This is a genomic window from Paraburkholderia lebeckiae, assembly GCF_014201005.1.
Taxonomy (GTDB): Bacteria; Pseudomonadota; Gammaproteobacteria; order Burkholderiales; family Burkholderiaceae; genus Paraburkholderia; species Paraburkholderia tuberum.
This window is the reverse complement of sequence record NZ_JACHDK010000008.1, coordinates 1-55764: the sequence shown is the minus strand read 5'-3', so window position 1 is coordinate 55764 and position 55764 is coordinate 1. Positions and strand designations below refer to the sequence as shown.

Genomic DNA, 55764 nt, shown 5'->3' with positions numbered 1-55764 from the left:
GTCGATAACGTGCGCAACAACATGTATGTCACCTCCGAGGCGATCCGTCTGATGCAGAAGGCCAATCAGCCGCAGTTCTCGCCCGAAGACGCGAAGGTCATCGCCAACTTCAGAACGCAGATCGACCACGCGACCAAGTTCATTCCGCCGTGGGTCAAGGTGGCGGTCGCGATCGCGCTGGGTCTCGGCACGATGGTCGGCTGGAAGCGCATCGTCGTGACGGTGGGCGAGAAGATCGGCAAACAGCATCTGACGTACGGCCAGGGCGCGTCGGCTGAACTCGTCGCGATGGTCACGATCGGTGCCGCCGACGTCTACGGTCTGCCGGTGTCGACGACCCATGTGCTCTCTTCCGGCGTGGCCGGCACGATGGCGGCCAACGGCTCGGGTCTGCAATGGGCCACGATGCGCAGTCTGATCCTCGCATGGGTGCTGACGTTGCCCGCGTCGATCGCGCTCGCGGGCGGGCTGTTCTGGGTATTCCGTTCGGTGTTCTGAGTTCGCCGATCTGGCGGGGCGAAGCAAGAAGAAAAGCGCGGTACGCTCATACACGTACCGCGCTTTTTCGTTGGCCAGCTATTTCATACGATCCGCTTTTAATACACCTCGGGCACGATCATCGACTGAGGCACCGGCTGACGGCTATAGTCTTCGTGATAGACACGCGACGGCAAGTCGATTTGCGGATGCTCGATCTCGTGATACGGCACCTGGCCCAGCAGATGCTGAATGCAGTTCAGGCGCGCGCGTTTCTTGTCGACGGCCTGCACGACCCACCACGGCGCCTCGGGGATATGCGAGCGCTGCAGCATCACCTCCTTCGCCAGCGTATAGGCTTCCCAGCGGCGCCGGCTTTCCAGATCCATCGGACTCAGCTTCCACTGCTTGAGCGGATCGCGAATGCGGTTCTGGAAGCGGATTTCCTGCTCTTCGTCGGTGATCGAAAACCAGTACTTGAGGATCTGCACGCCGCTGCGCGCCAGCATCTTTTCGAACTCCGGCACCGAGCGGAAAAACTCTTCGTATTCCTCGTCGGTGCAGAAGTTCATCACGCGCTCGACGCCCGCGCGGTTGTACCAGCTGCGATCGAATAGCACCATCTCGCCGCCCGCCGGCAGATGCGATACATAGCGCTGGAAATACCATTGCGTGCGCTCGCGATTGTTCGGCGCGGGCAATGCGGCCACTCGGCACACGCGCGGATTGAGGCGCTGGGTGATGCGCTTGATCGCGCCGCCCTTGCCGGCCGCGTCGCGCCCCTCGAAGATCACGACGAGCCGGTGCCCGGACGCGACGATCCAGTCCTGCAGCTTGACCAGTTCTCCCTGCAGCCGGAACAGTTCGCGGAAGTACTGCTTGCGCGCCTCGCGATGCTCGGGCGTAAAGCCGCCCGGGCCATCGATGATGCGGTCGTCGACCTCCATTTCGAGTTCTTCGTCGTAGGCATCGATGAGGTCTTCCTCGAAACGGCGTTGCCGCTCCGCCATCAATTCGATATCGGGTGTCGGGTCCGGCTCTTTCATTGCGGCTCTCCTCGCAACAGGAATGGGATGGCGCGCGGCGGCGAGCGCGACGCGGTCGCGTTCGATTATCGAAGCTCGAGGTGTCAGCCGTGTTACCGCGTGGGCGGCCGCTGCACATGCGTATCAACCCCATGATAGCGAGTTTGTCTCGACTTCCACCGCTAGGGCAGCGGCCGCGCGAAGCTCAGTTCGTGGCCGTCCGGATCGGTGATATGAAAATAGCGCTCGCCCCACGGCGCATCCGACGGCGCGAAAGTCGGCTGCAAGCCTGCCGCCACCGCCCTGGCATGGAACGCGTCTACGTCCGACACGTAGATGATCACGCGCCCCCACCAGTTGACCGGCGCGCGCGCATCGGCGATCAGGTTCAGATACGAACTGCCGAACGCGAACGACGTGAAGGCCTCGCGCGGACCGCCGAACTTGAGCGGGAAGCCGAGCGCTTCGTAGAACGCGATGGCGCGCTGCATGTCGCCGGTGGCGAGCGTGATCGCGCTGAGCGACTCGATGCGTGGACCCGGCTGCGGGGATTGCGGCGCTGAAGCGTTAGATGCGGACATGAACAGGGTCTCCGTGGCGCGAGCGAGCGGCGAGCGACGGGCCCGCCCGGGAAAGTGTCTCACGGGCAGTGGCCACCGGTCTGGCGGCGCGGCCGGCACGCCGCCGACGCCCCCGGGATGCACTTGAAAACTCGCGCAGCGCCCCGCATCTCGGAGCCCGTCTATCCGGAGCATCGTTATGGGAAGCCGCCCACGCTTCATCGATGACCTGTCGAGCGCCGCATCCGACGCCCCCGGGCCCCAATCCACCGACCTTTTGACCCACGACGACGACGCGCTGCTCGACGCCTACTCCCGCACCGTGATCGGTGCACTGGAGCGCGTGCAGCAGGCGGTCGCGTTTATCGCCGTCGAACGCCGGCTGCCCGGCGACGCGTCCGCGCATGGGCGCGGCGCGCGCGGCGGCACCGGCTCGGGCTTCCTGTTCACGCCCGACGGCTACCTGCTGACCAATAGCCACGTCGTGCATGGCGCGACGCATATCCAGGTGACGCTGGCCGACGGCGCGAAGTTCGACGCCGATCTGGTCGGCGACGATCCCGGCAGCGATCTCGCGGTGCTGCGCATCGGTTCGCCGGAACCGCTGCCGCATGTCGAACTCGGCGAATCATCGAGGCTGCGCGTCGGGCAGATCGCCATTGCGGTCGGCAACCCGCTCGGGCTGCAACAGACCGTGACGACCGGCGTCGTTTCAGCGCTCGGCCGGTCGCTGCGCTCGAACTCCGGCCGCATGATCTACGACGTGATTCAGACCGACGCGGCATTGAATCCGGGCAACTCGGGCGGACCGCTGATCAATTCGGCGGGTCAGGTGATCGGCGTGAATACCGCGATTATTCCTGGCGCACAGGCCATCTGTTTTGCGACGGCGATCGATACCGCGAAGTGGGTCATCATGCAGATCTTCGCCCACGGTCGCGTGCGACGCGCGTATATCGGCGTGGCCGGCACGACGACGCCGCTGTCGCGGCGCGTGCAGCGCTATTTCGGGCTCGGCACGCAAAGCGGCGTGCACGTGATGGAGATCGTCAAAGGCAGTCCGGCCGCGCTCGGCGGCTTGCGCACCGACGACACGATCGTCGCGATCGACGCGCAGCCGGTGCACGATGTGGATGCTCTGCAACGCACGCTCGATGCTTCGCGTATCGACAAGCCGGTCAACGTGACGGTGTTGCGCGGCGCGCAGCGGGTGGAGTTGACGGTGACGCCGGTGGAGCAGGCAGGGTGAAGAGGCACTTTGCGTTGGGCGGCCTTGCCTGGATGCCCAACGTGAAACCCTACCGAACCACTCGCGTCACCCCTCGTCCACGCGGATCGGCCGCCGCATCCGGCTCGTCGCCATCGATCCTGATCACCTGAACATCGCTGGTGAATTGCTGCCCTTCCAGCTTGTAGCCCTTCGCCTCGAGCTGCTGTGCGAGTTCGCCCTCGATCGGCTTGTACGGCTCCGAATAGATCGTATTCGGCGGCAATAGCTGGTGATCGAAACGCATCGCGGCGAGCGCATCCGGCAACGGCATGTCGAAGTCGTAGATGTCGTTGATCACCAGGAAGCTCGTCGTGAAGATCCGCGATCCGCCCGGCGTGCCGATCACGAGCGCGACCTTGCCGTCCTTCGTCAAAATCGTTGGCGCCATCGACGACAACGGGCGCTTCTTCGGCTCGATCGCATTCGCGTCGCGGCCGACCACATCGAACGTGTTGGCGGCGCCCGGCTTCGCGGAGAAGTCGTCCATCTCGTCGTTCAGCACGATGCCTGCCCGATCCACCATGACGCCCAAGCTGAACGCGCCGTTCAGCGTGTACGTGTTCGACACCGCGTTGCCCCATTTGTCGACCACCGAAAAATGCGTGGGCTCCGCCCTCTCCGGCATCGAGGTACCGAGCCCCGGCTGAATGCTCTTTGTGTCCGACGGCACATTCGGATCGACCTCGGCCGCGCGCTTGGCCAGATACGGGTCGGCGATCAGTTGCGCGACCGGCATCTGGTAGAAATCCGGGTCGCCGAGATACTGCGCGCGGTCCGCGAACACGCGCTTCTCGAGCTCCGCGATCAGATGCACGTATTGCACGGAATTGAGCGGCACGCGATAGCCGTTCCAGTTCGCCTGAATCGGCTCGCGCCAGACCGCCTTGTACTACGCGAGATCGGCCTTCGTAATCAGGCCGCGGCCGCGCATCGAAGCGGCGATCAGATCGGCAGTCTTGCCCCTGTAGAAATCTTTCGGGCCCTGATCGGAGATACGCTGCAATACCGGGGCAAGGTCAGGCTGCCTGAACAGTGCCCGGCACGCCCACCGCGCGATAGCCGACGAGGCTCATGCCTTTGATGATCTCGCCCTTGTCGTCGAGATACATGTTCTTCGTCGCGGCGAGCGGCGCGCGCTCGCGATAGTCGAGGAAATACGGCTTGTTGTCGACGTACAGCGTCATGAACTCGGGAACGTGACCGCAAGGGTGAAGGCGATCGCGGCGGCCGCATCGACCGCATTGCCGCCTTCGTTGAAGATCTGCTCGGCGGCATCGGCGCTGTATGAGTCCGGCACCGCAATCGCCGAACCGGCAAGCACGGCCGGTTGCGTCTTCGCGGGCGCTTTCGCGACAGCAGGCGCCGCCTGGAGAAACCCGGTTGAAACGCAGAGGATTGCGATCAGGGCAAGACCGCTGATCGAAGCACTGGTTGAAGCTTTGACGTGGCGAATCAACTTCATGACCTCCTCATCGACGACGACGGCATCCGTATGATGGCTTACGCGCGCCCGCGACTGCCGCGCGAGATCTCATCGCCCGCGTCTCGCGGCAGCCGCCGCGTAATCGGAATCGACAGGCACGAGAACAGACCGACGACGAGAAACGCCGGCCAGAAATCGGAGAACACGATGTTCGGATGCCCTTGAACACGATGAGAAATCTGTAGCACGATGCCCGAGATCGTCACGCCGAGGCCAAGCGACATCTGCTGGATGACGCTCGCGACACTGGTCGCGCGGCCGACGTCGCTGCCCGGAATATCCGCATAGGCCAGCGTATTGAGCGACGTGAATTGCAGAGAAGGAAAGAAGCCGCCCACCAGCACGATGCACCAGATCACCCAATGCGGCGTGCCGGGAAAGAACAACCCGTACACGGCGATCGCGAGACCCGCGCACGCGGCGTTGACCATCAGCACGGTACGAAAGCCGAAGCGTTCGAGAATACGCGACGCCACCGTCTTCATGAAGATCGAACCGAACGCGGATGCGCACGTGATCGCGCCGGCTCTGAACGCGGTCATGCCGAGCCCTTCCTGCAACGCGAGCGGCAACAGGAACGGCACGGCGCCTAGACCGATACGAAACAGCGAACCGCCGATCACGCTCGCATGAAAACTCGGGATACGGAGCAGACGCAGGTCGAGCACCGGCAGCGCGACGCGGCTCGCGTACACCACATAAACCACCAGCAGCACGATGCCGGTCACGCACATGCCGACCGATTCTCGCGTCGACACGAGTTCGCCGCCGACCAGCGAGAGCCCGAGCATGAACAGCGAAGCCCCGCTCGCCGACATCACGAAACCGAGCCAGTCGAGCCGGCCCGGATGCGGCTCGCGCGTATTGGCGATGTACTTGTTGGTGAGCCAGATGCCGAGCAGGCCGATCGGCACGTTGATCACGAAGATCAGACGCCAGTGCAGATAGGTCGTGATAAAGCCGCCGAGCGGCGGCCCGACCACCGGACCGAGCAACGCCGGCACCGTCAGATAGTTCATCGCGCGAATGAACTCCGACTTCGGCAGCGAACGGAAGATGATGATGCGGCCCACCGGCACCATCAGCGCGCCGCCGATGCCCTGCACGAAGCGCGCGAGCACGAAGGTCTCGAGCGAAGTGGAGGCCGCGCACAGCAGCGAGCCCGCCATGAAGATGCCGATCGCGGTGCGGAACACAGTGCGCGAACCGAAGCGGTCGGCGACCCAGCCGCAGATCGGGATAAAGACGCCAAGGCCGATCACATACGCCGTGACCGCAAGCTTCAGCGTGATCGGATCATGACCGAGGTCGCGTGCCAGAACCGGCAGCGACGTCACGATGACCGTGCCGTCCACGTTTTCCATGAACATCGCGCACGCGACGATCAGCGGAACGATGAAAGCGCCTAAAGCGAGCAGCATTGTCATGGCGACGGTGGCCAGCCATCAATGGAAAGCGTCGATTATGGCATCGCGGCGACAACAAATGTTGTCGCGCGAGGGGATTTTGCCGTGTGGCATCGCGCGCTGCCGTGCATCTTCGCGCGCGGCACGGACGCCTTAGCGCGATGCGCTGACGAGCGGCTGCAACTGCGGCAGGATCTCGTTGGCGGCGCGCGCGACGTCGTTCGGAAAGTCGATCTCGATCCACGGCGCGCCGGTCACGTCGGCCGTGTCGAACACCTGGCTGCGCTCGAGCAGCAGGTCGCGCACCGCCTCTTCGTGCGGCATGTTCGCGCGGCCGCTGTCGACATAGCCCGCGACGATCTGCGTGAAGCGTCGCGCGGTTTCCTCGCGGAAGCGGAAGAAGCCGACCGACTCGCCGATCGTGTCGTACTCCAGATTGACCGCGAGCTGCTTGCGCAACTCGACCGGCACGCCGTCCTTCAGGCACAGCTTGACGGGCTCGTCGCCCGCTTCGAAATCGCGATCGATCAGCAGACGGTTCACCGACTCGCCCGCCACCAGCGCGCTCAGGATGCGCTCGTCGTACAGCACGTCGGCGTCCATCAGCAGCACGTCGCCGCCGCGCGTCAACGCATCGGCGACGGTATGCACGGTCAGCACGCTGCCCAGATCGAAGCGCGGATTGAGTACGGTTTCGACCTTGTGCGGCCAGTCGATGCGCGCGAGTTCCGCCTGCACGGATTCCGGCTGGAACCCGAGCGCCAGCACGATGTCGGTCACGCCGGCGGTTTCGAGCATCTGCAGATGCCGTTCGAGCAGGCTCATGCCGTCGAACTGCAACAGGCATTTCGGAAACTGGGCTTGCGGCGGCTGCTGGAGACGCAGGCCGAGGCCCGCTGCGAGAATGATTGCGCGCATGCGCGGTCCTTTGAAAAAAGTACGGGGGTCAATCGGCAACCGGCACACGCCGTGGAGCGCGCCGCCGTTGCCAGCTTCGTTCGCTGAAGTGCAATACCAGCAGGCCCGGCAGGCCCAGCAGGATTTCACGCGCACGCTTGGCGAGCGACAACGCCAGCGCCGCGTCGGGCGGCAAACCCACCAGCGGCGCGAGCAGCAGATAGCCGCCCTCCTGCACGCCGAGCGAGCCCGGAATCATGAAGGCCGCGCCGCGAATCGCCTGGCCGACGCTTTCCAGCAGCAGCGCGTCGATCCAGCCGACCGGATGACCGAGAAAACGCAGCGCGAGCCATACCTCGGCCGTGCCGACGACCCACCCCACGAGGCTCAGCGCAAAGCTCGCCGCCACACGGCCGCGCTCGCGGTACAGCGACTGCACGGCGGCATCGACGGCCTCCGCGCGCGTCATCAGCGACGACCAGTCGCGCTTGCCGAACACCTTCGACACCACGCCCAGCAGCGGGCCGAACAGACCGCGCCGCTGCGCGAAGTAGAACGCGGCGATCAGCGCGCCGAGCACGCCGGTCGCAATCAGCGTTGCGGTGCGCAGGTCGTGCAGCGTGCCGTGCGCGGCGTACGCGCCGAACATCGCGAGGCCAGCGAGCGCGAACACGATTTGCGCGAGCGCCTGCCATGTCGTGCTGACGGTGATCGCGGCGGCCGCGTCGCGCAGCAGCATCCCGCGCTGCGACAGTTGACGCACCATCACCACCGGGCCGCCGATCTGCCCAGCGGGCAGCAGGCTATTCACCGACTCGCCGATCCAGCGGGCGGACAGCGCATCGCGCAGCGAGGGTTCGGCTCGCGCAGCGCTCGTCGCGCCGCTGGTTGCACCACTTGCCGGAGCTTCATGCGCACCGTCACGCGAGGGGTGGTCGCGCTTGAACAGCACGGCGATCGCACCCGCATCGAGCACGAGCGGCACCACGTGGAACGCGGCGACGACCGCGAGCCCCCAGCCGGCTGCGAGCAAGGTCGACGCCACCGAGCCGAAGCCCTGCCAGGCGAGCAGGCCGACGAACAGCGCCGAGCCGATCGACAGCAGAAGCAGGGCCGCGCGACTCATGCAGCGTCCTTGCCGCGCGAGGCCATCTGACGGAACACCTGGCGGAAACCGAAGTATGCGATCGCGTCCTTCATGTTGGAAACGAAGCGGCGCCACGGCCGCATGTTGGGATCGGTGACGTATTCGAACGTCAGCGACACACGCATCTCGTTCGGGCCGGCCGGCGAGATGCGATGGCGCAGCTTGTCACCATCGAAAAACACGAGGCCGCCCGGCGGAATCTGCACCGAGCCTGGCTGGTCCGGCACCTCCGGATTGCGTGTATGCAGCTCGTAGTCGAGCCGGCACGACGATTCGTCGATCACGCCGAGCAGCAGCGTGTAGCGGCGTCCGTCGTAATACGAAGTATCGTAGTGCCAGCCGATATGGTCGCCGGGGCGCGTGTAGTAGTAGAGCGCGTATGCGTGCGGATCGTCGGCGGGCGACACCTGCAACTGGTCGCCGCTCAGTTGCTCGAGCCAGCCGATCAACTCCTTCGAGCGATACAGCTCGGCGATGAACGGCGCCAGACGGTCGATCGTATGGCGGCTGACACTGCCGCCCTGCTTGTGACCCGGCAAGTAGTTGCGGTTCACTTCGTCAAGCAGCGAGCGCGCGCTGTGTACCAGCTGCACGGTCACTTCAGGCGCGAGGAAATCGTCCAGATACAGAAACGCGTCCTGCGCGGCGAAGTCTTTACGCAGACGCGCGTTGTCGAACGTGCGGGTACGGCTCGCGACCGCGCGGTCGGCATCGGGCGCAGGCATGAGCGCCGCCACAGGCGTGCCTGACGATACGGGCGCGATGACGTCGTCTTCGGCGTGCAGATTCATTTGCCGGCCCACTGTTGACGCGATTCAGAAGCGCTGGCGGCCTTGGCCGTCGGACCAGCGCTACGGCGCGCGACGCGCCAGTAGTCGATCACCACCCATGCGGCGAACAGCGGCGCGCCGATCGACGCGACCACCACGAACGGCGCGACGACATTCATCAGCGTGACGATGGGCAGCAGGTACAGCACGTCCTCGGTTTCGAAGCCCCCCATCGACGCCTGCTTCGTGCCGGCCTTGCCGACCATTTCCTCGATCCGCATGCGCAAAAAGAAGATCAGCGCGACCACGACACCAGCCACCGCGCCGAGCGCGCCGGGCGCGCCGGGCGCGAGCTTCAAAGCGTCGATCTGCGCGCCGCCGACACCGATACCCATGCCGACGAACAGCATCACGGTCACGAGCGCATCACAGGCGAGGTCGTAAAAATGACCAATGCGGCTCGACTTGCCGCCCACTCGCGCGAGTTCGCCGTCCGTGTGATCGACGAAATTCGACAGGACGATCAGCAGTGCGCCCGCATTGGCCCACGCGAATCCCCCGTGCGCAAGGCACAGCGCGCCTGCGACGCCGATCAGCAGGCGCAGCGTGGTCAAATGGTTCGGGGTGACCCAGGTGTCGACTAGCGGTGTCACGAGCCGGCGGGCGAGCCGGGCGTCCCACGTACGTGCCGGCGGAACGTCTATTGGAGGTCGGGGTTGCGAAGTCATAAGGCGGAAATATATACGGGATTCTGAAAGCTTGCTGTTATGTCATACGTTTCTCTGCAATTTGCAGATGCCGTTCGTGTGTCCGTCAAAAGCGGAATTCACCGAATCGCTGTAAAGTGCGGATCCAGTTGTGCCAGTCACGCGGAATCTGTTCGATGTGCAGCACCGCTCGTGCCCTCCGGGGGATGGCGCAGTGGTTGCTAATCCACGACATCGACTGTGGCCGCCCGCCTACGCTCATGAACCGTCTCCTTGTCCCTCTGCTGTTTGCCGCCGCCGCCGCGCTGCCCCTTTCCTCGTTCGCCGTGGAGCTCGACGCGCCACTGACATGCAATGAGAGCGGCCACCAGTTCATTGCCGATCTGATGCAGCAGCAGCTGATCCACCCGAAGCCAAGTCACGTCGAAAGCAACTCGATCAACGCGTTCTCGCCGATGCCCGATGCGCATCTGACCGCGTTCGGTTTCCGCGTATTCGCGGTGGTGGGCTTCGAAAAGGACGACCCGATGTTCCGGGTCGGCGACGGCGAACCGGTCGCGCAGTCCGCGTATGGCGCGGTCGTGTTCGGCAGCGACGACAAGGTTAAAGGCGCGCTTGAAAACGCCGGCAGCACGGCGATCGTGCATCACGTCGCGCCGCTCATCACCGCTATTTTCTGCAAGCGCAGCTAGGGTTTGGCGACACCTCGTATTCGACCGTTTGGCCACGATCGTCGATATCTTCGACCACGAGCCAGTTCGAATGGCCAGGGAAATAGCAGCGCCGCTCTGCCAACTGCGCCATGATCGCCGGCAGTTTGAGCGACCAGTTGATCCGATCACGATGCAGCCGCGCCTACAACCGCCACTTACCCCGGCCGACGAAACTCGTTTGCCACCCACGCCGTGGCGCTCGCCTTGCTGAGCTTGAACGTCGGCGCAACCTGCACTTGCGCGATCTGCTCGCCGAAAAGATCGAGCGCGCTCAACAGTGCGTACGGCTCGTCTTCGTCGGGGACGATGTCGAGCGTGATGTCGAGTTCGTCGTTGCCGTCTGCGCTCGGCACGCGCACCGTCTTGTGCAGTTGCGCGCGCAGCTGCTGCTCGTGACGACGCAGCACTTCCGCCGCGGTTTTCACTAGCGTGTTGAACGCCGATACGTCGAGCGGTTTCGGATCCTTCTTGTTGCGGCCCATCGTCCACGGTCCGACGAGCGCGGGCTCCGCCTCGCCGTCCTTGATCATTTCAACGGCCCAGCCTTCGTCGTCTTCGTTCTTGATGATGCGCGCGGTCCAGCCGTTGTCGCGCCACAGACGCTCTTCATGCACGCTGTCGTCCGGTCCGAGGAACTCGGCATTCGTGTCGGTCGAGGGAAAGGGCGTGTCGGTCATCACAGGTTCACTCACTTCGCGGGGCGCACAAACAGATTTCGGACCCGCGATTCTACCTGCCCGGCCCGCCTGGCCGTGCTCGCTCTGACGAACGGACAAGGCGCGTTCGGAACGGCGCCGCCGCTCAACGCGCGAAAAGTTATATTTACCCTACGCGACGATGTATAAATCCGCTTTAAACGTCAGATAAAAAAACGCGGCCCGAAAGCCGCGTGTAAAAAATGAAAAAGACGCCCTTTGGTCGAAGGGGTCTATTGAAATTATAAGTGGCATCCCAACCCGATTTAAGGCTTTCTTCGAAAGACTGCATTGCGCAAAACCGTGGGAATCAGCGCGAACGGCTCGTCCGCTTTCTCCTTTACCCGCCGCGAGGCCTTGTGCCGATACCACCCGACAACAGCCTCAGGTTCGACAGCGCATCCCGCCATACATCGTTAAAAATATTTTTCCTTTTGCCGACCTGCGCTTACGCGGTTAATTCACATAATCCCGGATTCGAAAATAAACCGTTGTAAGGCGCGTAATTAAATATCCGCATAGCGGCAATTACGCTTCGCTACGAATCGATAGTCAACGGGCGCAAGCAGCAACTTTCGCTGGAATGCCGATTCGTCCCGACGCTTACGCTCGGCCGTCAGTATGACTCGGTCAGCGACTACCTGGCGCCGCTGTCGGAAGCGGGCGAGGGCTACGGCAACAATCTCGCAGCCCACCCGTTTGATAACGACAACCTGGCCGGCCTGTACGGTTTCAGCAACGCGGCCGGCCAGTTCGCGAACAATCGCGCATGGAGTGCGGGCGCTTCGTACGACAACGGTCCGTTGAGCTTCGCCGCCGCTTATCAGCAGTTGAACAACTCACTGAGCAAGCGCACCGACGTGTACCTCGAAGGCGTGTACCAGCATGCATCGGGCGAACTCGGAGACTTCGGCGCGAACGTCGCGGCGATCAATACGCTTGCGCCGTCGTCGACCGGCAACCAGGTCGCCGCGGCAGTCGGTCTGCGGCATCGCTTCTGACGACGGTTCTCACCACGGTTTTCATGCAGGCATTGCGCCGCGCGGCCATCCGCGCGCGACACGATCACGTTCGGGTATTTTCATCGGCCTTACGGTTTGCCGTCAGACCAATAGACGCATGGCCGCGCTAGTGACGACGTCGACGCATGCTCGGTATACTGCCCCGGCCGCCGTGCGACGCCGCGAAACCGCGCCGCCTGCACGGCAGCTTCGTCGCGAAGCATCGCGCTGTACGTCAGCGCATCGCGCTTCGCCCGTGCCTCACCTTCCCATGCATGACCGGGAACGCCGACGATCGGATCATGAAAAGACTTCTCCTGCTTGTCCCAGCTGTCGCCCTCACCGCCACCCTCGCCGCTTGCGGTTCGTCGGGCGGCCCCGCGCGCGATGCGTCCGCGCCGCTCGTGTACGTGTCTTCGTCACGCACACCTGCGTCCATCGCCGCCTGCCTCGAAGAACGTCTGCCGCGAGTGCGCACCTCGCACGCCGGCGCCGCGACCGAACTCGCGGTCGGTGCCGATTCGCACAACTCGTACTTCGTCACGCTGACCCCGCTCAACGGCAACACGGTCATCAAGGTCATGCATCCGGCCAATGCGCCCGACGATCCGCCCGAAGAGGAAATGCGCTTCGATATCGCGCGCTGCGCGACCTGAGCGGCGCGGCGCGCTTGAACGCCGTGCGCGTCATGCACGGAAGACCGATGCGCGAATTTTTATCTCGCGCATCGGCTATTTTTTTACGCGCCCATCTGCGAACATAGCCGCCCTTTAGTTTTCGCGCGGCACGTGTGCCGCGAGTGTCGATGGCATCCAGCAAAGCGCATCATGCGACCGGTTTCGCAGCCGGCATCATCGCGGCGGCGATCGTCGCGCGCAGCGGCGGCGGTCCGTTTCATGCTGGCGTGCTGCTGAGCTTCATCGCCGGCGTCGCCGGCAGCACCGCGCCGGACTGGCTCGAAGTCGCATGGTGGTCGCGCGCGCGGCGGCTGTGGATCACGCATCGCACGTTGACGCATTGGGGCATCGGCTGGCTCGCGCTGCTCGCGGTGTCGTATCACACGCTCGGACATTCGATCTACGCGGCGCCCGCGTTCGGCTTCGCGTGCGGCGGCCTCATGCATCTGCTCGCCGACTGGCCGAATCCGCTCGGCGTGCCGTGGATCGCCGGGCGACATTCGTTGAATCTGTGGAATAGCGGGCACTGCGATCTGATCGTCGTTGCGGCGTCCTGGGCGGCCGCGTGGATTATCGGCGAGCATGTGTGGCTGCATGGCATGCATGTGTTGCCGTGGTTGCGCCATTGGCCGATCGGCTAGGCGCAGCGATGCAATCGGCCCGGCGCGCGGGCGCGGCGGCTAGCCGCGCATCATTGCCGTCCATTGTCGGTGCGTTCTCCTTCGCGGACCTTGCCTTGCGATACGCTGCTGCCCGGCGGCACGCTATGCGTGAGCCACACGTTGCCACCGATCACCGACCCGCGCCCGATCGTCACGCGTCCGAGAATCGTCGCGCCCGCGTAGATCACGACATCGTCCTCGACGATCGGATGCCGGGCGTTGCCCTTGATCAGCGTGCCGTCCTCATCGGCCGCGAAGCTCTTCGCGCCGAGCGTGACCGCCTGGTACACGCGCACGCGCTCGCCGATGATCGCTGTCTCGCCGATCACCACGCCGGTGCCGTGATCGATGAAAAAGCTCGGCCCGATCGTCGCGCCAGGGTGAATGTCGATGCCGGTCGCCGAGTGCGCGATCTCGTTGATGAAGCGCGCGAGCAGCGGCACGCCGAGCCGATGCAGCGCATGCGCGAGCCGATGATGCGTCATCGCCCACACGCCCGGATAGCACAGCAGAATTTCGGTGATGTGCTGCGCGGCGGGGTCGCCGGTGTACGCAGCCTGGATGTCGCTGACGAGCAGCGCGCGTATGCCCGCCAGTTGCGTCGCGAACGCGCGCGCCACCGCGAACGCGCGCTCCCGCAACTCGGCGTCGGGCGTCGCACCGAACTCGGGCAGGAAGCGCAGCGCGCGGCGAATCTGTTCGGCGAGCAGCCGCAACGTGCTTTCGAGCGTGTGGCCGACGTAGTAGTCGACCGTCTCGTCGGTTAGATCGGGTGCGCCGTAATGCGTCGGAAACATCGCGGCGCGCAGACCGGCCACGATATTGACCACTGCTTCGCGCGATGGCAATTCGCGAATGCCGAGCGGATGCCGCGTGCGATGCAATTGCTCGCGCGAGGCGCGCAGGTCGGCGACGATCTGTTCAAGGCCCCAGTTATGGGAAGGCTCGTTGGGCATAAGGGACGGCGCCGCGCGGCGTGCACGGTTCGAAGTGGTTATCGAGCAGAGATTACCGCGTTTTAACGCTGCCCGCCCGGCAGCGCGCAGGTCGGCTCGGATTCATTGCGTCGACGTGAGCTGGCACGCACCGTTTCCTGACTTCATTCAGATAGTCAGACTGCTCGCGTCGATCCAGCGCACTGCCCAATCGCGCGCGTGCGCGATGGCTGCGGCTTCGTCGGAGAAGCGCAGTTCCGTGGGAAAGAAACGGTTAGCGACCAGTTCGCCGTCGCTCGAGCGCGAGATCACCACATACGGTTGCCAGGAGCCGTCGCCCGAGCGCGCCGGTTCGCAATTCAAAAGATAGCCGCGATGTGTGAATGCAGCATCGAAGTGCATGAGTCACCCGCCCCTGAAGCCCCGTAACATTTTCTCAGTCGCGCGGCCATTTGTTTGTTAGTTTTTCCGACCATGATGGAACAGCCGGAGCATGCCGCCAATTTATCCGCGCGTCGGTCGCAGGAGTAAGATCATACTCTGTAGAAAATACGCGTCCATTGAAAAAAACGAAATGAATCGCGGACGTCATCGCCGTTTAATCGCGAGGCAACGCCACTCGCATCGAAGGATGGCGGACAACGCATCGCGACTCTCGCGCACAGCGGCGCCGTGTCAGTCGGAACGGCTTTTGCTCTTTTGTTCGAATGTCCGCTTCAGGAGAATGCACGATGAACAGCGCGATCAGCAAACCCGAAAACGCCGGTACGAAGCCGGACCCGAAGGACCCACGAAGCACGGACCTGCACAACGACCGCACGCACGACAGCACGGTCGACACCGACGGCAAGAACCGCGAAGCGGCCCGCCTGGCGGGCCACGGCGCGATCTCGCCCGACGCGGTCACGACCAGCAATGCGACGCTCGACAACAGCGTGCCCGAGTCGCTCGATGGCATGGCCGGCTTCGACAGCCGGGTCGGCGGCAACCATCTGCTGCTCGCGCTCGAGCCGGGCTACGCGGTGATCGACAAGGGCATGGCCGAGCCGCTCGCCGCCTACTCGGCCGACCATCAGTACGACGACCCGCGTCCGGTCGGACAGCGCCACGATCGTGGCCGCATTCACTATGCGCTCAATCATTTGCGGCCCGCGCGCGTAATCGAATTACATCGGGTGAAATAGGCGCGCGTATCATCCCTTTATACGCGCGCGTTTGAATTACCGCGTTTATTCCGATTTATCAGGCAATCACGCAGCACGCACTGTTTTATTCTGGTGCGTGCTTTGCTTGGTTTAACGTTGTTCGTTTAACGGAGTTGCGGATGAAAAGAATCGTCGTCATCGGTGCCACGGGCACGCTGGGCCAGGCCATCCGCGCGGAGCTTCAGGCGCGTCACGAAGTGATCGAGGTGGGCGCGACGCGCGGGCAATATCACGTCGACAGCACGGATCCGGCGAGCGTCGAGCGGCTGTTTCGCGACATCGGCAAGGTAGACGGCGTCGTCACCGCGACCGGCAAGGTGCATTTCGGTCCGCTGGAGCAGATGAGCATCGAGCAGTTCTGGGTCGGGCTGCGCGACAAGCTGATGGGCCAGATCAACGTCGTATTCGCGGCGCTGCCGTATGTGAACGACGGCGGATCGTTCACGCTGACGAGCGGCATTCTGGGCGACGAGCCGATCCCGCAGGGAGCGAGCGCGACGACCGTCAATCTCGCGCTCGAGGGCTTCGTGCGCGGCGCCGCGATCGAACTGCCGCGCGGGCTGCGCATCAACGTGGTGAGTCCGACCGTGCTGACCGAGTCGATGGAGGCTTACGCGCCGTTCTTTCGCGGCTTCGAGCCCGTCAGCGCGCAACGCGCGGCGCTTGCTTATCTGCGCAGTGTAGAAGGGGCGCAGACGGGGCGCGTGTATCGCGTGGGGTATTGAACCTCAGTGAATCTCCGGCTCGCCCGAGCTATCGGGACCCACGCCGCCGCGCTGCAGGAAGTCGAAATCGCAGCCTTGATCCGCCTGCATCACGTGCGCCTGATGCAGGGCGCCATAGCCGCGCTCGAAGCGCGCAGCGGGTTTGACCCACGCGGCCTTGCGGCGCGCGAGTTCTTCGTCCGATACCAGCAGATTCAGCCTGCGGCGCGGCACATCCAGCTCGATCAGATCGCCGCTTCGCACCAACGCCAGCGGCCCACCGACGAATGCCTCGGGCGCCACGTGCAGCACGCACGCGCCATAGCTCGTGCCGCTCATCCGCGCGTCAGAGATACGCACCATGTCGCGCACGCCTTTTTGCAGCAGCTTGCGCGGAATCGGCAGTTGACCCCATTCGGGCATGCCCGCGCCGACCGGCCCCGCGTGCTGCAGCACGAGCACGCAGCTTTCGTCGATGTCGAGTGCGTCGTCGTCGATGCGCGCGGCCATGTCGTCGTAGTCGCTGAACACGACCGCACGGCCCGTATGCACGAGCAGATGCGGCTCGGCCGCGCCGGGCTTGATCACGGCGCCGTCGGGCGCGAGATTGCCGCGCAGCACCGCGAGGCTGCTGTCGCGCAGTAGCGGATTCGTGCGGCGGCGGATCACGTCGTCGTTGAAAATGCGCGCGCCGGCAAGGTTCTCGCCGAGCGTGCGGCCGTTCACGGTTTTCTGCGCGCCGTCGATCAGTTCGCCCAATTCCGCGAGCAGCCCGCGCAAACCGCCCGCGTAGAAAAAGTCCTCCATCAGATAGGCGCCGGTCGGTCTGATGTTCGCGAGCACGGGCGTGCGGCGCGCGATCTCGTCGAAGCGGTCGAGCGTCAACTCGATGCCCGCGCGCCGTGCAAGCGCGATCATATGCACGACCGAATTGGTCGACCCGGACAGCGCGACGCAAGTCGTCACCGCGTTATCGACCGATGCCGCCGTGATCAGGTCCGACGGCTTCAGATCCTCCCACACCATCTCGACGATACGCATGCCGGTTTTCGCGGCCATCTGCGCATGCCGCGAATCGGGCGCGGGAATCGACGCGAAGCCGGGCAGCGTGAAGCCCAGCGCTTCGGCCGCGCTCGTCATCGTCGATGCGGTGCCCATCGTCATGCAGTGACCGGGCGAACGCGCGATGCCACCCTCGACGCCCTGCCAGTCGTCCGGCGTCAGCGTGCCCGCGCGCAGTTCGGCCCAGTAGCGCCATGAGTCGGAGCCCGAGCCGAGCGTCACGCCGTTCCAGTTGCCGCGCAGCATCGGGCCGGCAGGCAGAAAGATGGCGGGCAGATCCATCGAGATCGCGCCCATCAACAAAGCGGGCGTGGTCTTGTCGCAGCCGCCCATCAACACGACGCCGTCGGCGGGATACGAGCGCAGCATCTCCTCGGCTTCCATCGCGAGGAAATTGCGGTACAGCATCGTGGTGGGCTTCTGGAACGGTTCGGACAGCGTCTGCACAGGCAGCTCGATCGGAAAGCCACCCGCCTGCCAGATGCCGCGTTTCACTTCCTCGACGCGCTGCTTGAAATGCGTGTGGCACGGATTGATCTCGCTCCACGTGTTCAGAATCGCGATGACCGGCTTGCCCGCGTATTCGTCGCGGTTGTAGCCCATCTGCGCGGTGCGCGAGCGGTGGCCGAACGAACGCAGATCGTTCGCCCCGTACCAGCGATGACTACGCAATTCCTCGGGGGTCTTTCTCTTGGTCAACGTCTACTCCACGATTGGCGCCGACCATGCGTCAGCGCCTCTGTTCTTTCACGCGGGACACGATCTGCGTCGGGCTCACGAATTGTAGTGCGATCAGCACCCAGATCAACGTGATCGCCATATAGATCATCGCCATCGCATCGATCGATTGCGGCGCGCGCACGCCGGTCGAAAACACAGCGTAATACAACGCGACCACCAGCGTTTGCGTGGCCGGACCGGCCGTAAAAAACGTCAGCTCGAACATGCCGATCGTGCGCACCAGCACGAGCAGCCCCGCCGCCAGCATGCCCGGCACGAGCAGCGGCAGCAGCACGTAACGGAAATAGCGGAACGTGTTCGCGCCGAAAATGCGCGCGGCCGCTTCGAGATTCGGATCGATCTGCTCGATGAACGGCGTCATCACGAAAATCACGAACGGCAGCGCCGGTACGAGATTCGCAAGAATCACGCCCCATAGCGTGCCGGCGAGTCCGACCTTGTACATCGCGGTCGCCATCGGAATGCCGTAGGTGACGGGCGGCACCATCAACGGCAGCAGAAAGATCAGCATCGCAAGGCGCTTGCCGCGGAATTGCACGCGCGCGAGCGCATACGCAGCCGGCACGCCGAGCAGCACCGAAAGCAGCACGACCGCGCCGACCACCTGCACGGTCACCCACAGCACGCTCGCGAGCTGGAAGTCGCTCCACGCCTGCGCATACCAGTGCAACGTGAAGCCTTGCGGCAACGCGGTGCCGAACCAGCGCGTCGCGATCGAATTCACCGCGACGGTCGCGATCAGCAGCACGACGTTGATCAGGAAGAACGCCATCACGGCCCACACCAGCACCTGCCAGATACGGCCCGGCAGGTTCGCGCGCTGACGCGCGTGTTGCGCGGGCTCGCGCGCGCCGTCGCCCGGCTGAGGCGCCGCGGAAGCGGAGGTGGACGCGGACCAATCGGGCTGCGTCGCGCGACGATCGGTCGTCATCAGCCTTTGCCTCCCGTTACGGGACCACGATAGAACCAGCGGCGCGCGCCGAGCAGCGCGGCGACCACCAGCAGTTGCACGAAGCCCATCACCATCGCGATCGCCGATGCGAGCGAATAGTCGTAGCTCTCGAACGCGGCTTCGGCCGCGGCAATCGACATCACGCGCGTCGGACCCGCGGGCGCGCCGAGCAGCACCGCCGACGGAAACACCGAAAACGCCTGCACGAACGACAGACACGCGGCCATCGTGAGCCCCGGCACGAGCAGCGGCAGATAGATGCGGCGAAACTGCTGCCACGGACTCGCGCCGAGCGTCGCGGCCGCGCTTGCGAGCGTCGGGTCGATGCCGGTCACGTACGACAACGTCAGCAGAAACGCGAACGGAAAGCCCGACACGATCAGCGACAGCAACACGCCCGTGAAGTTGTGCGTGAGCCGCACCTCTTGCGTGTACAGATGCAGCGCCTGCAACGCCTGCGGCAGCCAGCCGTGCGGACCGAAGTAGGTGAGCATGCCGTCGGCGATCAGCACGGTGCCGAGCGTCACCGGGATCACCAACAGCGTCGTGACGATCTTCTGATACCGCGAGTAGCGGCGCAGCGCGAACGCGACTGGCACCGACACGCCGACGTTGATCAGCGTGGCCGGCACCGACAGCTTCAGCGTAACGAGAATCGTCGGCCACATCGACGTGTCGGTGAAGAACGTCAGATAGTTGGCCCACACGCCGCCGCCGTTCATCGGCCGGAACGACAGCGCGAGACCATACGCGAACGGATAGATGAACAGCGCGACGATAAAGAGCAGCGCGGGCGCGACGAGCCAGGCCTTGGCATCGCGCGGCGCGCGGGACGTGAGCGGGGGGACAAGCGTCGGCGTGTTCATGCGGCCTCGGCGTCGTAGACGAGCACGCACGACGGCCGCACGCGCAGCGTGATGCGCTCGCCCTCCGCGCATTCACCGGTCACGCGCGCCCACACGTCGCCGAACGCGGTCTTCACGCGCAGCAGCGAATCGTGGCCGCCGTATTCGACCGCGTCGATCAGCGCCTCGAACGCGTTGTCGGCGCCGGGCTCGGCGCGCTCCATGTCTTCGGGGCGCAGCGCGACACTCACGCGTTTGCCGTCGAAGCCGGCCATCGGCGTGCCGATGAGCCGCACGCCGTTAGCGCTGATCACGACGCCATCGCCTTGCATGCCCTCCAGCGTGAACTCGGCGACATTGCGATAACCCATGAAGCGCGCGACATGCAGATTGCGCGGCCGCGTATAGACCTCCTTCGGCGTCGCGACCTGCTGCACGACGCCCTCCCTCATCACGACGATGCGATCGGCCATCGACAGCGCTTCGTCCTGATCATGCGTCACGTACAGCGTCGCGCGTTCGAGCTGCGTATGGATGCGGCGAATTTCCGCGCGCATTTCGATGCGCAGCTTCGTATCGAGATTCGACAGCGGCTCGTCCATCAGGATCAGCGGCGGCTCGATCACGATCGCACGCGCGATCGCGACACGCTGCTGCTGGCCACCGGACAATTGGCCGGGCAGCTTGGGCTCATGACCGGTCAGTTGCACCAGTTTCAAGGCCTCGCGTGCACGGCGCGCGATCTCGCTTCTGCCGACGCCGCGCATTTTCAGCCCGAAGCCGACGTTGTCCAGCACGCTCATATGCGGGAACAGCGCGTAGTTCTGGAACACCATGCCGAAGCCGCGCTTTTCCGGCGGCAGCACGTCGATGCGCCGCTCGTCGAGCCAGATGCCGCCGCCGGTGAGCGGCTGCAATCCGGCGATGCAGTTCAGCGCCGTCGATTTGCCACAACCCGACGGCCCCAGCAGCGCGATGAACTCGCCGCGCCGGATCGTCAGATCGAGACCCTGCAGCGCGGCGATCGCGTGGCCTTGCGCGTTGGTGAAACTGCGGCTCACCGAATCGAGCCGCAACTGCTCAAAGTGATGCTTCATGGCGGTTTCCTGATCCGCGTGAGGCGACGGATGTCGCGAGTGCCGCGCGTGCGGTGGGCGCGGCGCATCAGGCAGTTAAGCCGAGGCGCGTGATCGCTGAAAACACGCAGCTCGGCGGTGCCTCACGCCGCGCTGCGTTTCGCCTCGTTCTCCGTCGCAATGGTGAAGGCCTAACGGGTCTTCTGCGCGCCGATGTCGCTATCCCACTTCCTGAAGGCGGCGACCATCGCTGCTGCATTCAGCGGCAAAGCATGCGGACGATCGGCCAACAGCTTCGCGTATTCGGGCCGGCCATACTTTTGCAGTACCTCCTGGCTATGCGCGGGCGCCTGCTCGACGGAGACGCCCTTGATCGCGGGGCCAGGATAGAAGTAGCCGTCGTCGTAGGTCAGCGCCTGCTGCGCGGGCTCCAGCATGAAGTTCATCATCTTGTACAGCACGTCGAGCTTTTCCTTCGGCACGCCCTTCGGGACCACCATGTAGTGCGCATCGTTGACCCACGTCATGTTGTCGAACGGCTGTACGCGGAATTCGGCCGGCACGATGCCGAGCGCGCGCGGATTGATGTCCCAGCCGGTCACGGTCACGGTCATGTCGCGCGTGCCTTCGCCCAGTTCCTTCATCACCGCCGAGGTGCCGCCCGGATAGTACGGTATGCAGTCGTTCAACTGCTTCAGGAACGCCCACGTCTTGTCCCAGCCGTGCACCGGGTCCTGCGGGTCCTTGTCGCCGAGCACGTAGGGCAAGCCCATCAGGAACGTGCGGCCAGGACCGGAATTGGCCGGCCGCGCGTAGATCAGCTTGTCGGGGTGGGCCTTGCACCATTGCAGCAGTTGCTCGGGTGTCTTCGGCGGATCGCTGACCTTGGCCGGGTTGTATTCGAGCAGCGGACCAGCCGGCATATACGCGACCTCGAGCCCGTAGCCTTGCGCGAGATCCTGCATCTTGCGCGGGCCCGGCGCGAACTTGTCGAGCACGCCGGGGAACTGCGCCGCGTTGTCGGGCAGCAGCTTGATCCACAGGTTCTGTTCGATGCCGGCCGCGAGCGCGTCGGTGCCGGTCAAAACGAGGTCGATGTCGGAGCGGCCCGCGCCCTGCATCGCCTTAATCTTGCCGGGCAATTGCGGCGCGGGCGCGTTCGTGAACGTGATGTTCGCGACGAGATTCGGATTCTTCGCCTTGAACGCCTCGAAGCCCTTCTGCGTGAGTTGAAGATCGCCGGCCACGTCGACGATATTGATCGTGACCGGATCGGCCGCGTGCGCGGCAAGGGTGAACGCCGCGCTCGCGGCGATACAGACGGATACCAGCTTGAACGACAACCTGTGCGAAACAGTCATTGCGTCTCCTCGCTTCTTGGTATGGAAGCCCGCTGGTCGATACGTTGCGGGCGGTGTCTTTCTACCAAGGGAACATAGCGAAGCGCAACAGCCGATGTCAAGCAAATAGTCGAGAGCGTGGGTCTGGCGAGAAAATGCTCGTTTTACCTGAAATCCTTGTCGTTCAATGCCCGGCACCGTGGGTTAAGGGCAAACCCGAGCCCTCGCCGCGATAGCAATACATGTTGTCTGGTTAGCGGACAACCGCTCAACCTCCGCGCACGCCCTGCGTATTGACGAACAGCGAATACAACCCGTGGCTCGCCGCCATGAACAGACGGTTGCGATTCCGTCCGCCGAAGCAAACGTTCGCGCAACGCTCTGGCAACGCGATGTGGCCGAGCGGCTCGCCTTGCGGGCTGAACACGCGCACGCCGTCGAGCTCGTCGGTGCCCATGCCCCACCCGCACCACAAGTTGCCATGCGTGTCGACACGAAAACCGTCCGGGGTACCCGGACCCGCGTCGATCAGCACGCGATTGTTCGACAGTGTCGTGCCTTTGCCATTGGCCTCGACATCGAATACGCGGATCTTGCGCGGCTCGCCGCGCGATTGGACCACGTACAGCAGCGATTCGTCCGGCGAGAACGCGAGACCGTTCGGGGCGAGCACGTCGTCGATGACCATCGACACCTCGCCCGACTGGCCGTCGATCCGATACACGCACGCCTTCAGTTCGGACTGCTGCTGCTCGCCCTCGTAGAAACCTTCGATGCCGAAGGTCGGGTCGGTAAACCAGATCGAGCCGTCCGATTTGACGACCACGTCGTTCGGCGAATTGAAGCGCTTGCCCTGATAGCGATCGGCAAGCACGGTGATCGAGCCGTCGTACTCGGTGCGCGTCACACGCCGCGTCAGGTGCTCGCAACTGACGAGACGCCCTTCGCGATCGCGCGTATGGCCGTTCGCATTGTTCGACGATTGACGGAACGTGCTGACCGCGCCCGTCGTTTCGTCCCAGCGCAGGATGCGGTCGTTCGGAATGTCGCTCCACAGCAGATAGCGGCCATCGCCGAACCACACCGGCCCCTCCGACCAGCGTGTGCCCTGATACAAGCATTCGACCGACGCCGACGCGATGATCAACGACTTGAAGCGCGGATCGAACACGCGGATGGAAGAATCGGGATAGCGTCGGCTGTGATCGGTCATGGGGTTGTCTGCGTGTCGGAGCGGTTCGATTGGGTGGGCGCGAACTCGCGCTCGAGAGCGAGCAGCGTGCGCGCGGCCTGCGCGATCTTCGCATGATGCTCGCGCGGTGTCGAACTGAGCAGCGGCTGCAGCGGCCCCATCTCGGCGAGGCCCGTGAACGTGATTGCATCGTGCAGCACGCGGATCAGTGAGATGTCGTTGCGCAGCGTTTCGAGCGGCATGAACGCATCGTACAGACGTTGGGCGGTGTCGTGATCGGCGCTACCGGCGCTCCGGCTGCTTTGCACCGCGCGCAGCAGCGCCATCACCATGCTCGGCGCGATACAGCCGCTTCCGGTCGTCCACGCTGCGAGTCCGAACTCGCGCAGATGCACGAGCGCCGGCCGCTCGCCCATGCCCGATACGATCTTCGCGGCCGGCACGCGTTGCAGCAGCCGGCGCAGATACGGATCGTCAGCGGGGTTGTCGCGCGGGATCGCATATTTGACCGCGCTCAGCGTCCCACACTCGACGAGCCGCGCGAGCGTATCGACAGCGACGTAGTTTTCGCTCTTGATATACAGCGTGAGCGGCATGCCGGCCGTGTCGGCGATCCGCGTGAGGCCCGTCTCGACGCCCTCGGACGTCGTGAAGCCGCCGAGCGGCAGCACCATCGCGGTGCGGTAACGCGTCTGCGCGAGGATGCGTGCCTGATCGAGCATCTTGCCGTAGTCGGGACCTAGCGCCGGAATCACGCGTGTCCCGGGACCCACGGCCTCGGCGAGCAGGTCCAGCAACTCGCGGTATTCGCTGACCGCGACGTGATAGAGGTTCGCATTGCCGCCATACAGTAGCGTGCGTACGCCGCCCGCTTCGATATGGCGGATCAGCGCGAGATTCTGGGCAGGGTCGAGCGTGTAGTCGGCCCGGCGCGCGAGCGGCGGCACGGCCATGACCGACGCGGCGAACTCGCCGTCGCGGAGCGGTGATTCGTTCATGATGGTTGACGCGGAAACGCGCTAGGCGGAGGTTTCACGGTAGCATCGGCATCACAATGTTGTCAAACAACTTGCGCGTGACGATCGCCAAACATCCCGCCGGCGGCGAATTGCGCGGGAGGCAGTCACGAAATTTCCTTTTGTATAACAATGGAGCGGGCCCGCAGCCCATGTGGAATCGGCGCAGGCTTTTTTTGGCAACAAGGACGCGGCGAGCAATAACCCGCTTTCCGAGTTAATCGAGTAAATACGATTTATTCTGAAGCGCGACGAAATAATGCTGTCAACGAAACATATTAAAATATGTCACCGGATGCCGATTAGCCGCGCTGCTCACCCGGGAAGCCCGGCCAGGCTAGAGATCAATTTCAATCAGGATAATAATAGGCGACACCGGCGTTGCTATCACGTGGCGGTTATCGTTTCCCCCGCAGAGCACCGGCGCATTGCGTTCGAGTTTTTAGTGATAGATTGTGCGGGCCAAAAGAGCGGACCGAAGTTTGTCTGCCAATAACCGCGAAGAGATGTTTGCGAGCCTGAGAGAGCCAAAAAATTGTCGCTACACTTTATCGAGCAGATGGCACCGCTACTGGACGCCGCCGACGAGGCGGAATGGTTCGGCGTGATCACGGGCTTAGCCGAAACGTGGGGCTTCGACAAGATTCTGGTCGCGATGCTGCCGCGGCCAACCATGCGTCTCGAGGACGCTTACCTGCGCAGCACTTACGCACCGGCATGGCGCCAGACGTACGACGAGCACGGCATGGTGCATATCGACCCGACGGTCGCACACTGTCTGTCACGCTCATCGCCGCTGGTCTGGACGCCCGAGATTTTCGCCAGCCCGGCGCAGCGATCCCTGTATGAGGAAGCTCGCTCGTACGGCCTCGGCGCGGGCGTGACGCTGCCAATTCATGGGCCGAATCAGGAAGCCGGCATGATGTGCTTCGTCAATGACGACAAGCCGTCAGACGGGTTCAGGCGCCATGTGAATGCCGCATTGCCGAACCTCGTGCTGTTGCGCGACCTCGTGATCGACACCAGCAAACAGCATCTGAATTCACATGCGCAGACCTTGATGCCGAAGCTCACGCCGCGCGAGCGAGAATGCCTGAAATGGACCGCACGCGGCAAATCCACGTGGGAGATATCTCACATCCTGAGTTGCTCGGAAGCGGTGGTGAACTTCCATATGAAAAACATCAGGGCGAAATTCGGCGTGAATTCGCGGCGTGCGGCAGCCGTGATCGCGGCGCAGCTTGGGCTTATTGACCCGGGTTGAGCAGCGCGGCCGCGTCGCGGCTGTACATCACACGTTCGGCGCGACCCAGATCGGCGTCCGACACGGTCTTCGTGAAGTACAGACCCAGCAGGATCGACACCGGCGCCGGGATCTCCGCGCCCGACTCGAAGCGGCTGCCGCGCGATTGCGTGACGCCGAAGCGAGCCCAGAAACGGCGCTGGCTCTCTTTTTTCTTCTTCCGGTAGGCAATGATCAGAACGCGATCCACTGCCGAAGAGACCTCCGAAGGGCGCGCCTGGAGGTGGGTTTGCGATTGCCAGTGATTGTCGAGGAGTTCCATTTTGGACCCTTGTAGGTTGGGGGCGAAGACGTGTCTGAATTCTGATATACCCGATAAGCATCCACACCTATCCAGGTAGGTAGGTGGCGCAAAGATTCAGAATGCATAAGTTTTCCTGCGTATCTGGCAGCCCCCCAACGCGTACAGGAGAACGTCATGCAAACCACGATCCGAATTGGACTCCGGCAGGAATTCGACAACGAACTGATCAACGAGATGTACCGCTTGCGCGCCCGTGTCTTTCACGGCCGGCTCGGCTGGGAAATTCCGACCATCGCGGGAATGGAGATAGACGGCTACGACGCGCTCGGGCCGTACTACATGCTGATTCAGGGCGAAGACGAACGGTTGCGCGGCTGTTGGCGCCTGATGCCGACCGAAGGTCCGAACATGCTGAAAGACACCTTCCCGCAGCTACTGCATGGCGCGGCCGCGCCGGTCGGGCGACATATCTGGGAACTGAGCCGCTGGGCGATCGAAACCGGCGGTGAGGAACAGTCGTTTGGTTTCACGGATATGACAATCCGCGCAATTCAGGAAGTGATGCGCTTCGCGCAGCGCATGGGCATCACGCATTACGTCACGGTGACCACCACGCCGATCGAGAGGATGCTGCGCCGAGCCGGCCTCGACATCAGCCGGCTCGGGCCGCCGCTGCAGATTGGCGGCGAGCGGGCCGTCGCGCTCGACGTCGCGGTAAGCCCGAAAACGCTGACCTCGCTGTTCGGGCCGGTCGCCGTCGCTGCTTGAGCCTCGCCGAAGCGCGGCCTGTCAAAAGTCGCGACGCCTTCACCCGCGCGCGCGGACTCAGGAACCGAACATCCGTTCCAGCGCGTTCTCGAGATGCGCGCGCATTGCGGCGCCCGCGCCCGCCGCGTCCTTGCGGCGGATTGCGTCGAGCACCGCCATGTGTTCGGCCTGCACCAGCTGCTGCCTCTCCACCGTCTTGACGAGCGACAGATTGCGCGACAGGTTCATGCTGAACAGGATCTGTTCCTCGATGAACGACATCACCGTGATGAAAAACGGATTCTTCGACGCACGCGCGACCGCCTGATGAAACAGGAAGTCATCCTTCGCGCCGATCCCCTGCGCCTCGATGATGCGCTCGAGTTCGTCCCACGCGTGCTGGATCGCGGCGATGTCGTCGGCGTCGGCCTTCAGCGCTGCCTGCGCGGCCGCGCCCGCCTCGGTCACGATGCGAAACTCATAGCAGCGTCGGATATCGGACAGCGTTTCGAGCGGCGCGAAGCGGCGTACGTCCGGATCGGGGCGCCGCGCGACGGTCGTGCCAGAGCCGTGCCGCGTCGAGATGATGCCGTCGGCCCGCAATCGCGCGAGCGCTTCGCGCACGGTCGGTCGGGACGTTGCAAAACGCTCCGCCAGCGCGTGTTCGGTTGGCAATCGCTCGCCTTCCTTGTACTCGCCTTCGAGGATGCGGTTGAGAATGTCGCCGTAGATCTGGTCGGGTAAGCCCTTGGTTTTTCGATCGTTCATCAGCGGACTGGCCAGCTTGTCTGAATATGGCTTGATTGTAAGGCCAACCCTCTTTCGGCTTCAGCAAAGTTTTACGGGTTGTAAGCATGCTAGGCCGCTTCGCGCGCGCCATTTTGTCCGCACCGCACCGGATATTTGGCAAATGTTTGATTTACATCCTGGTCCGGTGCATCTTTTCCGGCAATCATCTAAGCTTTATTGGTATAAAAGATCAATAAACCTGCCACGGCTAGCAATGTGGCAGATGCATTTTTGACGCGGAGCCGATATGTACACACGCATCCTTGTAGCGGTCGACGGCAGCAATACCTCGCGCCGTGCGTTTGAAGCGGCGCTCGATCTCGCCAGATCGAATGGCGCGGTGTTGCGGCCATTTTATGTCGTCGAAAACACGCCGATGTACTTCGAGGCGCCCGGCTACGACCCGTCGATCCTGCGCAACCGCCTGATCGAGGAAGGCCAGGAGCTGCGTGCCGAGTTCTCGAAAGTGATGGCCGAGCAAGGTGTGAAGGGCGACCCGGCGGTCTCCGAGGCTTCGTCGCTCGGCGATGTCGCCGAGATCGTGCTGCAGGCCGCCGCCGAATTCAACGCCGACCTGCTCGTGATGGGCACGCACGGCCGGCGTGGCTTTCAGCGGCTGATTCTCGGCAGCGTCGCCGAACGCTGCGTGCGCCAGGCCACTCTTCCGGTTCTGCTGGTACCGTCCGCCGCGGGCACCGACAAGAAACCCGCCTGACTCTTTCATCAAGCGCGGGGCGGCACGCCATGCGCTGCCCTGCCGGAATCGAGCCACCACGCTACCCGTCGACGGGCGACGTCGATATAGGCCGCGGCGGCTCACCTTCTCACCTTCGTCAGAGCACCGCCGTTGCTCGGACTGCCGAGCAGCGAACGCGTCACTTTGCCGCCAGTTGCGGGTCATAGCGGGTGGGACAATTTCAACACTACCAATAATCACGCGTAGAACATGCTGAATCCCACTGCTGTGCCCCCTCCCTCGACCCGCTCCGCCGGCAACCGCGAGGCCGTGGCGGCACGCGCAGCCGCACGTACCGCCACGCGCTGCTCCAGCTGTTCGATGCGTCAGATCTGCATGCCGCAGGGGCTGTCGGCGGAGGAACTGCCGAAGCTCGAAACGCTGATCTGTTCGGCGCGCTCGGTGCCGCGCGGCGAAGCGCTGTATCGCAGCGGCGACCGCTTCGACAATATCTACGCGGTGCGCTCCGGCTCGATGAAGACCGTGATGGTCCACCGCGACGGCCGCGAGCAGGTCACAGGACTGCGTCTCGCCGGCGAGCCGCTCGGGCTCGACGGCATCAGCGCGGACATCCATGCGTGCAGCGCCGTCGCGCTGGAAGACAGCACGGTGTGCATCGTTCCATATAGCGCGCTGAAGCTGCTATGTCGCGAAATCAGTTCGATCCAGGAACGCATGCACAAGCTACTGGGCGCGCAGATCGTCAGCGAAGCCGCGCAGATGATGGTGCTCGGCTCGCTGTCCGCCCACGAACGCGTCGCCGCCTTTCTGCTAGACGTGTCACAGCGCAATGCGCAGCGCGGCTACTCGTGGTCGGAGTTCAATCTGCGTATGACGCGCGAGGACATGGGCAGCTACCTCGGCATGACGCTCGAAACGGTCAGCCGTACCCTGTCAAGATTTCAAAAACGCGGCCTGATTGACACGCGGGGCAAGCACATTCGCATCGTCGATCTCGAAGGCTTGCGGCAGATCTAGCGGCCGGAGTGGCCTGGACGGTCGCGCTGTTCGTCTTGGCACGCCGCCTGCGAGCGGGTAGAGTTTTCAGACCGTCCCCCCCCAGGACAACCGTGTTGCATGGAGACCCGGCCCCAATGAATCGCGACCCTGTCCCGCATCATCCGCTCGTACAGCGCCTGCTCGACGCGCGTCAAGTCACCGACGACCTGTTTGCGATCGTCAAACCCGACTACCTCTATGAACGGCCAATCCGCGAGCGTCACCGCGTCGTGTTCTACATCGGCCATCTCGAAGCGTTCGATCGCAATCTGCTCGACCAGCGTCTGTTCGATCTGCCGGCTTTCGCGCCGGAACTCGACCAGCTGTTCGCCTTCGGCATCGATCCGGTAGACGGCGGCTTTCCCACCGATCAACCCGGCGATTGGCCGTCGCTCGACGCCGTGCGCGAGTATGCGACGCGCGCGCGCCGGCAGATCGACACCGCGCTCGACGAACTCGGCAACCCGGCGCACGACGAGGCGGCCGTGCAGCTGCTGAACGTCGCGATCGAGCATCGGTTGATGCATGCGGAAACGCTCGCGTACATGCTCCATCAGTTGCCACTCGCGCAGAAGAACACCGCGTTGCGCGAGCCGGTGGTGACGAGCGAGGAGCAGCGCGACGCGTTGTCGTCGATGGTCAGCGTGCCGGCCGGCACGGCCGTGCTCGGCATGCCGCGCGAGGCCGGCCGCTTCGGCTGGGACAATGAGTTCGGCGAAATGAGCGTGGACGTGCCCGCGTTCGAGATCGATCGATACATGGTCACGAACGGTGCGTTCCTCGAGTTCATCGAAGACGGCGGTTATCGCGAGCCGAAGTGGTGGTCGCCGAAGGACTGGGCGTGGAAGGAAGCGGAGCACATCGAGCATCCCGCTGGCTGGTCGCAACGCACGGCGCAAGACCGTCGCCCCGCATGGACGCTGCGCACGATGTTCGACGACGTGCCCTTGCCGCTCGACTGGCCCGTCTACGTGAGCCACGCCGAAGCGAGCGCCTACGCGCGCTGGGCCGGCAAAACCCTGCCGACCGAGGCGCAATGGCAACGCGCGGCCCACGGTGCGCCGCAAGCGGCATCGGGGAATTTCGATTTCCGCAGTTGGGATCCACGGCCCGTCGACGCGCATCCGGATAATGTCAGCACGTTCGGCACGGAAGGTCAGTTCGGCAACGGCTGGGAATGGACCTCGACGCTTTTCGAAGCGCTGCCGGGCTTCGAAGCGTTTCCGTTCTATCCTGGCTATTCGGCCAACTTCTTCGATGGGCAGCACTACGTGCTGAAGGGCGGCTCAGCGCGTACCGCGCTGTGCATGCTGCGGCCGGAATTTCGCAACTGGTTTCAGCCGCATTATCAGTATGTGTATGCGGGGTTTCGGTGTGTGCGTGGTTGACAAATAAAGCAAAAAGTGAATCCAAATGCCATCTTCTGCTTTAGCGAAAGAAACGATCAACTATTGCTTTAACGGCTAGCGTTGCCAAGATTTCTTGACCTCAGCTTGGTGCGAATCCTTTTGTACAGTTCCTCGTCCTTATGCCACCATATGGACAGACCGAAATATTTCTCAATGTTGTCCTTGTTGAAAGTGAGCCCGATTTGTTCCAGGTAATCCGCGGCCTCACGCATGACGCGACCAATTGCAAGCAGTCAACGCCAGCCACTTGTCGCTCGCGGATGCGGTCCTGCTCCTGTGTCTTGGGGCCCGCGCGCAGACCGCGATCGCTCTCAGCCTGGCGAACCCAGTTTCTTAACGTCTCACGCGAGCAGCCCATCCTTGCGGCGATCGACTGGATCGCTTCCCACTGTATGGCGTATTCCGAACGGTGCTGAAACACCATGCGAACCGTGTGCTCGCGCACCTCCGCCGAGTACTTCGGCGCTGTCTTTCTCTTTGCTTTGTCGATGTTTCCATGACCCTATTCTCCAAGGAGTAAAGATCTCCGGAAAACCCGGGGCGCTTCAGTACTGGACAGACATCGCTGGCCTTCTCTAGGCATCGCCGGATTTAGGCTACGCAAACAAACGCTCCAAAGCCATCTCTGGCAACGCCGGAGCTGGAGGAAAGACCTTCCAGCATCCGTCGTCGTGCCGAAAGAAGAACAGCGCGAGTTTTTCGCCGCCGTGTACGGTCTCGACGCACACGAAACGCCCTTTGCCCGAGCACGGACGGCCCAGTGCCCTCACCCTTGCGCTCTCTGGAGGTTGCAACCCGAGCCACTTTTCAACTACGAAACGTAAAGATTGCTCTCCAGTCTTCATCACTTTATCCTCTCTGTCCCGCGAAAAGTCGCCTGTCGATGCACTGTTGGGTGCCCGTGCGATGCGTGTGCCAGTGCTCCAGCGCAAACCATCGACAAGCGTGCTATTTCCACATTCTGTGAACCGCAAGAATTGACGGACGGAAAGGCGGATGATCGTCCGTCCAGGTGATCGTGTCGAGCGACCAACCCAAAGACCCGGATCCACGTCGTTGGCAAACCGTATCGTGTCGGTGCCGCATCGCCTTGAGCCGCCTGCTGCTGCATCAGCCCCTGGTCATACCTCTATGCGCTTACCGATCGCTGGTCACGGATGAGATTTGCAACAAAGATCAGCCAAGCCACCCTCCTAATCTAAAAGCTCGTGAGCGACGCCAGCCACAGCATTTGCATTTACCGTGACAGTCAGCGCTACTCCAGCGCGCGGTGTGACGCAGACTGCGCCATCGCGCTGACTATAAAAACTGCTAAATATTATTCAATCAGGTATTCACCATATTATGCGGCATGACCACGAGATACAAGGGTTGCGATTGGCGGGTATACCCGAGATGGTTCGAGAACGTGCTTCAACTCATACGGCGTCTGAACGACCGGAGGCCGGATGTAAACGCCACGCGCAGCCAAAACCGCCATCAAGCCTTCAAGCACGATGGCGCGGCCCTTGTCGTAGGTGCCCAGGAGCAGTTTGCGATCTTTCGCCGACAATGCCTTGAGAAGCTGTTCCTCGATTTGCGCCGTCGAGGTGCGTACCTTGGCGCGTGATGTCCGCCGCCAACGCGGCGATACCGATCGTTCAGGCGCATCAGCCGCAACGCTTCACGCTTTAGAATCTTGTTTTCTGACAGGTCGAAGATCGCGTCGTGAAACGCCCGGTGGCGCTCAATCCAGGCGTCGCGCGAGCCGCTTGCCAGTAACTGGTTGAACTCGGCCACCATCGCCTTGAGGCTCTTCAACTGGGGCGGGGTGGGCCAGACAATGGTGGCGAGCAACTCGGATTCAAGCAGATGGCGCATCCGATAGAGTTGACGTCTCGTCACTGGACAAGGGCGCCACGAAAAACCCACGATTCGGGTCGTGTTCGATGATGTCCTCAGCTGCCAGAAGCTTGAGCGCTTCGCGCACTGGCACGCGACAGATGCCAAAACACCCGGCCAGATCGGACTGGCGAAGTTGCAACCCCGCCGCGAGTGTTCCGCGATTGATCAGTTTGCGCATCTCCGACGCGATCTGGGACGGGAAGTCGACCCCATCAAGTTCTCCAACTGTCACGATGACCGCCCGAGAATTGTATTCAATACGAAATTATATCTTGATGGTCGACGGCGCAAGGCGTCCGCGCCCCTCCTAATTGGGTCGCCCGGGCTCTCGAGGGCACGGCTATAGCCGAATGCCCGATGACGATTTCCGCATTTCCCAACAGGTTCAGAACCGCATCTGCATGCCGATGCCGATAGCGGACACATGGTCATCATACGTGGGGGGCGCGGGCAAGCCGCCGGGTGGGAAGATGGTCTGCTTCGCGACTCCGCGATTCCAGAGCTTCTTATAGAAGCCATAGAGCGAAGTGGTCTTCGAAAGATAATAGGTATAGCTGACTGCGAATGAGCGCACGCTCCAGTTTTGCGAGCGGACCTGGTTCTCGTCGCTCAGCCCGCCGTACGCAAAGCCGAACATACCCACGGCCCCTGTCGGCACCGTGAAGCCCGCTTGCCATGCCTTGTCGGTAAATCCAGGATTGTTTCGCCGCAACTGATACGTGCCGTAGAGCGAAAGCCAGTCGAACCGGTATTTGACGCCAAACGCATGTTCCAGGGTATTGGCGTCGCCACCTGGCGCCACGGTGAGACTGCGGCCCAGTCCGTAGCTGGCGACCAGACCGCCATTCGTATACCACAGCGTGCCGATCTGATACTTCGTATTCGTGGCGGCGCCCTGGTTTGAGCCAAACGAGTAGCCCACGGTCGCGCTAAGGCCACGCCAGGTGGGCGAGCTGTATTGCAGCGCATTGTCCTGGCGGGCGGGATCCTGCAGCGGGTTGAAGATCCACGGTCGCGGTTCCTCGCCGGTCACCGACCCCAGGACCGATCCTGCAGACATCAAGATCGGGTCGAACGTCGTGCCCCATACGTAGCCTGCCGTCTGCAAGCGCCCCCCGATGAGCGTTCCCCACTGGCTGTCGATGCCGACATACGCCTGGCGGCCAAACTCCCGACCGCCCTGCCCGAGCGTTCCATTGTTAATGTTGAAGCCACTTTCAAGAACTGCAATTGCAGTCACGCCGCCGCCAAGATCCTCCTTGGCGCGAATGCCCCATCGTGATCCACCCAGTCCGCCCGAATTGAGGCTGCTCACGCTTGTGGCGGAGTTCTTGAAGTACCCGTAAAACACGTCAGCAACGCCGTAAAGCGTGACGCTCGACTGAGCGTGCGCTACGCACGGCAGCAAGACACCCAGCATGCATCCAGCAATCCCCTTGTGCACTTCCGTCTCCTGTCTTTTGATTTCTGGGTTGCAGGTGCTTTTCATTCCTTGCGAAATCGTGCAGCCTGCGCCCTTCTCGCCGGCTTCATTCAGATCCTCCGGGATCGCGTTCGCGTGGACGGACAGTCCACGCTTTGCAGCAGTGATGGCCAGTTGGTAGCGGGCGGCGAACTGGCTGACCGTATGCATCAGTTGGTTACTCGATATCCTCTGCTTGGTGACTGGCTTGCCGCATTGGCCGGACTCGGTGCAAATGCGAAGGAGCCGTACGACGCTGCATTTGCCGTGCTGTCCGATTCTCCAACCGTCTTTGCTATGCTCGACAAACTGTTCGGCATTCTTGCAGACATTGATGATGAAGCACTAAGCCTGGCCTGGCAGTTTTCATTGGAGGCCGCTTTGCTTGACCCGCGCATCACAAAGGAAGGCACCCGACGATCATGGCTCGCCAACACTAAAGAATACGCGATTGATGTAAAGTCAATGCCCATTGACGCAGGTAAATTCGCCGTCACTTTCAAAGATTTTTAGCGCGACGAACGGGCCAAACCGGATGTCGACCCGGGCGCCCCACGCGGCGACCTCCTGCCGCAATTCGAGGCTGCCGATCCACTTGAGCAGGAACACCGTGCGCACGACGTTGCCGAGCTCGCGCGCGGCCAGGTACAGCCGGTTCTTGCGGCTTTCGGAGCCGAACCGGCGCAGCAGCAGCGGCGACGAAATCGTACCCGCCTGGATCGCGCCATCAAACGTATCATCGAGCCCATGATGGGCTTCAAGGATTTTCGCTCCGCCCGCGTCATCCTGTCGGGCATCGAAATGATGCATATGGTCAGGAAAGGGCAGATGAAAGACGCTGGTATCCACCGGACTGTTGCCGACCAATTCTATTCGCTGATTATGTAAACAATCCTGCTCATCCAGGAGCCGCCTCGCCCTGCCATTCTCATCGCGACACAACCCCACAAAGTCAACGCCGCAAGCGGCGGGGAATCCGACCCGAAGAGATTCAACTGGAGCGGCGGGTCGGACAATCACCACGAGCCTCGCTCCCAAATCAACGCGAGACGTTCGCTTAACAGGATTCGAACCACCGCCTTTCGGCCCTCGTGAACTCCCGCACAATCGGACCTTGCAGACAGTGATGCCGCTTCAATAAGTTTCAATCTCGACTATGCGCTCTCGACCGCCGAACACTTGCATTCGCGCCGGCACATCGTCGCCTTCGTGCTATACACCCCACCTTAGCGCCGGCGTGTGCACGGCGCTGTCCCAATGCTTCGTCATCTCGTCGTCGAGCATGCAAAGTGTGATCGAAGCGCCCGCCATCTCGAGCGAAGTGGTCAGCGCGCCCACCTGCACGCGCGCAATTTTCAGATCGCGCTTTTGAAGCCAGGCGCGCGTAGAGTTGAAGAGAAGATAACGCTCGCCAAGCGGCGTGCCACCAAGGCCGTTCACAAGCACCAGCAAGCTAGCCCCCGCAGGTGGCTTGAGATCGTCGACGATAGCCGTTAGCAACTCCCCCGCGATCGTGTCGGCCGACGCAAATTTCGCGCGCCGCCTGCCCGGTTCGCCATGAATGCCGACCCCGACTTCTATCTCATCGTCGCCGATCTTGAACGTCAGCGTGCCAGCTGCCGGCACCGTGCAACTGGAGAATGCGACACCCATCGAAGCCGTGTGCTTGTTGATCCGGTCGCCAAACATCTTGCATTCATCGAGGTTCGCACCGCTTTCAGCCAGGCTGCCCACCAGCTTCTCGACGATCACCGCGCCCGCAACCCCGCGCCGTCCGGTCGTATAGCTGGAGTTCTCTACCGCGACGTCATCGTTGATGAGGACCATCGCATTTGGCACCTCGGACATCTCCGATGCCATTTCGAAGTTCATCAGATCGCCCGAGTAGTTCTTCACGATGAAGAGCACGCCGGCGCCGGTATCGACGGCCTTGGCGGCGGCCATCATCTGGTCCGGCGTCGGCGACGTGAAGATCTGGCCCGGGCAAGCGGCGTCGAGCATGCCATTGCCGACAAACCCTGAATGGAGCGGTTCGTGCCCCGAGCCGCCGCCCGATATCAGCGCGACCTTGCCAGGCTTCAGGTCCTTGCGCCGCACGAACACCGGTTCGCGATTGAGTACGACCAGGTCGGCATGGGCTGCGGCGAATCCTGCCAGACTCTCGGCGAGAAAATCGTCCACATGATTGATGAATTTTTTCACGGTCTCCTGCTCCTTTATCCGTTGGATTGCGCAAGCCGCGCGCATACCGAAGCAATCATGATCTGGCTGGAGCGCGCGCCGGGATCGATATGTCCGCGCGAACGCTCGCCAAGAAACGACGCCCGTCCCTTGGTCGCCAACATGTCGCGGGTCGCAAGCATATTCTGCTCGGCGACTTGCGGCAGCGTATCGAGCACCACGCGCGCCGCGGCGCTTTCTGCGGCAAGTTCCTGGAAGCGCTTCGCGACCGGAATCAAAACGTCCATCATCGTCTTGCTACCGACGCCGGTCTTGCCGCGTTGCCCGACAGCCTCGACGGCCGCCGCGAAGATGTGGGCGAAGCCGGTCACATCCATTGCATGGCCCACGGACGCTTTCGCCATGCCGTTCAGCAACGAGAAGAACAATGGCCCGGACGATCCGCCCACCGTGGAGAGCACCTTGGAAGCCGCGATCTCGAGCGCGGGGCCGAACGCTTGCGCCTCGATCTCCGCGCGCACCGCAAGCAGGGCTTCCATGCCGCGCAGCAGATTGAAGATGTGATCGCCATCGCCGATCTGCTGGTCGAGTGACGCGATCTCGTCGGTATGCTCCTTCAACGTCGCATAGGCAGCGTCGATGCACGCCATGACCGTTTTGCCGTTCATGTCGGAACCCTCCTGCCGTCGGCACGGAAATATAAAAGGCTGCGCGCCGGCAGCGACACGCCGACCGCTTGCCCCGGCAAAAAATTGCGCTCCGCAACGGTCGTTGCGACGACGGCGGTTCCCGCGCGATCGAGAATCAGCAGATGGCGCAGCGGCGAATATTCGAGCACCGTCAGATTAAGTGCGTCCTGTACGCCACGCGCATCGCCCACATCAGGGTCATGCAGCACGATGTCCTCGGGACGGATCGCGACAGTCGCCGTTCCCTCCGGCAGGTGCGCCGAATCGAACAGCATGGGCGGCAGCAGGTTGATCGGCGGAGAGCCGAGCCGCTGCGCGGCGCTGAGCGACACCGGATTGCCATACACCTCGCGCGGCGTGCCGAGCTGCACGAGACGCCCATGTTCGAGAATGCCGATGCGATCCGCGAGCGTGGTCGCTTCGACCTGATCGTGCGTGACGTAGATGATCGTCGCGCCGATCGTACGATGCAGGCGCTTGAGTTCGATGCGCAACTCTTCACGCAGCTTCGCATCGAGCGACGACAGCGGCTCGTCCATCAGAAACACCTTGGGTTGCCGCACGAGCGCGCGCCCTATCGCCACACGCTGCATTTCGCCGCCGGACAGATGCGTCGCCATGTTCTCGAGCTTTGATTCCATGTGCAGCATCTCCGCGACCGTGTGAACACGCGCACGCACATCCGCCTCGCTGCTGCGCCTTCTTGGCGAGCGCAACGGAAACGCCAGGTTGCCAAACACGGTCAGATGCGGATACAGGGAATATTGCTGGAAGATAAACGCGACGTCGCGATCGGACGGATGCACGCTGGTCGCAAGCGCACCGTCGATCAGCACGTCGCCCGCATCCGGCCGCTCCAGCCCGGCGATCAGACGCAGCGTCGTGGTCTTGCCTGCGCCGCTCGGCCCGAGCAGCACCACGAACTCGCCCTCCATCACATCGATCGAAAGATCGTCGACCGCGACGATATCGCCAAATCGTTTCGACACATTGCGCAACTGGATTTCAGCCATGAGCTTCTCCGTGTGCAGGAATCGTGTGAGCAGCGCACGGCAGCAGCCGGCCGCTCTGCGCGTCGTACAGCAGCGTGCGTTCCTTGCGGAACGACAAACCGACCGGCGATCCGGCAGGCAAACCATCGTCTTTTCCCACCCGCACCCTCATCACGCCCAGCGCGGTCTCGACCACCAGCACCTGATGCGAGCCGAGGTATTCATCGGCGATGACCTTGCCGCGCAGCGGGCCGTTCTGATCGATCGCCACATGCTCGGGACGAATGCCCAGCAGCACACGTTCAGCGGCGGCTTCACAGTGAGGCACCTGGACCTGTACCCCGTGCAGACGGACTTCTTCGTGCCCCGCGTCCACGCCGCCATCGACTGGCAGGAAATTCATCGGCGGACTGCCGATGAAGTTTCCGACGAACACCGTTGCCGGAAAGTGATAGATTTCGTGTGGCGGCCCGGCTTGCAGCAATTCACCCTTATTCATCACGACGATGTCGTCGGCCATCGCCATCGCTTCGCTCTGGTCGTGCGTCACATAGACGGTCGTGGCGGAGAGCGCGTTATGGAGCTTGCGCAACTCAAGACACATCAGCTCACGAAAATCCGCGTCGAGCGTGCCGAGTGGTTCGTCCATCAGGAACGCCTTCGGCTGCCGCACGATCGCACGGCCCAGCGCGACGCGCTGCCGATCGCCGCCCGACAGTCCACCGGTCTTGCGATCGAGAATGTTCTCGATACGCAGCAGGTGCGCGGCTGCATCCACGCGTGCCGCGATCTCCTTGCGCGACACATGCTCGTTCTTCAGCGGAAAGGCGATGTTATTACGCACTGTCATATGCGGATAGAGCGCGAACATCTGGAACACAAACGCGATGTCGCGCTGGCGCGCGCGCAATGCCGTCACGTCCTCACCGTCTATCAGAATCTTGCCGGAGGTGGGCAATTCGAGGCCGGCTATCATCCGCAGCGTCGTCGTTTTGCCGCAGCCGGAAGGACCCAGCAACACGACAAAGCGCCCGGCGCCGATCGTCAGACTGGTGTCGCGCACCGCGACGAAGTCGTCGAAGCGCTTGTGAAGGTTGGCAAGAACGATCGTGGACATGGTGTCAGTCCGGGAAATGGCTGGTCACGACGAACGCGAGCGCGCCTACCAGGATGACCGGAAACGACCATGTGAACAACGTCAACGAAAACGGCTGCACCAGCATCGCCATGCCGAGAACAATCAGTGCAGTCGACACCGCTTCGCTGTAGCCACGGCGCAGATAATGTCTTTGCGGCAAAACGGAGTCTCGTTTCATTTGCGCACCGCTCCGAAGGTGATGCCGCGCAACAGATGTTTGCGCAGCACCACAGTGAAGATAAGGATAGGCAGCACGAACAGGGTCGTCGCCGCCGCGACGGCCGGCCAGTCCTGCCCGCCTTCGCCGATGATGAACGGAATGAACGGTGGCATGGTCTGCGCATCGCCGCTTGTAAGCAGTGACGCGAATGCATACTCGTTCCACGCGAAGATCAGGCAGAAAATCGCGGTTGCGGCAATGCCGGTGATGGCCTGCGGCAGCACCACCTTGACGAAAGCCTGCAGCCGCGTGTACCCGTCGACGAGCGCGGCCTCCTCGTATTCGCGTGGAATCTCGTCCATGAAGCCCTTCAGAAGCCAGACGGCCAGCGATACATTCACCGCCGTATAGAGGACGATCATGCCGACATAGCTGTCGCTCAGGCCGAGTGCCCGATACATAAGGTAGATCGGAATCGCGACTGCGATCGGCGGCATCATGCGCGTCGACAGGATGAAGAACAGCAGGTCGTCGGCGAGCGGCACCTTGAAACGCGAGAACGCATAAGCCGCCAGCGTGCCGAGAAATACCGCGAGAAAGGTCGAGCCGAAACCGATCACGAGCGAATTTACGAAGCGCGGCAAGACCTTCGAAGGCCCGGCGATCACCATGCTTCGCCTGCGCACATCGCGCTCATACCAGGTCTGCGCGGGCGGCAGACTGGCGATGAACTCGGGAGTCTGCCGCGAACGGATCGTGAACAGGTTCACATAGCCTTCCATCGACGGCTGAAACAGCAGGACAGGCGGATAGGCAATCGCGTCTTCCTGCGTCTTGAAACTCGTCAGGAAGATCCACACCATCGGCAAGGTTGCAAGCAGCGCGTAGGTGATGACAACCGCCGCGGCGAAGCGCTTGCCGCGTGGCGACGACGCCACCACCGAATGTTGGGTCGTAGTCGGTCTCATCGCTGTTTCACCCGGTTGAGGGCCTTGACATAGATGTTCGCCGCACCGAACACCGTCACAAACAGAATGATGGCTAGCGCCGAAGAGTAGCCCGTCTGCCATTTCTCGAAAGCGGCACGCTTCAATGTGATTGACACGGTTTCAGTCACCGAACCCGGGCCGCCCGAAGTCAGCAGGTTCACCATGTCGAACATCTTGAAGTTTTCGATGCCGCGAAACAGCACGGCGAGCATCAGGAACGGCAAGGTCATTGGCAATGTGATCGACCAGAACTGCCGCCACGGTGTGGCGCGATCCACTTCAGCCGCTTCGTAGATGTAGTCGGGAATCGACCGTAGGCCCGCGAGGCAGATGAGCATCACGTAGGGGGTCCACATCCACGTATCGACCATCACGATGGTCCACGGCGCGAGCGACACGTCGCCGATCATCTGGAATGAACCGGGCGCAATGCCGGTGAAGAAGCCGACGATATCGTTGAAGAGGCCAGTTTGCGGTTGCAGCAGAAAGGTCCAGAAGTTGCCCACGACTGCCGGTGACAGCATCATCGGCAGCAGGATCAGCGTGGTCCAGAAGCTATGACCGCGAAACTGCCGGTTGATAAGCAACGCGAGGCCGAAACCCAGTAGAACCTCGAGTGCGACCGACCAGAACACGAAACGCGCCGTCACCTGCATCGCGTACCAGATGTCTTCGTCGCTGAGAATGTCGACGTAGTTGTCGATACCGACAAAGCGCGCCGGCACACTCGGCATATTCGACTTGAAGTTCGTGAACGACAGACGTAACGCCCAGATCAACGGAAAGATGTTGATCGCGAGCAGCAGCAGGATGGTCGGAAGGATGAACAGCCACGCAATGGCTCTGTCCGATAACCCGGCCAGACGTGTGCGCGCATGCGCCGACGCCCGCGACTCCAGCCCCGCCGACGAGAAAGGCTTGTTTGCCAACATGCCTGGCTCCTTTAAGCGGACCGGCGGCATCCGTGCAGGGGCCGCCGGTCCAGTCCTGGATACACGCTAATTCTTGGCTTCGGCCTTCAAGACCTTGTTCCAGTCTTTGACCAGCAGATCCAGCGCCTCCTTGGCCGTGCCTTTGTCGGCCACCACATAGTCATGCACGCGTTTTTGCATGTCGAGCAGCAGTTCTGCATAGGCGGGTTCAGCCCAGAAGTCTTTCACGATCGACATCGACTTCAGGAATGCCGGCGCAAAAGGTGCGCTCTGCGGAAAGTCGGGCGCATCCACCACCGACTTCGCCGCCGAATAGCCGCCCAGTTGCCACCATTTCTTCTGAACATCCGGCTGCGCGAACCATTTGATGTACTCGAGCGCGTCGTCCTTATGATCCGAATAAGAGACGACAGAAATGCCCTGTCCGCCAAGCTGCGTGTACTGCTTCAATTCACGCGGATTGACGAAGAAACCGATCTTGTCGCCGCCGACGTTCGGGTCTTTGTAGAGTCCCGGGAAGAATGCAAACCAGTTCATCTGCATCGCCACCTGGCCAGACTTGAAGGCGTCCAGTCCTTCCTGCATGTACGCGTTGGTCATGCCGGGCGCCGTGCAGCACTTGTAAAGCGCCTTGTAATACTCCAGCCCCTTGACCGCGCCCGGCGAGTTGACGAAGCCGTCCAGGTGATAGGGTTTCTTGGGGTCTTCATATTCGAAGCCGAAGTTGTAAAGCGCATTGGTCACCCCCATCGTGATCCCTTCAGAACCGCGCTCTGTAAAGATATAGGCACCGTACACGGTCTTGCCATCGATCTTGCGGCCTTGGAAGAACTCGGCCGTTTGCTTGAGTTCGTCCAGCGTGCTGGGTGGTTCGAGTTCGCGCTTATATTTCTGCTTGAACTCGGCGCGTAACTCAGGGCGCGCGAACCAGTCCTTGCGATAGGTCCAGCCAACTGCATCCGCCATGGCGGGCAACGCCCAGTAGTTCGGCGTATTCTTTGGCCACTCCGCATAACCGACGACGGTCGCCGGCACGAAGTCGTTCATCGATATCTTGTTCTTCGCGAAAAAGTCGTTGAGCTTGACGTAGTGTCCATTGACCGCGGCGCCGCCAATCCACTGGCTGTCCCCGATGATCAGATCACATAGTTTGCCATGCGAATTAAGCTCGTTGATGAAGCGATCGGCGTAACTGGTCCATGGCACGAACTCGAATTTCATTTTGATGCCGGTTTTGCTCGTGAAATCCTTCGACAGTTCGACGAGTGCATTGGCCGGGTCCCATGCCGCCCAACATAACGTCAACTGCTTGCCCTGTGCTTGCGCGCCCGTTGCCATGCCGAGTCCCAACGATATGATGGCCGCCGCTATTACCCTTGCTGACGTAAGACGTAACATTTGTCTTCTCCTTGTCTTTCTCGGGTCTCCAACCTGCTATGGAACAGCGCCCATGCGCCGGGTGCTGTGTTTCGGCTCCAGCGGACTCAGACTGCAATCCACGTGTCGCGAGCTTCAGGCATGCGCATTCTCACGAAGATAAATCCGGGTCTCCGGCGTTGGGATGGCGAGCGCGCCACGCACGTCGTTAAGAAAATTGATGGCGGCGAGGCCTGCCCAGTGAACGATGCCGCGCACATCCTGATCGAGGATCACGTCGATCGCGCGCTCGGACAGTTGCGCGCGAGTCTCCGCGGTGCGTTCATGCCCGATCAGTACCAGGCGTGCCTTGTCGCCGGATTCCTGCAAGGCCGTGGCGATGCCTGAGATGCCGCCACCCGTCACATACATCCCGACCAGATCCGGGTGACGCGCAAGAAGCCCCTGCACGGCAAGACCTGCGCCCTCGTCGTCTTCGGCGAAGTCCGGTTCGGCGATCCAGCGCAGGTTGCGAAAGTCCTCTTCCAGTACCTGCGAAAAGCCGGTGCGTCGTTCCAGTTGATCGTGCAGGCGCGACGAGGCCGATAAAATCGCCACCGTGCCGAGTCGCGCGCCGAGAAAGCGGCCCATCAAAAGTCCTGCGGTGCGGCCAGCAATCCGGTTATCGACGCCAACATACGCAGCGCGGCGACTTGCGGGCAGATCGGAGAACACCGTGACAACGGGCACGCCCGCATCGCTCATATCCTCAACGAGGCGTTCGACCGCGGGGTAGTCGAGCGGCACAAGCACGAGTGCGTCGTAGTCGATCACCTGCTCAGCGAAAGCAATGGTGTCGCGATGACTCGCGAAATCGCAGCGGTAGAACGACGGAATGATGCGGTGCTCGCGAAAGAAGCTGGCGGACAGCGCGATATTGCGCTCGACGTGGTCGAGGAAGCGCGAATTGACCTGAGGCAGAACGAAGGCCACCCGATACGTATTGATCTTGGCAGGGCGACCGCGACTTGCGCGTTCGTCGCGCAGGGCCGCCAGCGCGAGATGGACGCGATCTGCCGTTTCCGGACGCACAGCCTGATCGTCGCGCAACACACGATCGACCGTGGCCACGCTAACGCCCGCACGACGCGCAATCATCATACGTGTAGCCGGCATGTGTCTCCTCCGGTGCCGAGCCAGAAGCATTTGGTTAAATCAAGGTAGTTTTTTCCATGAGAAATGCAAGTTTTTTGGCGGCAATAAATGCATCGTTCCTGACGGCATTACGGAACCGCGTTTAAGCGTGCATGCCTGAATGCATGAATTGCCTAAATCAGAGGGCGGTGCGTTGCACGAAAATGTATTGGGGCAACCGCCTTGCATCGACTATGAGGAACACTGCACAGAACGCGATTGGACTGGTGCCTTATTCGGGGTTGTGGCCATTTTGTGTGCTGTGCGCGTGAGCTTCGTAGCGGGCAATCGGTGACCGCGGTCAAAGCGTTGTGTCGCGATCGCTCGCATTCGGCGCAGCGCTCGTGGATCGCTAAAGGTGTGCCGCTATGCGGATATCGATAGAGGGTCGTCGCCGCCATTGACGCGTAGCTGAGAATCCGCACCCATCATGCGCTGGTTGTCCGGCACCGGCACGGTCTGAACCCTGCTGTCGAGATTCGCTTAAGTTGGAACCGCTGCGCGCGGTAAGACGGGGCTTTGCCGGAAGGCTGCTCGGCTAACTTGGAACCCTTGGTTCATTTACAGTAACGCGATTGAAAGGCTTAACTTCTCGGCCGCGGCAAAAGACGCCGCGGCGGCGAGACATCTGCACGCTTTTGGCGCGCGTCTGATAGGGCCGGCAAAGTTTTTGTCACCGGGCTCTCTGCTGAGGGCCGCTTGGGTCGATCTGCGTCGGCCCGCCGCGCGATCCGCGCAACCTGGCGCACCGGTCTGAATGACGCGTCCGCCGGCGCTCCCCCTGGACAGCCATGAAAGGAGACCTCCGTCCGCGTCGATGGCATGCGCCCCTCTGTTGGAGGCCGCACGGCCCGACGCCGCCGACGCAGTCGTTTTCGTGAACCGCAATCCGGGATCGACTGCTGACCGGACGCGACTCGTGGCCAGGGTGGGTGAATTTGGCCGGGCATTCGCCGTGGGCATGCCGAGTTTCGGCAACGCCGACAAATCTGAACAGTTTGACTACAGGGTGCGTGGCTACGCACCCCTTCCCGGTCGTTTGCTGGTTGAGTGCAATGTCCAGCGTGCCCGTCTCGTCATGCACGACTTCGGCGGCCCTTGGGGCCTCGCGTGGGCCGCTGCCAATCCTCGCACCATCGCGAGCGTTAATTAATCAACGCAGGCATCTTGCTTGACTACGGATGGCCTATCTCGCGCGTATCTGGCAGACACCGTTGCTGGGCGAATGTTCATGGCCACGACAACGCGTGCCGGGATGCGGCTCCTGCTTCGAAACGGGAAGCCGCACCGCGTCCGGGATGATTCGCGTCGTGCGTGCGCTCTGGAAGGCGGCGCACATGGGAATTGAAGGTCCGCTGACGCGAAGGCTAACTGACTGATGTGGGTCGGGAGTGTGAGTTCGCTGATGCGGGAAGCTGAAGTCCGGCTGCTCGATGTCGCGACCGTCAGCAATCCGCCACATTGCTGGCGTAGAGCCGAGCCCACCCCAATGTCGGCAAAGGCCGATTATGCCAAGTCGTTGATTATGGAAAGTAGCTGGGCTGGTCGGCGGCACGAACCGGTAATCATAGGGGTGTGGCGGCAGGTGACGCCCCACGAACTCGACATAATCTCAGCGATGATCTGGAGTAACGGTTCCACCTGAGGGGACCGTTATGAAGCCAACCCGTTTGTACCCGGCCAAGTCCAACGCGCCGTCTTTTGCATCATTCCCGGCGCACATTACTGCCGAATTGCATCGCTACGATGTATATCTGCGCGATGTGCGGGGACTGGCAGCCGAGACCCGTAGAACCGACTTCGTGTTGTCGGCCTGCTCTTGCGAGACAGATTCGAGCGGTGCGCTATCGACTTCAGAAAGGTGCGCCCCGACGATGTTCGCCAGTTTCTTTCGGCGCAGTTGAGAGCAAGCGGCTCGGCCTCTTATGCCTCCCATCTGGCAGCAACGTTACATAGTTATCTGCGTTACCGGACCGTTTGCGGAGACCAACCCGGCAAGCTCTCCACCGTCATTCTGAATCCGGTCCACTGGAAGCTGGCATCACGCACTCGATCCCTCCCGCGCCGGACGCAAAACGACTGCCTTCCTCGTTCGTCCACGCGACGACCTCGACAGGACGCCGTGTCGCGATGCCCGCTCGATCTAGCGCGCGAAGCACTTCGAGCCCTGCCAGCCCGCCGTAAGCGCCGTCCAGGCGTCCGCCTGCGGGCTGTGTATCGATTGCCGATCAGGACCGGTGGCAGATCCTCGAGACAGTTGCGACGAAAGAACAGGTTCGCGCAATCGTCGACGTAAGTCTCCCAGCCGCGATCTCGCGCCTCGTCGAGCAGCGCGCGCCGCGCTTCGCCATCGATCGGTGTCAGCGCTTCTCGAGACACGCGCCATCGGTGCGGCGTCCGAACGCGGCCAGTCGATCGATAGACAGCATCAAGCTGTCGCCGTCGAGCAAGCTGACGATTCGGGCGGCTATCGGCTGATCGCTCGTGCACGGATCGAACACTTCCTGTCTTTGCAATCGTCTCTTTGGAGTGGCTTTCCAATCGAATGAACGTCGTTCAAGAGACTTGCACGAAGCGATTAATGTGCCATTGAATTCATGCCTCGCTCCGCACAGTTTCATCGCAACATGCACCGATTTCGCACAGCGACGCGCACTGCAGAGTCGCAGCAGCACCAAGGTTGCGCACCAACGCATCCCATGCGAATCCACCGAGAAAAAACTTTTTTGACGAGGACAGCTTCCGATTTTTGATTGTGCATTATGCATTGCAGCAACTACTTCACTAGTACGAGACCTTGCGAGGAACGACATGAAGGGATCGAACGCAACGGCAGTCAACACGTTCGCGGAACCGCTGCGCGTGCGGCAGCTCAGTCACGGGTTTCAATCGCCCGATCGCTCGACCGTGACCATCTTCGACCGGCTCGACTTCTCCGTGGGACACGGCGAGATCGTGTCCATCGTCGGACGAAGCGGCGCCGGCAAGAGCACCCTCTTCAATCTCATTTCAGGCCTGCTCACGCCGCAGTCAGGCGAGATATCGGTCGGCAGACGCGCAGATGGGGAAGCGGGCCGCATCGCTTATATGTTGCAGAAGGACCTGATGATGCCGTGGCGCACGGTGCTGCAAAACGCGCTGCTCGGCATTGAGTTGTATCGCAAGGTCCGGCCCGATGATGTCGCCCGCGCGCGGCAGATGCTCGCGCGCTACGGGCTCGGCGCGGTCGCCGATGCCTATCCGCATTCGCTCTCAGGCGGCATGAGACAGCGCGTTGCGCTCACGCGCACACTGCTCGTCGATCCGACGCTCGTGCTGCTCGACGAACCCTTCTCCGCGCTCGACTACGAAACGCGTCTCGCACTCGAGGACGACATCATCGCGCTGCGTGCGCAAAGCGGCACGAGTGTCGTGCTCGTCACGCACGACATCGAAGAAGCCATCGCGATGAGCGATCGCGTGATCCTGCTTGGCGGGCGTCCCGCACGCATCGAAGACCAGATCGACATCGAACTGACGACGCACGGACCGCGCAACGCCGTCTCCGCGCGCGAGGCGCCCGAGTTCCGCGGCTATCACGCGCGTGTCTGGAACGGTTTGCGCGGACACGTCACCTCGCGCGACGCAGATGACGTCGCTCCATCGAGCATCCTTGCAGGAGCCGTCCATGACTGAAGCCGTTCTGTCCACCAACGTCACGCCAAGGAAAGCCGTACGCCGTACGCGCCGCAAGCTCGGCACGACGGGCGCCGTCTTCGGTATCGTCGTTGCGCTGGTCGTTGCCTGGCAACTTGCCGTTAGCGCGGGCTGGATCAACGGCAAGCTGCTCGGCTCGCCGTCCGGCATCTATGAGGCCGCCGTCATCGGGCTGACGCAGGGCACGCTCGTGTCCGACACCTGGGTCACGCTCTATGAAACGCTGGCGGGTCTCGCCATCGGCAGCGGCCTCGGGATCGGTCTCGGCCTGCTGCTGTGGTTCCTGCCGACAGTCTCGGGTGTCGCCGAAGGATTGTCCGTCATCCTCAACAGTATTCCGAAGATTGCGCTCGGACCGCTCATCGTGATCTGGTTCGGTTCCAACGCCTCGTCGAAGATATGGCTCGCCGGCATCTCCACATTCGCCGTCGCGATGATCTCGTCCTGCGCCGCCGCGCGTGAAGTCGACAAGGACCTGCTCAATCTCTTCCATTCGTTCAAGGCGAAGCCGTCGATGATCTTCACCAAGCTCATCGTTCCGAGCGCGCTGCCGTGGATCTTCTCGACGCTGCGCGTGAACATCGGCTTCGCGTTGATCGGCGCGGTCGTCGGCGAATACATTGCATCACAGTCGGGGCTCGGTCACGCGGTGTTCGTCGCGGGCTCGCTCTTCGATCTCAATACCGTCTGGCTCGGCATCATCGTGCTGACCTTGATGGCCTCGGTTCTCAGCTGGATCGTTCAACTCGCGGAAGCGAAGATCATTTCCTGGAAGAAAAAATGAAGAAGACACACGCTCTGCTCAATAGTATCGCGGCCGCATGTCTGGTCGCGTCTGGAATCGGCGCGACGAGCGCTCAGGCCGCCGAGCCGGTGGTCGTCTATCAGGCATTTCAGTCGATCCAGTACCTGCCGCTCTATGTGGCTATAGACAAAGGCATCTTCGAGAAGAACGGCCTTGCCGTGCAGAAGGTCACTGCGGGCAGCGGCGCGGCGGGCGTTGCAGCGGTGATCGGCGGTCATGCGGACTTCTCGCTGCAAGACCCGATGACCGCCATGCTCGCCAACCTCAAGGGCGCATCGCTCGTGAACGTGGCCAACGTGGTCGCCGGCGTGCCGGTGTGGGTGATCGCGCCGAAGGATTCGACGGTCAAGGGCGTCGGCGATCTCGCAGGCAAAAGCGTCTCGACCGCACTGCCGCCGTCGACGAGCACGTATCTGCTGCAACGGCTCATCAGCGAACAGAAGCTCGCGGACGTGAAGATGAACACCGTGCAGATCGGCACCGAACTCGCGCCGGTGATGGCGGGGCGCTCGGAAGCCGCCGCGCTCTATATGCCGCAAGCGGAAACGGGGCTCGCGCAGGGCTATCGCATCGTGTATGCGTTCCCGAAGGCCTATCCGGGCGGCTATGCGTTCTCGACCATCGACACGCTCTCTGTCACCGTCAAGCGCAAGCCTAAGATGGTAGCCGCGTTCGTCAAGTCGATCGGTGAAGCCGAGGCTCTGATTCAGCAATCGCACGACACGGCCAAGAGCGTCGCGCGCGCCGAATTCCCATCGCTCGATCCGAAGATCGTCGATTCGGCGGTGCAGCGTCTCATCGATCAGAAGATCTATGCGGCCACGCCCGATATTTCCGAGCAGGCCTTCCGCAATGCGCTCGATCTGCAGGAGTCGATCGGCAACATCAAACCCGGCGCAATCACTTATGCCAATGGCGTCGACAACACGTTCGCCGCAGCCGCGAGCAAGTAACGATGAATCGATCAGATCAATCATTGCTCACGACACTGCTCGCTAATCGTCACGACGAAGCCGCCGCGCGCGCGACGCTGCTGGACGCGCAGGCCCGCGCCGATGCGCTGGAGCCGTGGCTTCGGGCCTTCATGCATCGGCCGGATACGTACGCCGTGCGCGGCGCCGTGGCGCGTGCGCTCGTGGGCGTGCCCATCGGAGTCAAGGATCTCGCCGATACCGCCGACATGCCCACGGGCTACGGCTCGCCGGCTTACAACGGGCATCGGCCCGGGCGCGACGCGCGCATCGTGTCGATGATCCGCGCGCTCGGCGGGACGGTCTTCGGCAAGACCGCGACGACCGAATTCGCCTGGCGCGGACCGGCTGCGACCGTCAACCCGTGGAACCGTGCGCACACGCCGGGCGGCTCGTCGAGCGGATCCGCGGCGGCCGTCGCAGCGGGCATCGTGCCGCTCGCCATCGGCACGCAGACGGTCGGATCGATCATTCGGCCGGCCGCGTATTGCGGCATCGTCGGCTACAAGCCGTCGTATCGCGCGGTGCCGAGCGAAGGCGTGCATCCGCTGGCTGCGTCGCTCGATCACGTCGGATTCTTCGGGCGATCCGTCGAAGATGTCGCCGTCGCGCATGCGTTGTTCGTCGAAGGCGCTCCTCAGGCGGTCGAAAACGAAGCGGCGTGGCGCGATCACTTTCCGCGCGACACCTCCGCGCTCACGCTCGGCGTCGTTCGCACGCCGTTCTGGGACGAACTCATCGCGCCGCATCAACACGCCAACTTCGATGCATCGCTGCGGACGCTGAGCAAAGGCGGCGCGCGCATCGTCGAGTTGGACTACGGCGCGGACCTGCCGCAAATGCGCGAAGCGACACTGACGATTCTCGCAGTCGAGGCGTATCGCGCCGTCGGCGATGTAGCCGCACGCGCGCCCGCGCTGATGAGCGAACACATGCGCGTGCTGTTGTCCGAAGGCCAGGCGATGCCGCTCGAGCGCTATCAGCAAGCCTTGCTGTTGCAGGCGCACGTGCGCTCGCAGTCTGCCGCGCTGCTGCAAGGCTGCGACGCGCTCGTGACCTTGCCCGCCAGCGGTGAAGCGCCCCACGGACACGCCGATACGGGCGACGCCCGTTTCTGCGCGCCCTGGAGCCTGATGGGGGCGCCCGCCGTCAATGTGCCTTCCGGCTGGAGCGATGCAAATCTGCCGCTCGGCTTCCAGATCGTCGGCGCTTTCGGCGATGATGCGAAGCTGCTGCGGGTTGCCGCGCGCATCGAAAGCATGCTGAAGTTCGAAAGACGCGCCGTCACCATTTGATCGACGAAATGCGCAACATACGATAACGACCGCTCAGGGAGACGAGCATGAGCCAGCCCTTTCGTACGATCCAGCAATACGTGCTTGGCACGTTGCGCGCCGAGATTCTCAACGGCGTGTATCCACCGAACACGCGGCTGCGGCAGGAAGAGATCGCCAAACGCCTCAGCGTCAGTACGACGCCGGTGCGCGAAGCGTTCCGCGACCTGCGCGCGGAAGGGCTGGTCTCGATCGATCCCAACAAGGGTGTCGTCACACGCGCGCTCACGGCCGCGGACGTCAGCGAAATCTACGAACTGCGCATGGTGCTCGAGCCGATGCTGTCCCAACGCGCCTGCACGCATGCCACCGATGGTGACCTCGCCTCCGCCGCAAAGGTGCATGATGAAATGTGCGCGACATTGTCGTCCGAGAGGTGGGCCATCCTCAATGAGGAGTTCCACAAGCATCTGATGGCGAGTGCCGCCGGCACGCGTCTCTCTGAACTCGTCGAAGGGCTGTCGCTGGTCGCGCGGCCTTACGTGTCCCTCTCGATGCACGTCAAAAGCGATATCCTCGACAGCAACAACCGCGAGCATGCCGATCTCCTCGACGCCTACCGCGCCCGCGATATGCGCGCCGTGCATGAGCAGACGTACGCGCATCTCGAGAACACGCGCGATGCGATCATCGCCTGTGTCGAGCAGGCCTTGCCTTCGCAAGCGGCGGCTTGAGCTCTTATCCGATTCCTCCTTGATGCCCATGACGCACGACTCTCTCGTCTCTCTCTCCGCCGTCGATGCGCGCCGACTGATCGGCGATCGCAGTGTCTCGCCAGTCGAACTGCTTGACGCGTGCATCGCGCGCATCGAAGCGATTAACCCTGCCGTCAACGCGATGGCGGCGACGTGTTTCGAACGTGCGCGCGACGAAGCGCGTTGCGCGGAAGCGGCGGTGATGCGTGGCGAGCCGCTCGGCTTGCTGCATGGCGTGCCCATCGGCGTGAAAGATCTGGAAGAGACTGCCGGCGTACTCACGACGTATGGCTCGAAGCTCTTCCGCGCAAACGTGCCGGACGAGGACAACGGGATGGTCGCACGCATTCGGGCGGCGGGCGCCATCGTGACAACCAAGACCAACACGCCCGAAATGGGCGCGGGCGCGAACACCCGCAACGACGTCTGGGGCGCGACGGGCAACCCCTTTGCGCCGCTGCTGAACGCGGGGGGGTCGTCGGGCGGATCGGCCGCAGCGCTCGCAACCGGCATGCTCCCGCTCTGCACCGGCTCGGACACGGGCGGATCGCTGCGCATTCCAGCCGCGGTCTGCGGGATTGTGGGACTGCGGCCATCGCCGGGACTCGTGCCGGGCGACCGGCGCGAACTCGGGTGGGCACCGATTACCGTGAGCGGCCCGATGGCACGTACCGTCGCCGATGTGCGGCTGCTGCTTGCCGCGCAGGCTGGCTTCGACGCGCGCGATCCGCTAGCTTACGACGTCGATTCGGCCGCGCTTGCACAGCGCCGTCCGATCGATGCGTCGGGGCTGCGCATCGGCTTTACCGATGACTTCGGGGTATGCGCGCTCGACGACGCATCCCGCGCGACGTTCCGCGCGAAGGTCGACAAGATCGCACGGCACGTGGCGGTGTGCGAACCGGTATGCATCGACATGAGCGGCATCGACCGATGCTTCGACGTAGTGCGCGCGCAGAACTTCGTTGCGCAGTTCGCGGAAATCTATGAGCGCGATCCGTCGCAGCTTGGACCCAATACGCGCGCGAACTTCGAGCTGGGCGCATCGATGACGCTCGGCGACGCCGTTTGGGCGCACAAGATGCAAACGACGCTGTATCGACGCTTCCAGTCGCTCGTGCAGCGCTATGACGTGATCGTTTCGCCTACGGTGTCCGTCACGCCATTTCCGTGGTCCCAATGGCATCTCGAAGCGATCAATGGCAAGCCGCTCGATACGTACTATCGCTGGCTGGGACTGACTTACCTCGTTTCGCTGATGACCAATCCGGCGTTGTCACTGCCGTGCGGGGTCGATCATGCCGGCATGCCGTTTGGTGTGCAGTTGGTCGGCCCAGCGCGTGGAGATGGGCGGTTGCTGGACATTTCGGAGGCGCTCGAAGCGGCATTTGCTACGGACGACGCGCTGCGGCGACCTGCGCCGGATCTTAAAGCACTGTCCGAGCCGGTCCCTGAGCTGCGGTCTATCGTGTCGTCCCCGCCGATCTTATCGAATCGTTCGAGAATGGCCTAGTGACGGCTTGACGACAAACTCAGGCTGTCATTCGTGATGCGAGCCCAAGAGGAATCTTGCCAGGGATGACCGTCGGACGTGGGAGCGACTGGAACAGGCGCTGAGCTCGCGCAGCGCCTGCAAGACCATGGTGGGCCTGCTTGAGCTGGCAGGAAATCACGGCGTCGAGGCTCAACTGGCGGAAAGGCTCGATGAGCTACTCGAACGTGGCGAGTTGCCGGATCTGAAAGCGCTGTTCGCCGAGTTCGCGCCGCGCCAGGCCGAGTGCCGAGTGGTTGTCGTCGAGATGCCGTCCGCCGCGCTCTATGACACGTTGCTCGATGAGGAGGTGCTCACGTGAACGCCGCCTACGATGCTGGCCGTATCGCGCTGATGCTCAACGAATTGCGCCTGCCAACGATCGGCCGGTTATGGCCGGGCTTCGCTGAACGCTCGGACAAGGAGAGTTTGGCAGGCGTCCCGGGTACTCGGTGCATTGCTCGAACATGAACTCGCCGAGCGGGCCAAACGAAGAATCGAGCGTCATCGCGCCGAGTCACACCTGGATCCAACCAGGACGCTCGCCACCTTCGACTTCGGTGTTCCTGTTTGGTCCGCCCGGGGCGGGAAAAAGTCATCGTGGAAGTGCGAACTGGCGTACGACACGCAGATACCCAGACTGTGTCTTGGGTGCGAACTTGCGCATGCGCATGTCATCAACCATACGCCGGCGCAGCGGGCTGACGCCCGGATGGGAGGAGTCGTGATGGGCTCCTGCTGGAGAACGAGGCGGATTGCCTCAGTCACCAACATAAGCACCGGCGCCACTGCCCCGTCATTCGCTGCCAGAGGCGGGACGGAGCCCGATACCGCGCGAGCGGTTTGGTCCGTTCGGCCATTGCCGACGTTGGGGCGGTCTGGGCTGTGCGTCAGCAATGTGGCGGATTGCTGTCGGTGGCGGCATCGGGCAGCCGGGCGGCAGCTTCCTGCATCGGCGAACTCACACTTCCGACCCAAAAGAGACGATCGATTTCTCCGAAAGCGGTCGTTCGGCGTGAAAAAGAGCCGCTAGCTATCCCCGCGCTTCGCCTGTCGCGTAATCAAGCCGATACACAGTTCGATTGAAATCCACGGCTTCGATGTGGTCTGGCAGCAAGCGAAAGCCTTCCGAGAACACGTCGACGCCAGATGCCTGCCACATCAGTTGTCCATCTACTGACAGACGAGAAATTTCAAGTTCCCCATGTGAAATGAGAGCACCTCGACCATGTTCCCAGTGGATACCAAAGCAAGTTGCCATATCGACCTGTCTTGACCATACCAGCCGATGCGGCAGCGTAAGCGCGAGGCAGGCCACGTGATCGCCGACCGTAAGATAAAGCATGTCCTCGAGCACTAGCGCAGAATGACCATGCACTGATGAGCAGCCTCCACCCGCGCCAACGACCACTATCCCACTACCGTTCAGTGCTATCCCATGGACAGATGTTGGGGTGTCTGGCGTAAGCAGTACCTCAAACTCATACGAACGCGCATTGTCTTGTGACTTAAACGAGTACGTGGGCTCGTCAACAATGCTAAGCAGGCCAAACTCGGTGTTAATTTGTTGCACTTGGAAGTGTCGTCGGTTAGAGGTGGCCTCACTCGTTCGGACAGTCATCTGAGATTTTTAAGTGGAACGTCCGGGGCAGTCATGCTGCCAATTTGATCGCAGGCAGCGTCGCGAAGTATGCCTCATCCGGCGTGCGGTCTTCCAGACTCGAATGAGGTCGTCTCTGGTTGTACAGATTGATGTAATCGCCGATTGAGCGCCGGGCGTGGCCGACCGATTCATAGGCTTTCAGATACACCTCTTCATATTTCACGCTTCGCCACACGCGCTCGACGAACACGTTGTCTCGCCAGGCACCTTTGCCGTCCATGGACAAGCGGATGCCCCGGCTCAGCACGGCCTCGGTGAACACTGTCGCGGTGAACTGGCTGCCCTGGTCGGTGTTGACGATTTCAGGTTGCCCGTATTTCGCAAACGCTTCTTCCAACGCCTCGACAGCGTGCATCGCTTCCATCGTAATCGCCACGCGGTGGGCCAGGACCTTTCGGCTGGCCCAGTCCACCACGGCGGTCAGATATACGAAGCCGCGCGCCATCGGGATATAGCTCGTATCCAGTGCCCAGACCTGGTTTGCCCGATTGATCGTCATGCCCCGCAGCAGATACGGCCAGATCTTGTGCTGAGCATTGCGTCGGCTCGTGTTCGGCTTGCAGTACAGCGCCTCGATACCCATGCGCTTCATCAGCGTGCGCACGCGCCTGCGGCCAATCTCGTGTGTCTCGCGACGCAGCAGTCGCGCCAGCATCCGCGCTCCGGCAAACGGAAACTCCATGTGCAGTTCATCGATCCGGCGCATCAGCAACTGGTCTGCCTCGCTCACCGGTTGCGCCCGGTAATACACGCTCGATCTTGCGATACCAACGAGTCGCGCCTGCTGCGAGACCGGCAATGCGTGCGTACGATCGATCATCGCTTTGCGCTCAGCAATCCCGCCTTGTTGAGCGCGCCGCTTAAAAAATCGTTCTCCAGCGTGAGCTGGCCGATCTTCGCATGTAGCTCCTTCAAATCGACTTGCGGCTCGCTCGACGCCGTACCGCCTGCGCCAAACACGTCGGCGGCACGTTCCTGCAACTGCCGCTTCCATTCGGTGATCTGGTTCGGGTGCACATCGAACTGCTGCGCCAGTTCGGCTAGCGTCCGCTCACCCTTGACCGCCGCCATCGCCACTTTCGCTTTGAACGCGGCTGAGTGCGTCCGTCGGGTTCTCTTCGTCATCTTCCTGGTTCCTTTGTCGGCATTATCGCCGGCTCAGGCCCCGAGCGTTCCACTTATCCGACTGTCCGAATTTGCGTGGCCATCTCTGTTTTGGTGAGTCCGATTGAAAATCATCTAGCGGACCTCCTGCCGCCGCCCTGACGGGCGACGGGGGTTAAAGTGAGTTTGCCAAAACTGCTTTA

General features: G+C 62.5%; 55 protein-coding genes and 8 pseudogenes (1 of these 63 only partly in view). 24 read left to right on the top strand and 39 right to left on the bottom strand.

The annotated features are described in order from the left end of the window. Positions 1-498: the 3' portion of an inorganic phosphate transporter gene (locus HDG39_RS16945; RefSeq protein ID WP_184007068.1), read on the top strand. It extends 1089 nt beyond the left edge of the window; 498 of the gene's 1587 nt are visible here — the last part of the coding sequence; its start codon lies beyond the left edge, outside the window; it ends in the stop codon at positions 496-498. Between the two features lie 98 nt (positions 499-596). On the opposite strand, the gene ppk2 is transcribed toward HDG39_RS16945, so the two are convergent. After that, positions 597-1523: a polyphosphate kinase 2 gene (gene ppk2, locus HDG39_RS16940; RefSeq protein WP_184007067.1), complete on the bottom strand. Its 927-nt coding sequence runs from the start codon at positions 1521-1523 to the stop codon at positions 597-599. A gap of 161 nt (positions 1524-1684) precedes the next feature. Further along, complete coding sequence (locus HDG39_RS16935) at positions 1685-2083, bottom strand: VOC family protein (protein WP_184007066.1); 399 nt, start codon at positions 2081-2083, stop codon at positions 1685-1687. A 178-nt stretch (positions 2084-2261) separates the two neighbouring features. Here HDG39_RS16935 and HDG39_RS16930 point away from each other — a divergent pair, with 178 nt between their 5' ends. Then, positions 2262-3311, top strand: a complete 1050-nt coding sequence (locus HDG39_RS16930) for a S1C family serine protease (protein WP_184007065.1) — start codon at positions 2262-2264, stop codon at positions 3309-3311. Between the two features lie 49 nt (positions 3312-3360). Here HDG39_RS16930 and HDG39_RS16925 read toward each other — a convergent pair. The 6 genes and pseudogenes from HDG39_RS16925 to HDG39_RS16900 all read right to left on the bottom strand — a co-directional run bounded on the left by HDG39_RS16925 (position 3361) and on the right by HDG39_RS16900 (position 9763). Next, a pseudogene (locus HDG39_RS16925) lies at positions 3361-4794 on the bottom strand (gamma-glutamyltransferase family protein). Between the two features lie 38 nt (positions 4795-4832). Then, positions 4833-6236: an MFS transporter gene (locus HDG39_RS16920; RefSeq protein ID WP_184007462.1), complete on the bottom strand. Its 1404-nt coding sequence runs from the start codon at positions 6234-6236 to the stop codon at positions 4833-4835. A 138-nt stretch (positions 6237-6374) separates the two neighbouring features. After that, entirely contained in the window at positions 6375-7139 is a 765-nt protein-coding gene (locus HDG39_RS16915) for a phosphocholine cytidylyltransferase family protein (protein WP_184007064.1), read from the bottom strand. 28 nt (positions 7140-7167) lie between these two features. After that, positions 7168-8244: a lysylphosphatidylglycerol synthase domain-containing protein gene (locus tag HDG39_RS16910; protein ID WP_184007063.1), complete on the bottom strand. Its 1077-nt coding sequence runs from the start codon at positions 8242-8244 to the stop codon at positions 7168-7170. Beyond that, on the bottom strand, positions 8241-9056 hold the full coding sequence (locus tag HDG39_RS16905; protein ID WP_184007062.1) for a HalD/BesD family halogenase: 816 nt from the start codon (positions 9054-9056) through the stop codon (positions 8241-8243). The genes HDG39_RS16910 and HDG39_RS16905 overlap by 4 nt, the downstream gene beginning before the upstream one ends. Next, positions 9053-9763 carry a CDP-alcohol phosphatidyltransferase family protein gene (locus HDG39_RS16900; RefSeq protein ID WP_184007061.1) on the bottom strand — a complete coding sequence of 237 codons (711 nt, stop codon included), beginning with the start codon at positions 9761-9763 and terminating at the stop codon, positions 9053-9055. Before HDG39_RS16900 ends, HDG39_RS16905 begins: the two co-directional genes overlap by 4 nt. A 239-nt stretch (positions 9764-10002) precedes the next feature. Here HDG39_RS16900 and HDG39_RS16895 point away from each other — a divergent pair, with 239 nt between their 5' ends. Beyond that, positions 10003-10434, top strand: coding sequence for a hypothetical protein (locus HDG39_RS16895; RefSeq protein ID WP_184007060.1), 432 nt, complete (start codon positions 10003-10005; stop codon positions 10432-10434). Here HDG39_RS16895 and HDG39_RS36045 read toward each other — a convergent pair. Both HDG39_RS36045 and HDG39_RS16890 read right to left on the bottom strand, forming a co-directional pair. Then, positions 10412-10576 (bottom strand): YjaZ family protein, encoded by a 165-nt coding sequence (locus HDG39_RS36045; protein ID WP_503125003.1) that lies wholly within the window; start codon positions 10574-10576, stop codon positions 10412-10414. The two genes, HDG39_RS16895 and HDG39_RS36045, sit on opposite strands and share 23 nt — an antisense overlap. Positions 10577-10610: 34 nt before the next feature. After that, the gene (locus HDG39_RS16890) at positions 10611-11132 is read right to left on the bottom strand and encodes a hypothetical protein (RefSeq protein WP_184007059.1); all 522 of its coding nucleotides are present in this window, start codon (positions 11130-11132) and stop codon (positions 10611-10613) included. Positions 11133-11749: 617 nt separating this feature from the next. On the opposite strand from HDG39_RS16890, the pseudogene HDG39_RS16885 reads away from it, so the two are divergent. From HDG39_RS16885 to HDG39_RS16875, 3 genes and pseudogenes are all read left to right on the top strand, one after another. Beyond that, positions 11750-12151 (top strand): annotated as a pseudogene (locus tag HDG39_RS16885) (porin family protein); the annotation flags it as partial. A gap of 146 nt (positions 12152-12297) precedes the next feature. Then, the gene (locus HDG39_RS16880; protein ID WP_184007058.1) at positions 12298-12807 is read left to right on the top strand and encodes a hypothetical protein; all 510 of its coding nucleotides are present in this window, start codon (positions 12298-12300) and stop codon (positions 12805-12807) included. Positions 12808-12956: 149 nt separating this feature from the next. Continuing rightward, complete coding sequence (locus HDG39_RS16875; protein WP_184007057.1) at positions 12957-13469, top strand: metal-dependent hydrolase; 513 nt, start codon at positions 12957-12959, stop codon at positions 13467-13469. A 50-nt stretch (positions 13470-13519) separates the two neighbouring features. On the opposite strand, the gene epsC is transcribed toward HDG39_RS16875, so the two are convergent. Together epsC and HDG39_RS16865 are read right to left on the bottom strand one after the other, a co-directional pair. Continuing rightward, positions 13520-14446, bottom strand: coding sequence for a serine O-acetyltransferase EpsC (gene epsC, locus HDG39_RS16870; RefSeq protein WP_184007056.1), 927 nt, complete (start codon positions 14444-14446; stop codon positions 13520-13522). 147 nt (positions 14447-14593) lie between these two features. Then, positions 14594-14827 (bottom strand): hypothetical protein, encoded by a 234-nt coding sequence (locus tag HDG39_RS16865; protein ID WP_013092363.1) that lies wholly within the window; start codon positions 14825-14827, stop codon positions 14594-14596. Positions 14828-15156: 329 nt separating this feature from the next. On the opposite strand from HDG39_RS16865, the gene HDG39_RS16860 reads away from it, so the two are divergent. Both HDG39_RS16860 and HDG39_RS16855 read left to right on the top strand, forming a co-directional pair. Next, positions 15157-15609 (top strand): DUF3005 domain-containing protein, encoded by a 453-nt coding sequence (locus HDG39_RS16860; RefSeq protein WP_184007055.1) that lies wholly within the window; start codon positions 15157-15159, stop codon positions 15607-15609. 140 nt (positions 15610-15749) lie between these two features. Continuing rightward, a complete protein-coding gene (locus HDG39_RS16855) occupies positions 15750-16355 on the top strand; it encodes a short chain dehydrogenase (RefSeq protein WP_184007054.1) in 606 nt (201 codons plus the stop codon). Positions 16356-16358: 3 nt separating this feature from the next. Here HDG39_RS16855 and araD read toward each other — a convergent pair whose 3' ends face one another. From araD to HDG39_RS16820, 7 genes are all read right to left on the bottom strand, one after another. Next, the gene (gene araD / locus HDG39_RS16850; protein WP_184007053.1) at positions 16359-18095 is read right to left on the bottom strand and encodes an L-arabinonate dehydratase; all 1737 of its coding nucleotides are present in this window, start codon (positions 18093-18095) and stop codon (positions 16359-16361) included. A gap of 31 nt (positions 18096-18126) precedes the next feature. After that, on the bottom strand, positions 18127-19068 hold the full coding sequence (locus HDG39_RS16845; protein ID WP_184007052.1) for an ABC transporter permease: 942 nt from the start codon (positions 19066-19068) through the stop codon (positions 18127-18129). Further along, on the bottom strand, positions 19068-19955 hold the full coding sequence (locus HDG39_RS16840) for an ABC transporter permease (protein WP_018423602.1): 888 nt from the start codon (positions 19953-19955) through the stop codon (positions 19068-19070). The genes HDG39_RS16845 and HDG39_RS16840 overlap by 1 nt, the downstream gene beginning before the upstream one ends. After that, on the bottom strand, positions 19952-21031 hold the full coding sequence (locus tag HDG39_RS16835) for an ABC transporter ATP-binding protein (protein ID WP_184007051.1): 1080 nt from the start codon (positions 21029-21031) through the stop codon (positions 19952-19954). Before HDG39_RS16835 ends, HDG39_RS16840 begins: the two co-directional genes overlap by 4 nt. Positions 21032-21201: 170 nt before the next feature. Next, positions 21202-22371, bottom strand: coding sequence for an extracellular solute-binding protein (locus HDG39_RS16830; RefSeq protein ID WP_184007050.1), 1170 nt, complete (start codon positions 22369-22371; stop codon positions 21202-21204). 247 nt (positions 22372-22618) lie between these two features. Further along, a complete protein-coding gene (locus HDG39_RS16825) occupies positions 22619-23563 on the bottom strand; it encodes an SMP-30/gluconolactonase/LRE family protein (RefSeq protein ID WP_184007049.1) in 945 nt (314 codons plus the stop codon). Then, positions 23560-24540, bottom strand: coding sequence for a dihydrodipicolinate synthase family protein (locus HDG39_RS16820; RefSeq protein WP_184007048.1), 981 nt, complete (start codon positions 24538-24540; stop codon positions 23560-23562). The genes HDG39_RS16825 and HDG39_RS16820 overlap by 4 nt, the downstream gene beginning before the upstream one ends. A gap of 577 nt (positions 24541-25117) precedes the next feature. On the opposite strand from HDG39_RS16820, the gene HDG39_RS16815 reads away from it, so the two are divergent. Continuing rightward, positions 25118-25822 carry a helix-turn-helix transcriptional regulator gene (locus HDG39_RS16815; RefSeq protein ID WP_184007047.1) on the top strand — a complete coding sequence of 235 codons (705 nt, stop codon included), beginning with the start codon at positions 25118-25120 and terminating at the stop codon, positions 25820-25822. On the opposite strand, the gene HDG39_RS16810 is transcribed toward HDG39_RS16815, so the two are convergent. Further along, positions 25806-26123, bottom strand: a complete 318-nt coding sequence (locus tag HDG39_RS16810; protein WP_184007046.1) for a helix-turn-helix domain-containing protein — start codon at positions 26121-26123, stop codon at positions 25806-25808. The genes HDG39_RS16815 and HDG39_RS16810 overlap by 17 nt on opposite strands. Before the next feature lie 156 nt (positions 26124-26279). On the opposite strand from HDG39_RS16810, the gene HDG39_RS16805 reads away from it, so the two are divergent. Further along, complete coding sequence (locus tag HDG39_RS16805; RefSeq protein ID WP_184007045.1) at positions 26280-26873, top strand: acyl-homoserine-lactone synthase; 594 nt, start codon at positions 26280-26282, stop codon at positions 26871-26873. A 57-nt stretch (positions 26874-26930) separates the two neighbouring features. On the opposite strand, the gene HDG39_RS16800 is transcribed toward HDG39_RS16805, so the two are convergent. Next, positions 26931-27620, bottom strand: a complete 690-nt coding sequence (locus HDG39_RS16800) for a FadR/GntR family transcriptional regulator (protein WP_018423611.1) — start codon at positions 27618-27620, stop codon at positions 26931-26933. Positions 27621-27888: 268 nt separating this feature from the next. Between HDG39_RS16800 and HDG39_RS16795 the strand changes: the two genes are divergently transcribed. From HDG39_RS16795 to HDG39_RS16785, 3 genes are all read left to right on the top strand, one after another. Continuing rightward, complete coding sequence (locus HDG39_RS16795; RefSeq protein WP_184007044.1) at positions 27889-28356, top strand: universal stress protein; 468 nt, start codon at positions 27889-27891, stop codon at positions 28354-28356. A gap of 231 nt (positions 28357-28587) precedes the next feature. Next, on the top strand, positions 28588-29355 hold the full coding sequence (locus tag HDG39_RS16790; RefSeq protein ID WP_184007043.1) for a helix-turn-helix domain-containing protein: 768 nt from the start codon (positions 28588-28590) through the stop codon (positions 29353-29355). 116 nt (positions 29356-29471) lie between these two features. Beyond that, on the top strand, positions 29472-30764 hold the full coding sequence (locus HDG39_RS16785) for an SUMF1/EgtB/PvdO family nonheme iron enzyme (protein ID WP_184007042.1): 1293 nt from the start codon (positions 29472-29474) through the stop codon (positions 30762-30764). A gap of 277 nt (positions 30765-31041) precedes the next feature. Here HDG39_RS16785 and HDG39_RS35100 read toward each other — a convergent pair. From HDG39_RS35100 to HDG39_RS16765, 4 genes and pseudogenes are all read right to left on the bottom strand, one after another. Beyond that, positions 31042-31275, bottom strand: a pseudogene (locus HDG39_RS35100) (transposase); the annotation flags it as partial. Between the two features lie 106 nt (positions 31276-31381). Then, positions 31382-31630: a hypothetical protein gene (locus HDG39_RS16775; protein ID WP_084754201.1), complete on the bottom strand. Its 249-nt coding sequence runs from the start codon at positions 31628-31630 to the stop codon at positions 31382-31384. A gap of 608 nt (positions 31631-32238) precedes the next feature. Next, positions 32239-32901 (bottom strand): annotated as a pseudogene (locus HDG39_RS16770) (GntR family transcriptional regulator); the annotation flags it as partial. 153 nt (positions 32902-33054) lie between these two features. Beyond that, positions 33055-34302, bottom strand: a complete 1248-nt coding sequence (locus HDG39_RS16765) for a porin (protein ID WP_184007040.1) — start codon at positions 34300-34302, stop codon at positions 33055-33057. On the opposite strand from HDG39_RS16765, the gene HDG39_RS16760 reads away from it, so the two are divergent. Then, on the top strand, positions 34297-34644 hold the full coding sequence (locus HDG39_RS16760) for a hypothetical protein (protein ID WP_184007039.1): 348 nt from the start codon (positions 34297-34299) through the stop codon (positions 34642-34644). The genes HDG39_RS16765 and HDG39_RS16760 overlap by 6 nt on opposite strands. 42 nt (positions 34645-34686) lie before the next feature. Here the strand turns inward: HDG39_RS16760 and HDG39_RS16755 are convergent. Then, positions 34687-34854 (bottom strand): annotated as a pseudogene (locus HDG39_RS16755) (Tn3 family transposase); the annotation flags it as partial. Between HDG39_RS16755 and HDG39_RS16750 the strand changes: the two are divergent. Then, positions 34852-35019 (top strand): annotated as a pseudogene (locus tag HDG39_RS16750) (IS6 family transposase); the annotation flags it as partial. The pseudogenes HDG39_RS16755 and HDG39_RS16750 overlap by 3 nt on opposite strands. A 324-nt stretch (positions 35020-35343) precedes the next feature. On the opposite strand, the gene dhaK reads toward HDG39_RS16750, so the two are convergent. From dhaK to HDG39_RS16705, 9 genes are all read right to left on the bottom strand, one after another. Beyond that, entirely contained in the window at positions 35344-36333 is a 990-nt protein-coding gene (dhaK, locus tag HDG39_RS16745) for a dihydroxyacetone kinase subunit DhaK (protein ID WP_184007038.1), read from the bottom strand. Between the two features lie 14 nt (positions 36334-36347). Beyond that, positions 36348-36980, bottom strand: a complete 633-nt coding sequence (gene dhaL, locus HDG39_RS16740) for a dihydroxyacetone kinase subunit DhaL (RefSeq protein WP_184007037.1) — start codon at positions 36978-36980, stop codon at positions 36348-36350. Then, positions 36977-38014 (bottom strand): ABC transporter ATP-binding protein, encoded by a 1038-nt coding sequence (locus tag HDG39_RS16735; protein ID WP_184007036.1) that lies wholly within the window; start codon positions 38012-38014, stop codon positions 36977-36979. Before HDG39_RS16735 ends, dhaL begins: the two co-directional genes overlap by 4 nt. Next, positions 38007-39110, bottom strand: coding sequence for an ABC transporter ATP-binding protein (locus HDG39_RS16730; protein ID WP_184007035.1), 1104 nt, complete (start codon positions 39108-39110; stop codon positions 38007-38009). Before HDG39_RS16730 ends, HDG39_RS16735 begins: the two co-directional genes overlap by 8 nt. A gap of 4 nt (positions 39111-39114) precedes the next feature. Then, positions 39115-39309, bottom strand: coding sequence for a hypothetical protein (locus HDG39_RS16725; protein ID WP_026226094.1), 195 nt, complete (start codon positions 39307-39309; stop codon positions 39115-39117). Beyond that, on the bottom strand, positions 39306-40259 hold the full coding sequence (locus tag HDG39_RS16720) for a carbohydrate ABC transporter permease (protein WP_184007034.1): 954 nt from the start codon (positions 40257-40259) through the stop codon (positions 39306-39308). Before HDG39_RS16720 ends, HDG39_RS16725 begins: the two co-directional genes overlap by 4 nt. After that, a complete protein-coding gene (locus HDG39_RS16715) occupies positions 40256-41212 on the bottom strand; it encodes a carbohydrate ABC transporter permease (protein WP_184007033.1) in 957 nt (318 codons plus the stop codon). Before HDG39_RS16715 ends, HDG39_RS16720 begins: the two co-directional genes overlap by 4 nt. Positions 41213-41278: 66 nt before the next feature. After that, positions 41279-42610 (bottom strand): ABC transporter substrate-binding protein, encoded by a 1332-nt coding sequence (locus HDG39_RS16710; protein ID WP_184007032.1) that lies wholly within the window; start codon positions 42608-42610, stop codon positions 41279-41281. Between the two features lie 114 nt (positions 42611-42724). Next, positions 42725-43744 carry a LacI family DNA-binding transcriptional regulator gene (locus HDG39_RS16705; RefSeq protein ID WP_184007460.1) on the bottom strand — a complete coding sequence of 340 codons (1020 nt, stop codon included), beginning with the start codon at positions 43742-43744 and terminating at the stop codon, positions 42725-42727. A gap of 895 nt (positions 43745-44639) precedes the next feature. On the opposite strand from HDG39_RS16705, the gene HDG39_RS16700 reads away from it, so the two are divergent. Beyond that, a complete protein-coding gene (locus HDG39_RS16700) occupies positions 44640-44915 on the top strand; it encodes an alpha/beta fold hydrolase (RefSeq protein ID WP_184007031.1) in 276 nt (91 codons plus the stop codon). Between the two features lie 856 nt (positions 44916-45771). Here HDG39_RS16700 and HDG39_RS35850 read toward each other — a convergent pair. Beyond that, positions 45772-45957: a M20/M25/M40 family metallo-hydrolase gene (locus tag HDG39_RS35850; protein WP_503125002.1), complete on the bottom strand. Its 186-nt coding sequence runs from the start codon at positions 45955-45957 to the stop codon at positions 45772-45774. 165 nt (positions 45958-46122) lie between these two features. Beyond that, positions 46123-46575 carry a hypothetical protein gene (locus tag HDG39_RS35845; RefSeq protein ID WP_409259177.1) on the bottom strand — a complete coding sequence of 151 codons (453 nt, stop codon included), beginning with the start codon at positions 46573-46575 and terminating at the stop codon, positions 46123-46125. Here HDG39_RS35845 and HDG39_RS16690 point away from each other — a divergent pair. The 8 genes and pseudogenes from HDG39_RS16690 to HDG39_RS36040 all read left to right on the top strand — a co-directional run. After that, entirely contained in the window at positions 46574-47437 is an 864-nt protein-coding gene (locus HDG39_RS16690) for an ABC transporter ATP-binding protein (protein WP_184007030.1), read from the top strand. The two genes, HDG39_RS35845 and HDG39_RS16690, sit on opposite strands and share 2 nt — an antisense overlap. Then, entirely contained in the window at positions 47430-48242 is an 813-nt protein-coding gene (locus tag HDG39_RS16685) for an ABC transporter permease (RefSeq protein ID WP_184007029.1), read from the top strand. Before HDG39_RS16690 ends, HDG39_RS16685 begins: the two co-directional genes overlap by 8 nt. Next, entirely contained in the window at positions 48239-49216 is a 978-nt protein-coding gene (locus HDG39_RS16680) for an ABC transporter substrate-binding protein (protein WP_184007028.1), read from the top strand. Before HDG39_RS16685 ends, HDG39_RS16680 begins: the two co-directional genes overlap by 4 nt. Before the next feature lie 2 nt (positions 49217-49218). Next, the gene (locus tag HDG39_RS16675; protein ID WP_184007027.1) at positions 49219-50529 is read left to right on the top strand and encodes an amidase; all 1311 of its coding nucleotides are present in this window, start codon (positions 49219-49221) and stop codon (positions 50527-50529) included. A 47-nt stretch (positions 50530-50576) separates the two neighbouring features. Continuing rightward, entirely contained in the window at positions 50577-51242 is a 666-nt protein-coding gene (locus HDG39_RS16670; protein WP_184007026.1) for a GntR family transcriptional regulator, read from the top strand. A 28-nt stretch (positions 51243-51270) separates the two neighbouring features. Next, a complete protein-coding gene (locus tag HDG39_RS16665) occupies positions 51271-52776 on the top strand; it encodes an amidase (protein WP_184007025.1) in 1506 nt (501 codons plus the stop codon). Between the two features lie 70 nt (positions 52777-52846). Beyond that, positions 52847-53116: pseudogene (locus tag HDG39_RS16660) on the top strand (IS21 family transposase); the annotation flags it as partial. Between the two features lie 32 nt (positions 53117-53148). Further along, positions 53149-53402, top strand: a pseudogene (locus HDG39_RS36040) (ATP-binding protein); the annotation flags it as partial. A gap of 425 nt (positions 53403-53827) precedes the next feature. Here HDG39_RS36040 and HDG39_RS16655 read toward each other — a convergent pair. Beyond that, complete coding sequence (locus HDG39_RS16655) at positions 53828-54367, bottom strand: hypothetical protein (RefSeq protein WP_311666536.1); 540 nt, start codon at positions 54365-54367, stop codon at positions 53828-53830. Between the two features lie 79 nt (positions 54368-54446). Next, a protein-coding gene (locus HDG39_RS16650) for an IS3 family transposase (protein WP_184007023.1) occupies positions 54447-55582 on the bottom strand; the annotation gives its coding sequence in 2 pieces (ribosomal slippage) (positions 54447-55318 and positions 55318-55582; 1137 coding nt in all). Between the last annotated feature and the right edge of the window lie 182 nt (positions 55583-55764).

Excerpts from the sequence above, each read along its gene's own strand:
- ppk2 (WP_184007067.1), bottom strand. The coding sequence starts at position 1,523 with ATGAAAGAGCCGGACCCGACACCCGATATCGAATTGATGGCGGAGCGG.
- HDG39_RS16935 (WP_184007066.1), bottom strand. The coding sequence starts at position 2,083 with ATGTCCGCATCTAACGCTTCAGCGCCGCAATCCCCGCAGCCGGGTCCA.
- HDG39_RS16930 (WP_184007065.1), top strand. The coding sequence starts at position 2,262 with ATGGGAAGCCGCCCACGCTTCATCGATGACCTGTCGAGCGCCGCATCC.
- HDG39_RS16920 (WP_184007462.1), bottom strand. The coding sequence starts at position 6,236 with ATGCTGCTCGCTTTAGGCGCTTTCATCGTTCCGCTGATCGTCGCGTGC.
- HDG39_RS16915 (WP_184007064.1), bottom strand. The coding sequence starts at position 7,139 with ATGCGCGCAATCATTCTCGCAGCGGGCCTCGGCCTGCGTCTCCAGCAG.
- HDG39_RS16910 (WP_184007063.1), bottom strand. The coding sequence starts at position 8,244 with ATGAGTCGCGCGGCCCTGCTTCTGCTGTCGATCGGCTCGGCGCTGTTC.
- HDG39_RS16905 (WP_184007062.1), bottom strand. The coding sequence starts at position 9,056 with ATGAATCTGCACGCCGAAGACGACGTCATCGCGCCCGTATCGTCAGGC.
- HDG39_RS16900 (WP_184007061.1), bottom strand. The coding sequence starts at position 9,763 with ATGACTTCGCAACCCCGACCTCCAATAGACGTTCCGCCGGCACGTACG.
- HDG39_RS16895 (WP_184007060.1), top strand. The coding sequence starts at position 10,003 with ATGAACCGTCTCCTTGTCCCTCTGCTGTTTGCCGCCGCCGCCGCGCTG.
- HDG39_RS16890 (WP_184007059.1), bottom strand. The coding sequence starts at position 11,132 with ATGACCGACACGCCCTTTCCCTCGACCGACACGAATGCCGAGTTCCTC.
- HDG39_RS16880 (WP_184007058.1), top strand. The coding sequence starts at position 12,298 with ATGCTCGGTATACTGCCCCGGCCGCCGTGCGACGCCGCGAAACCGCGC.
- HDG39_RS16875 (WP_184007057.1), top strand. The coding sequence starts at position 12,957 with ATGGCATCCAGCAAAGCGCATCATGCGACCGGTTTCGCAGCCGGCATC.
- epsC (WP_184007056.1), bottom strand. The coding sequence starts at position 14,446 with ATGCCCAACGAGCCTTCCCATAACTGGGGCCTTGAACAGATCGTCGCC.
- HDG39_RS16865 (WP_013092363.1), bottom strand. The coding sequence starts at position 14,827 with ATGCACTTCGATGCTGCATTCACACATCGCGGCTATCTTTTGAATTGC.
- HDG39_RS16860 (WP_184007055.1), top strand. The coding sequence starts at position 15,157 with ATGAACAGCGCGATCAGCAAACCCGAAAACGCCGGTACGAAGCCGGAC.
- HDG39_RS16855 (WP_184007054.1), top strand. The coding sequence starts at position 15,750 with ATGAAAAGAATCGTCGTCATCGGTGCCACGGGCACGCTGGGCCAGGCC.
- HDG39_RS16845 (WP_184007052.1), bottom strand. The coding sequence starts at position 19,068 with ATGACGACCGATCGTCGCGCGACGCAGCCCGATTGGTCCGCGTCCACC.
- HDG39_RS16840 (WP_018423602.1), bottom strand. The coding sequence starts at position 19,955 with ATGAACACGCCGACGCTTGTCCCCCCGCTCACGTCCCGCGCGCCGCGC.
- HDG39_RS16835 (WP_184007051.1), bottom strand. The coding sequence starts at position 21,031 with ATGAAGCATCACTTTGAGCAGTTGCGGCTCGATTCGGTGAGCCGCAGT.
- HDG39_RS16830 (WP_184007050.1), bottom strand. The coding sequence starts at position 22,371 with ATGACTGTTTCGCACAGGTTGTCGTTCAAGCTGGTATCCGTCTGTATC.
- HDG39_RS16825 (WP_184007049.1), bottom strand. The coding sequence starts at position 23,563 with ATGACCGATCACAGCCGACGCTATCCCGATTCTTCCATCCGCGTGTTC.
- HDG39_RS16820 (WP_184007048.1), bottom strand. The coding sequence starts at position 24,540 with ATGAACGAATCACCGCTCCGCGACGGCGAGTTCGCCGCGTCGGTCATG.
- HDG39_RS16815 (WP_184007047.1), top strand. The coding sequence starts at position 25,118 with ATGGCACCGCTACTGGACGCCGCCGACGAGGCGGAATGGTTCGGCGTG.
- HDG39_RS16810 (WP_184007046.1), bottom strand. The coding sequence starts at position 26,123 with ATGGAACTCCTCGACAATCACTGGCAATCGCAAACCCACCTCCAGGCG.
- HDG39_RS16805 (WP_184007045.1), top strand. The coding sequence starts at position 26,280 with ATGCAAACCACGATCCGAATTGGACTCCGGCAGGAATTCGACAACGAA.
- HDG39_RS16800 (WP_018423611.1), bottom strand. The coding sequence starts at position 27,620 with ATGAACGATCGAAAAACCAAGGGCTTACCCGACCAGATCTACGGCGAC.
- HDG39_RS16795 (WP_184007044.1), top strand. The coding sequence starts at position 27,889 with ATGTACACACGCATCCTTGTAGCGGTCGACGGCAGCAATACCTCGCGC.
- HDG39_RS16790 (WP_184007043.1), top strand. The coding sequence starts at position 28,588 with ATGCTGAATCCCACTGCTGTGCCCCCTCCCTCGACCCGCTCCGCCGGC.
- HDG39_RS16785 (WP_184007042.1), top strand. The coding sequence starts at position 29,472 with ATGAATCGCGACCCTGTCCCGCATCATCCGCTCGTACAGCGCCTGCTC.
- HDG39_RS16775 (WP_084754201.1), bottom strand. The coding sequence starts at position 31,630 with ATGAAGACTGGAGAGCAATCTTTACGTTTCGTAGTTGAAAAGTGGCTC.
- HDG39_RS16760 (WP_184007039.1), top strand. The coding sequence starts at position 34,297 with ATGCATCAGTTGGTTACTCGATATCCTCTGCTTGGTGACTGGCTTGCC.
- HDG39_RS16765 (WP_184007040.1), bottom strand. The coding sequence starts at position 34,302 with ATGCATACGGTCAGCCAGTTCGCCGCCCGCTACCAACTGGCCATCACT.
- dhaL (WP_184007037.1), bottom strand. The coding sequence starts at position 36,980 with ATGAACGGCAAAACGGTCATGGCGTGCATCGACGCTGCCTATGCGACG.
- HDG39_RS16735 (WP_184007036.1), bottom strand. The coding sequence starts at position 38,014 with ATGGCTGAAATCCAGTTGCGCAATGTGTCGAAACGATTTGGCGATATC.
- HDG39_RS16730 (WP_184007035.1), bottom strand. The coding sequence starts at position 39,110 with ATGTCCACGATCGTTCTTGCCAACCTTCACAAGCGCTTCGACGACTTC.
- HDG39_RS16725 (WP_026226094.1), bottom strand. The coding sequence starts at position 39,309 with ATGAAACGAGACTCCGTTTTGCCGCAAAGACATTATCTGCGCCGTGGC.
- HDG39_RS16720 (WP_184007034.1), bottom strand. The coding sequence starts at position 40,259 with ATGAGACCGACTACGACCCAACATTCGGTGGTGGCGTCGTCGCCACGC.
- HDG39_RS16715 (WP_184007033.1), bottom strand. The coding sequence starts at position 41,212 with ATGTTGGCAAACAAGCCTTTCTCGTCGGCGGGGCTGGAGTCGCGGGCG.
- HDG39_RS16710 (WP_184007032.1), bottom strand. The coding sequence starts at position 42,610 with ATGTTACGTCTTACGTCAGCAAGGGTAATAGCGGCGGCCATCATATCG.
- HDG39_RS16705 (WP_184007460.1), bottom strand. The coding sequence starts at position 43,744 with ATGCCGGCTACACGTATGATGATTGCGCGTCGTGCGGGCGTTAGCGTG.
- HDG39_RS16690 (WP_184007030.1), top strand. The coding sequence starts at position 46,574 with ATGAAGGGATCGAACGCAACGGCAGTCAACACGTTCGCGGAACCGCTG.
- HDG39_RS35845 (WP_409259177.1), bottom strand. The coding sequence starts at position 46,575 with ATGTCGTTCCTCGCAAGGTCTCGTACTAGTGAAGTAGTTGCTGCAATG.
- HDG39_RS16685 (WP_184007029.1), top strand. The coding sequence starts at position 47,430 with ATGACTGAAGCCGTTCTGTCCACCAACGTCACGCCAAGGAAAGCCGTA.
- HDG39_RS16680 (WP_184007028.1), top strand. The coding sequence starts at position 48,239 with ATGAAGAAGACACACGCTCTGCTCAATAGTATCGCGGCCGCATGTCTG.
- HDG39_RS16675 (WP_184007027.1), top strand. The coding sequence starts at position 49,219 with ATGAATCGATCAGATCAATCATTGCTCACGACACTGCTCGCTAATCGT.
- HDG39_RS16670 (WP_184007026.1), top strand. The coding sequence starts at position 50,577 with ATGAGCCAGCCCTTTCGTACGATCCAGCAATACGTGCTTGGCACGTTG.
- HDG39_RS16665 (WP_184007025.1), top strand. The coding sequence starts at position 51,271 with ATGACGCACGACTCTCTCGTCTCTCTCTCCGCCGTCGATGCGCGCCGA.